58 protein-coding genes, 1 pseudogene and 1 riboswitch (2 of these 60 running past the window's edge) are annotated in these 57671 nt (G+C 42.6%); of the genes and pseudogenes, 28 read left to right on the forward strand and 31 right to left on the reverse strand.

Going from position 1 to position 57671, the window contains the following annotated elements; all coding sequences use genetic code 11:
* The 12 genes from parE to ACFPTP_RS08975 form a co-directional block, all read left to right on the forward strand.
* On the forward strand, positions 1-1401 hold the 3' portion of the coding sequence (gene parE / locus ACFPTP_RS08920; protein WP_381443716.1) for a DNA topoisomerase IV subunit B. 570 nt of this gene lie to the left of the window's left edge; the window shows 1401 of its 1971 coding nt (coding positions 571-1971); the start codon falls outside the window, past its left edge; it ends in the stop codon at positions 1399-1401.
* Positions 1398-3830, forward strand: a complete 2433-nt coding sequence (gene parC / locus ACFPTP_RS08925; protein WP_381443718.1) for a DNA topoisomerase IV subunit A — start codon at positions 1398-1400, stop codon at positions 3828-3830. Before parE ends, parC begins: the two co-directional genes overlap by 4 nt.
* A gap of 152 nt (positions 3831-3982) precedes the next feature.
* Positions 3983-5209 (forward strand): MFS transporter, encoded by a 1227-nt coding sequence (locus ACFPTP_RS08930; RefSeq protein ID WP_381443720.1) that lies wholly within the window; start codon positions 3983-3985, stop codon positions 5207-5209.
* Positions 5210-5453: 244 nt separating this feature from the next.
* Entirely contained in the window at positions 5454-6113 is a 660-nt protein-coding gene (locus ACFPTP_RS08935; RefSeq protein WP_381443721.1) for a TnsA endonuclease N-terminal domain-containing protein, read from the forward strand.
* On the forward strand, positions 6094-8001 hold the full coding sequence (locus tag ACFPTP_RS08940; RefSeq protein WP_381443723.1) for a hypothetical protein: 1908 nt from the start codon (positions 6094-6096) through the stop codon (positions 7999-8001). The genes ACFPTP_RS08935 and ACFPTP_RS08940 overlap by 20 nt, the downstream gene beginning before the upstream one ends.
* Before the next feature lie 25 nt (positions 8002-8026).
* The gene (locus ACFPTP_RS08945; RefSeq protein WP_381443724.1) at positions 8027-9031 is read left to right on the forward strand and encodes an ATP-binding protein; all 1005 of its coding nucleotides are present in this window, start codon (positions 8027-8029) and stop codon (positions 9029-9031) included.
* Positions 9028-10482 carry a hypothetical protein gene (locus tag ACFPTP_RS08950; RefSeq protein WP_381443726.1) on the forward strand — a complete coding sequence of 485 codons (1455 nt, stop codon included), beginning with the start codon at positions 9028-9030 and terminating at the stop codon, positions 10480-10482. Before ACFPTP_RS08945 ends, ACFPTP_RS08950 begins: the two co-directional genes overlap by 4 nt.
* A 216-nt stretch (positions 10483-10698) precedes the next feature.
* Complete coding sequence (locus ACFPTP_RS08955) at positions 10699-11517, forward strand: SDR family NAD(P)-dependent oxidoreductase (protein ID WP_381443727.1); 819 nt, start codon at positions 10699-10701, stop codon at positions 11515-11517.
* Between the two features lie 325 nt (positions 11518-11842).
* Positions 11843-12292, forward strand: a complete 450-nt coding sequence (locus tag ACFPTP_RS08960; protein WP_381443729.1) for an NUDIX domain-containing protein — start codon at positions 11843-11845, stop codon at positions 12290-12292.
* A gap of 113 nt (positions 12293-12405) precedes the next feature.
* A complete protein-coding gene (locus tag ACFPTP_RS08965) occupies positions 12406-12939 on the forward strand; it encodes a dihydrofolate reductase family protein (protein WP_381443731.1) in 534 nt (177 codons plus the stop codon).
* A 225-nt stretch (positions 12940-13164) separates the two neighbouring features.
* On the forward strand, positions 13165-13641 hold the full coding sequence (locus ACFPTP_RS08970; protein WP_381443732.1) for a GNAT family N-acetyltransferase: 477 nt from the start codon (positions 13165-13167) through the stop codon (positions 13639-13641).
* A 99-nt stretch (positions 13642-13740) separates the two neighbouring features.
* Positions 13741-14181 carry an NUDIX hydrolase gene (locus ACFPTP_RS08975; protein ID WP_381443733.1) on the forward strand — a complete coding sequence of 147 codons (441 nt, stop codon included), beginning with the start codon at positions 13741-13743 and terminating at the stop codon, positions 14179-14181.
* A gap of 437 nt (positions 14182-14618) precedes the next feature.
* Here the strand turns inward: ACFPTP_RS08975 and ACFPTP_RS08980 are convergent, their stop codons facing one another.
* Entirely contained in the window at positions 14619-15719 is a 1101-nt protein-coding gene (locus ACFPTP_RS08980; protein ID WP_381443734.1) for a helix-turn-helix domain-containing protein, read from the reverse strand.
* Positions 15720-15841: 122 nt separating this feature from the next.
* On the reverse strand, positions 15842-16876 hold the full coding sequence (gene fni / locus ACFPTP_RS08985; RefSeq protein WP_381443735.1) for a type 2 isopentenyl-diphosphate Delta-isomerase: 1035 nt from the start codon (positions 16874-16876) through the stop codon (positions 15842-15844).
* A 188-nt stretch (positions 16877-17064) separates the two neighbouring features.
* A riboswitch (FMN riboswitch) is annotated at positions 17065-17212 on the forward strand.
* Between the two features lie 60 nt (positions 17213-17272).
* On the opposite strand from fni, the gene ribD reads away from it, so the two are divergent.
* From ribD to ribH, 4 genes are read left to right on the forward strand one after another with little or no spacing between them, the layout of a single operon-like run.
* Entirely contained in the window at positions 17273-18358 is a 1086-nt protein-coding gene (gene ribD / locus ACFPTP_RS08990) for a bifunctional diaminohydroxyphosphoribosylaminopyrimidine deaminase/5-amino-6-(5-phosphoribosylamino)uracil reductase RibD (RefSeq protein WP_381443736.1), read from the forward strand.
* Positions 18359-19012 carry a riboflavin synthase gene (gene ribE / locus ACFPTP_RS08995; protein WP_381443738.1) on the forward strand — a complete coding sequence of 218 codons (654 nt, stop codon included), beginning with the start codon at positions 18359-18361 and terminating at the stop codon, positions 19010-19012.
* Positions 19013-19024: 12 nt separating this feature from the next.
* Positions 19025-20227 carry a bifunctional 3,4-dihydroxy-2-butanone-4-phosphate synthase/GTP cyclohydrolase II gene (locus ACFPTP_RS09000; RefSeq protein ID WP_381443739.1) on the forward strand — a complete coding sequence of 401 codons (1203 nt, stop codon included), beginning with the start codon at positions 19025-19027 and terminating at the stop codon, positions 20225-20227.
* Positions 20228-20240: 13 nt separating this feature from the next.
* On the forward strand, positions 20241-20705 hold the full coding sequence (gene ribH / locus ACFPTP_RS09005; RefSeq protein ID WP_381443741.1) for a 6,7-dimethyl-8-ribityllumazine synthase: 465 nt from the start codon (positions 20241-20243) through the stop codon (positions 20703-20705).
* Between the two features lie 50 nt (positions 20706-20755).
* Here ribH and ACFPTP_RS09010 read toward each other — a convergent pair whose 3' ends face one another.
* Positions 20756-20947 (reverse strand): hypothetical protein, encoded by a 192-nt coding sequence (locus ACFPTP_RS09010; RefSeq protein WP_381443742.1) that lies wholly within the window; start codon positions 20945-20947, stop codon positions 20756-20758.
* A 92-nt stretch (positions 20948-21039) separates the two neighbouring features.
* Positions 21040-21792 carry a YwaF family protein gene (locus ACFPTP_RS09015; protein ID WP_381443743.1) on the reverse strand — a complete coding sequence of 251 codons (753 nt, stop codon included), beginning with the start codon at positions 21790-21792 and terminating at the stop codon, positions 21040-21042.
* 103 nt (positions 21793-21895) lie between these two features.
* Here ACFPTP_RS09015 and ACFPTP_RS09020 point away from each other — a divergent pair, with 103 nt between their 5' ends.
* Positions 21896-22057 (forward strand): hypothetical protein, encoded by a 162-nt coding sequence (locus ACFPTP_RS09020; protein WP_381443745.1) that lies wholly within the window; start codon positions 21896-21898, stop codon positions 22055-22057.
* A 41-nt stretch (positions 22058-22098) separates the two neighbouring features.
* On the opposite strand, the pseudogene ACFPTP_RS09025 reads toward ACFPTP_RS09020, so the two are convergent.
* Positions 22099-22230: pseudogene (locus tag ACFPTP_RS09025) on the reverse strand (hypothetical protein); the annotation flags it as partial.
* Positions 22231-22238: 8 nt separating this feature from the next.
* On the opposite strand from ACFPTP_RS09025, the gene ACFPTP_RS09030 reads away from it, so the two are divergent.
* Both ACFPTP_RS09030 and ACFPTP_RS09035 read left to right on the forward strand, forming a co-directional pair.
* Entirely contained in the window at positions 22239-23246 is a 1008-nt protein-coding gene (locus ACFPTP_RS09030; RefSeq protein ID WP_381443746.1) for an XdhC family protein, read from the forward strand.
* Positions 23222-23830, forward strand: a complete 609-nt coding sequence (locus ACFPTP_RS09035; protein WP_381443748.1) for an NTP transferase domain-containing protein — start codon at positions 23222-23224, stop codon at positions 23828-23830. Before ACFPTP_RS09030 ends, ACFPTP_RS09035 begins: the two co-directional genes overlap by 25 nt.
* A gap of 16 nt (positions 23831-23846) precedes the next feature.
* Here ACFPTP_RS09035 and ACFPTP_RS09040 read toward each other — a convergent pair whose 3' ends face one another.
* The 3 genes from ACFPTP_RS09040 to modA are packed head-to-tail and all read right to left on the reverse strand — an operon-like array spanning position 23847 to position 26019.
* Complete coding sequence (locus ACFPTP_RS09040; RefSeq protein ID WP_381443750.1) at positions 23847-24524, reverse strand: ATP-binding cassette domain-containing protein; 678 nt, start codon at positions 24522-24524, stop codon at positions 23847-23849.
* Positions 24525-24528: 4 nt separating this feature from the next.
* Positions 24529-25224 (reverse strand): molybdate ABC transporter permease subunit, encoded by a 696-nt coding sequence (modB, locus tag ACFPTP_RS09045; RefSeq protein ID WP_381443752.1) that lies wholly within the window; start codon positions 25222-25224, stop codon positions 24529-24531.
* Positions 25225-25245: 21 nt separating this feature from the next.
* A complete protein-coding gene (gene modA / locus ACFPTP_RS09050; protein ID WP_381443754.1) occupies positions 25246-26019 on the reverse strand; it encodes a molybdate ABC transporter substrate-binding protein in 774 nt (257 codons plus the stop codon).
* A 194-nt stretch (positions 26020-26213) separates the two neighbouring features.
* Here modA and ACFPTP_RS09055 point away from each other — a divergent pair, with 194 nt between their 5' ends.
* The gene (locus tag ACFPTP_RS09055) at positions 26214-27203 is read left to right on the forward strand and encodes a substrate-binding domain-containing protein (RefSeq protein ID WP_381443755.1); all 990 of its coding nucleotides are present in this window, start codon (positions 26214-26216) and stop codon (positions 27201-27203) included.
* Positions 27204-27323: 120 nt separating this feature from the next.
* On the opposite strand, the gene ACFPTP_RS09060 is transcribed toward ACFPTP_RS09055, so the two are convergent.
* Together ACFPTP_RS09060 and ACFPTP_RS09065 are read right to left on the reverse strand one after the other, a co-directional pair.
* Complete coding sequence (locus tag ACFPTP_RS09060; protein ID WP_381443756.1) at positions 27324-28535, reverse strand: AI-2E family transporter; 1212 nt, start codon at positions 28533-28535, stop codon at positions 27324-27326.
* Between the two features lie 20 nt (positions 28536-28555).
* Entirely contained in the window at positions 28556-29518 is a 963-nt protein-coding gene (locus tag ACFPTP_RS09065) for an LCP family protein (protein ID WP_381443758.1), read from the reverse strand.
* Between the two features lie 176 nt (positions 29519-29694).
* On the opposite strand from ACFPTP_RS09065, the gene ACFPTP_RS09070 reads away from it, so the two are divergent.
* Entirely contained in the window at positions 29695-29799 is a 105-nt protein-coding gene (locus ACFPTP_RS09070; protein WP_381443759.1) for a YjcZ family sporulation protein, read from the forward strand.
* Positions 29800-29931: 132 nt separating this feature from the next.
* On the forward strand, positions 29932-30462 hold the full coding sequence (gene msrA / locus ACFPTP_RS09075; RefSeq protein ID WP_381443761.1) for a peptide-methionine (S)-S-oxide reductase MsrA: 531 nt from the start codon (positions 29932-29934) through the stop codon (positions 30460-30462).
* 55 nt (positions 30463-30517) lie between these two features.
* On the opposite strand, the gene ACFPTP_RS09080 is transcribed toward msrA (ACFPTP_RS09075), so the two are convergent.
* The gene (locus tag ACFPTP_RS09080) at positions 30518-31723 is read right to left on the reverse strand and encodes an MFS transporter (RefSeq protein WP_381443762.1); all 1206 of its coding nucleotides are present in this window, start codon (positions 31721-31723) and stop codon (positions 30518-30520) included.
* Between the two features lie 121 nt (positions 31724-31844).
* On the opposite strand from ACFPTP_RS09080, the gene ACFPTP_RS09085 reads away from it, so the two are divergent.
* The 3 genes from ACFPTP_RS09085 to ACFPTP_RS09095 all read left to right on the forward strand — a co-directional run bounded on the left by ACFPTP_RS09085 (position 31845) and on the right by ACFPTP_RS09095 (position 34660).
* Positions 31845-32045 carry a hypothetical protein gene (locus ACFPTP_RS09085; RefSeq protein ID WP_381443764.1) on the forward strand — a complete coding sequence of 67 codons (201 nt, stop codon included), beginning with the start codon at positions 31845-31847 and terminating at the stop codon, positions 32043-32045.
* Positions 32046-32232: 187 nt separating this feature from the next.
* Positions 32233-33840: an ABC-F family ATP-binding cassette domain-containing protein gene (locus tag ACFPTP_RS09090; RefSeq protein ID WP_381443765.1), complete on the forward strand. Its 1608-nt coding sequence runs from the start codon at positions 32233-32235 to the stop codon at positions 33838-33840.
* A 127-nt stretch (positions 33841-33967) separates the two neighbouring features.
* Positions 33968-34660 (forward strand): hypothetical protein, encoded by a 693-nt coding sequence (locus ACFPTP_RS09095; protein ID WP_381443766.1) that lies wholly within the window; start codon positions 33968-33970, stop codon positions 34658-34660.
* Between the two features lie 64 nt (positions 34661-34724).
* On the opposite strand, the gene ACFPTP_RS09100 is transcribed toward ACFPTP_RS09095, so the two are convergent.
* Positions 34725-34925, reverse strand: coding sequence for a cold-shock protein (locus tag ACFPTP_RS09100; protein ID WP_060210432.1), 201 nt, complete (start codon positions 34923-34925; stop codon positions 34725-34727).
* A gap of 173 nt (positions 34926-35098) precedes the next feature.
* Entirely contained in the window at positions 35099-35419 is a 321-nt protein-coding gene (locus tag ACFPTP_RS09105; RefSeq protein WP_381443768.1) for a DUF1033 family protein, read from the reverse strand.
* Positions 35420-35615: 196 nt separating this feature from the next.
* Here ACFPTP_RS09105 and ACFPTP_RS09110 point away from each other — a divergent pair, with 196 nt between their 5' ends.
* Both ACFPTP_RS09110 and ACFPTP_RS09115 read left to right on the forward strand, forming a co-directional pair.
* Positions 35616-36278: a 5-bromo-4-chloroindolyl phosphate hydrolysis family protein gene (locus tag ACFPTP_RS09110; protein WP_381443769.1), complete on the forward strand. Its 663-nt coding sequence runs from the start codon at positions 35616-35618 to the stop codon at positions 36276-36278.
* Positions 36265-37467 (forward strand): toxic anion resistance protein, encoded by a 1203-nt coding sequence (locus ACFPTP_RS09115; RefSeq protein ID WP_381443771.1) that lies wholly within the window; start codon positions 36265-36267, stop codon positions 37465-37467. Before ACFPTP_RS09110 ends, ACFPTP_RS09115 begins: the two co-directional genes overlap by 14 nt.
* 35 nt (positions 37468-37502) lie before the next feature.
* Here ACFPTP_RS09115 and ACFPTP_RS09120 read toward each other — a convergent pair whose 3' ends face one another.
* The 6 genes from ACFPTP_RS09120 to ACFPTP_RS09145 form a co-directional block, all read right to left on the reverse strand.
* The gene (locus tag ACFPTP_RS09120) at positions 37503-39398 is read right to left on the reverse strand and encodes a vWA domain-containing protein (protein ID WP_381443772.1); all 1896 of its coding nucleotides are present in this window, start codon (positions 39396-39398) and stop codon (positions 37503-37505) included.
* A 10-nt stretch (positions 39399-39408) separates the two neighbouring features.
* Positions 39409-40257 (reverse strand): AAA family ATPase, encoded by an 849-nt coding sequence (locus ACFPTP_RS09125; RefSeq protein ID WP_381444231.1) that lies wholly within the window; start codon positions 40255-40257, stop codon positions 39409-39411.
* A gap of 81 nt (positions 40258-40338) precedes the next feature.
* A complete protein-coding gene (locus ACFPTP_RS09130; protein ID WP_381443773.1) occupies positions 40339-40536 on the reverse strand; it encodes a DUF6501 family protein in 198 nt (65 codons plus the stop codon).
* A gap of 71 nt (positions 40537-40607) precedes the next feature.
* On the reverse strand, positions 40608-41840 hold the full coding sequence (gene odhB, locus ACFPTP_RS09135) for a 2-oxoglutarate dehydrogenase complex dihydrolipoyllysine-residue succinyltransferase (protein ID WP_381443774.1): 1233 nt from the start codon (positions 41838-41840) through the stop codon (positions 40608-40610).
* 63 nt (positions 41841-41903) lie between these two features.
* Positions 41904-44717: a 2-oxoglutarate dehydrogenase E1 component gene (locus ACFPTP_RS09140; RefSeq protein WP_381443776.1), complete on the reverse strand. Its 2814-nt coding sequence runs from the start codon at positions 44715-44717 to the stop codon at positions 41904-41906.
* Positions 44718-44915: 198 nt separating this feature from the next.
* Positions 44916-45992, reverse strand: a complete 1077-nt coding sequence (locus ACFPTP_RS09145) for an undecaprenyldiphospho-muramoylpentapeptide beta-N-acetylglucosaminyltransferase (RefSeq protein ID WP_381443777.1) — start codon at positions 45990-45992, stop codon at positions 44916-44918.
* Positions 45993-46111: 119 nt separating this feature from the next.
* Between ACFPTP_RS09145 and ACFPTP_RS09150 the strand changes: the two genes are divergently transcribed.
* Complete coding sequence (locus ACFPTP_RS09150) at positions 46112-47461, forward strand: MATE family efflux transporter (RefSeq protein WP_381443779.1); 1350 nt, start codon at positions 46112-46114, stop codon at positions 47459-47461.
* A 33-nt stretch (positions 47462-47494) separates the two neighbouring features.
* Here the strand turns inward: ACFPTP_RS09150 and ACFPTP_RS09155 are convergent, their stop codons facing one another.
* The 12 genes from ACFPTP_RS09155 to ACFPTP_RS09210 form a co-directional block, all read right to left on the reverse strand.
* Positions 47495-48568 (reverse strand): Ger(x)C family spore germination protein, encoded by a 1074-nt coding sequence (locus tag ACFPTP_RS09155; RefSeq protein WP_381443780.1) that lies wholly within the window; start codon positions 48566-48568, stop codon positions 47495-47497.
* Positions 48565-49581, reverse strand: coding sequence for a GerAB/ArcD/ProY family transporter (locus ACFPTP_RS09160; RefSeq protein WP_381443782.1), 1017 nt, complete (start codon positions 49579-49581; stop codon positions 48565-48567). Before ACFPTP_RS09160 ends, ACFPTP_RS09155 begins: the two co-directional genes overlap by 4 nt.
* On the reverse strand, positions 49581-51011 hold the full coding sequence (locus ACFPTP_RS09165; protein ID WP_381443784.1) for a spore germination protein: 1431 nt from the start codon (positions 51009-51011) through the stop codon (positions 49581-49583). Before ACFPTP_RS09165 ends, ACFPTP_RS09160 begins: the two co-directional genes overlap by 1 nt.
* Positions 51012-51108: 97 nt before the next feature.
* Positions 51109-51972 carry a CAP domain-containing protein gene (locus ACFPTP_RS09170; RefSeq protein WP_381443788.1) on the reverse strand — a complete coding sequence of 288 codons (864 nt, stop codon included), beginning with the start codon at positions 51970-51972 and terminating at the stop codon, positions 51109-51111.
* Positions 51973-52163: 191 nt separating this feature from the next.
* Positions 52164-53063 carry a CobW family GTP-binding protein gene (locus ACFPTP_RS09175; RefSeq protein ID WP_381443791.1) on the reverse strand — a complete coding sequence of 300 codons (900 nt, stop codon included), beginning with the start codon at positions 53061-53063 and terminating at the stop codon, positions 52164-52166.
* A gap of 276 nt (positions 53064-53339) precedes the next feature.
* Complete coding sequence (locus tag ACFPTP_RS09180) at positions 53340-54839, reverse strand: lmo1851 family serine protease (protein ID WP_381443793.1); 1500 nt, start codon at positions 54837-54839, stop codon at positions 53340-53342.
* 84 nt (positions 54840-54923) lie between these two features.
* The gene (gene deoD, locus ACFPTP_RS09185) at positions 54924-55625 is read right to left on the reverse strand and encodes a purine-nucleoside phosphorylase (RefSeq protein WP_381443796.1); all 702 of its coding nucleotides are present in this window, start codon (positions 55623-55625) and stop codon (positions 54924-54926) included.
* A gap of 80 nt (positions 55626-55705) precedes the next feature.
* Complete coding sequence (locus ACFPTP_RS09190) at positions 55706-55927, reverse strand: YozE family protein (protein WP_381443799.1); 222 nt, start codon at positions 55925-55927, stop codon at positions 55706-55708.
* Between the two features lie 13 nt (positions 55928-55940).
* Positions 55941-56366, reverse strand: coding sequence for a peptide-methionine (R)-S-oxide reductase MsrB (gene msrB / locus ACFPTP_RS09195; protein ID WP_381443802.1), 426 nt, complete (start codon positions 56364-56366; stop codon positions 55941-55943).
* Positions 56363-56893, reverse strand: a complete 531-nt coding sequence (msrA, locus tag ACFPTP_RS09200; RefSeq protein ID WP_381443805.1) for a peptide-methionine (S)-S-oxide reductase MsrA — start codon at positions 56891-56893, stop codon at positions 56363-56365. The genes msrB and msrA (ACFPTP_RS09200) overlap by 4 nt, the downstream gene beginning before the upstream one ends.
* A gap of 58 nt (positions 56894-56951) precedes the next feature.
* Positions 56952-57527 (reverse strand): YpmS family protein, encoded by a 576-nt coding sequence (locus tag ACFPTP_RS09205; RefSeq protein WP_381443808.1) that lies wholly within the window; start codon positions 57525-57527, stop codon positions 56952-56954.
* 12 nt (positions 57528-57539) lie between these two features.
* Positions 57540-57671 carry the final stretch of a GDSL-type esterase/lipase family protein gene (locus tag ACFPTP_RS09210; protein ID WP_381443810.1) on the reverse strand. Its footprint extends 681 nt past the window's final position, so the window shows 132 of its 813 coding nt (coding positions 682-813); its start codon lies off the right edge, out of view; the stop codon is at positions 57540-57542.

Raw genomic sequence — 57671 nt, forward strand, 5'->3', positions numbered from 1 at the left:
TCGGAACGATTGCGCGAATCCGCATTCCTTCTGAAAGGCTTGAAAATCGACCTGAAAGAAGAAGGAACCGAAAAACATGATGTATTCCATTACGAAACAGGCATCGAAGCATTCATTTCCTATTTGAATGAAGAGAAGGATGTGCTTCATGACGTCGCATACCTCGAAGGAGTGGCGGAAGGGATTGAAGTGGAATTCGCATTTCAATTCAGCGACGGCTATTCTGAAACGATCCTTTCCTTCGTCAATAATGTACGGACGAAAGATGGAGGTACGCATGAAACCGGCGCCAAAACCGCAATGACGCGCGTATTCAATGAATATGCAAGAAAAACCGGCATATTGAAGGAAAAAGATAAAAACCTCGATGGCTCGGATATTCGGGAAGGCATTTCCGCTATCATTTCGGTCCGCATCCCTGAAGAGATTCTTCAATTCGAAGGACAAACGAAAGGGAAATTGGGGACGAGCGAAGCAAGATCGGCAACCGATGCAATCATCTCACAGCATCTCCTATACTTCTTAGAAGAGAATGCTGAGCTGAGCGGAAACTTGATCCGAAAAGCGATCCGTGCCCAACAGGCAAGGGAAGCTGCCCGGAAGGCGCGTGAAGATGCGCGTTCCGGAAAAAAACGTCGCCGTTCGGATACCCTTCTCACAGGGAAGCTGACACCAGCACAATCTAGGAATGCTTCGAAAAATGAGCTATACCTAGTCGAGGGGGATTCCGCAGGCGGTTCAGCCAAGCAAGGCCGGGACAGGACGTTCCAGGCGATTTTGCCGCTGCGAGGTAAAGTGATCAATACCGAAAAAGCCAAATTAGAAGATATTATGAAAAACGAAGAGATCAATACGATCATCCATGCAATTGGCGGAGGGGTCGGCGCTGATTTCCAAATTGAAGATATCGCTTACGACAAAGTGATCATCATGACGGATGCCGATACCGACGGTGCCCATATCCAAGTTCTTCTCTTGACGTTCTTCTATCGTTATATGAAGCCATTGATCGAGGCGGGCAAAGTGTTTATCGCACTTCCGCCACTATACAAGGTCTTCAAAGGGACAGGCAAGAAGGAACAAGTCGAATATGCGTGGACGGAAGCCGATCTTGACGAGGCGATTAAAAAGATTGGCCGCGGCTATATGCTGCAACGCTATAAAGGTCTAGGCGAAATGAATGCCGATCAATTATGGGAGACGACGATGAATCCTGAAACTCGTACGCTAATTCGTGTAACGATCGAGGACGGGGCACAATCGGAAAGACGTGTCACCACATTAATGGGGGACAAGGTCGAGCCTCGCAGGAAATGGATCGAGTCGAACGTCGATTTCGGTACCGAAGACCATAATATTTTGGAAAATGAATTTTTGCATGTTGAGGGGGATTTTGAATGACTTCAACTGAACGGTTCCAAGACTTGCCGTTGGAAGAAGTAATCGGCGACCGTTTTGGACGTTATAGTAAATACATCATTCAGGACAGAGCACTTCCAGACGCAAGGGATGGATTGAAACCTGTTCAAAGAAGGATTCTCTATGCGATGTTTCATGAAGGGAACACCCATGATAAAGCATTCAGGAAATCCGCAAAGACAGTCGGAAACGTCATCGGCAACTACCATCCGCACGGAGATACATCCGTATATGACGCGATGGTTCGGATGAGCCAAGAATGGAAACTACGTCATCTCATGATTGAAATGCATGGGAACAACGGATCGGTTGACGGTGACCCGGCAGCGGCAATGCGGTATACGGAAGCTAGGCTTTCTTCTATCGCTTCGGAAATGCTTCGGGACATCGGTAAAAACACGGTGGAGTTCATTCCGAACTTCGATGATACGGAGCCAGAACCGACTGTACTGCCTTCCCGTTTCCCAAATTTGCTCGTCAACGGTTCAACAGGGATTTCCGCGGGCTATGCGACGGATATTCCGCCACATGCTTTGCATGAAGTCATCGATGCAGTACTGATGAGAATGGATGATCCTGATGTATCAGTGGAGCAATTGATGACGGTCATGAAAGGACCCGATTTTCCGACTGGCGCTATTATACAAGGGACGGATGGAATCAAGACGGCCTACGAAACAGGAAGGGGCCGCTTTATTATCCGAGCTAAATCGGAAATCGAATCATTGAAAGCCGGAAAATCGCAAATTGTCATCACTGAAATTCCATACGATGTCAATAAAGCAAATTTAGTGAAGAAGATGGATGAACTTCGTTTGGATCGAAAGCTCGATGGCATTGCGGATGTTCGGGATGAATCCGACCGTACAGGACTTCGTATTGTAGTAGAAATGAAGAAGGATATGGACGGAAATGCGATTTTGCAATATTTATTGAAGAACACCGATCTTCAAGTGACATATAATTTCAATATGGTCGCAATCTCGAATAGAAGACCGACACTCATGTCACTGCCAATGCTTTTGGATGCATACATTGAACACCAAAAAGATGTCGTCACGAGAAGATCCGAGTACGACATCCAAAAAGCGAAAGACCGTCTGCATATCGTCGAAGGTCTCATGAAAGCCTTGTCGATTCTCGATGAAGTGATCAAGGCGATCAGAGCTTCGAAAGACAAACGCGATGCGAAAAATAATATCATTGCCAAATTCGGTTTCACTGAAGTGCAAGCCGAAGCGATTGTATCCCTACAGTTATACAGATTGACAAATACGGATATTACCGAACTGAAAAAAGAGGATGCAGACCTTAGGAAGTTGATTGAACAGCTTGACGCCATACTGAAAAGCGATAAAAAGCTTTCTGCAGTCATCAAGAAGGAATTACTGGAGGTCCGCAAGCAGTTTTCCGAACAAAGAAGATCTGTCATCGAGGAAAAGATTGAAAACATCAAAGTGGATCTTGATATCCTTGTGCCAAGCGAAGAGGTAGTCGTATCGGTAACAAAGGACGGCTATGTGAAACGGACGAGCATCCGTTCGTACAGCGCATCAAACGGCACCGGCCAGGAGATGAAGGAATCAGATTACAGCTTGTTGGAAACGGTCATGAATACGCAGCACCATCTGCTTCTATTTACATCGCTCGGCAATTATTTGTATCAGCCTGTGCACGAATTGCCGGATATCCGCTGGCGGGATCTCGGCCAACATATATCGAGTATCGTGTCCTTGGAACCGAACGAAGAGATCATTGCAGCGATTGGTATTGAAAACTTCGATGAGGTAACATCCGTTCTAACGGTTGCGGATAATGGAAACGTCAAGCTGTCGAAGCTATCCGATTTCCAAGTGCAGCGTTATTCCCGTACATTCAAAGCGATGAACTTGAAAAAAGGGGATCGAATGGTAGATGTAGAGCTTGTGTCAGGTGAAGAAGATGTGATCCTATTCACCGAACAGGCATATGCATTACGATTCCCGCTCACTGAATTGTCGGTGACGGGTGTAAGGACTGCGGGTGTTCGCGGTATCAATCTCAAAACGGATGACAAGCTTGTTTCCATGCTGATCGTGCGGGACGAAACAGAATCCGTTTTAATCGCCACCCAACGCGGATCCATTAAGAGGATGGCTTTGAAGGAATTGGAGACTGCCGCAAGGGCTCAGCGTGGTGTAGTCGTCCTGAAAGAATTGAAAACGAACCCGCATCGGATTGTCGGTACACAATTTGTGAAGCCTGGCGACAACGTCACCTTATCGACGAGCAAGGAGAATAAAGTTGCCGTCGAGGCAGGATCTTTGCGGCTTGTAGATCGTTATTCAAATGGGAGCTCTATGATTGATGAAGGAAAAGAAGGCACTGTAATCGCTTTATACAAAGAAGTGAAAGCGGAAACGAAAGCGTGACGAAAGCGTCTGCTGGCGAGGATGAATTCTTGTCAGCGGGCGTTTTTTGATGTACAGCCGTTATAAAAATCTTCGTGACAATTTTCAGCTTCTGACGTATAATAATTCGAAAGTCGAAATAAAAATATAAAAATGAATAATGGGGAATGAGTATGTGGAAAAACCGTAACGTTTGGATCATTCTTTCTGGTGAAATGATTGCCGGTCTCGGATTATGGACAGGAATCATCGGGAATCTGGAGTTTTTACAAGAAAAAATTCCGTCCGATTTCGTGAAGGCAATGATTTTGTCCATCGGTTTGTTGGCAGGCATTATTGCAGGGCCGACAGCAGGCCGGATCATTGACCAATCCCGAAAGAAAACGGTATTGATTGTTGCGGGTATGGGGAGGCTTGTCAGTGTCGTCTTCATGCTGTTGGCAATTTCAACTGGATCCGTCTGGTGGATGGTCGCATTCATCATTTCAATCCAATTGTCGGCAACCTTTTATTTCCCGGCATTGCAATCGGCAATCCCTCTTGTTGTAAAAGACAAAGATCTGTTGACGATGAACGGAATGCATATGAACGTCGCTACGATAGCGCGTGTAGTGGGAACGGCACTTGCGGGCGTCATGCTTGTCTACTGGTCGCTGGCGTCATTGTATTGGGTTTCAATGATTGCATATCTCGGGCTATTAGGTTTTACAATGATGCTGAAGATTGATGAAGGGAAGGGGAGTGAAAGCTCCCAGAAGAAGGAAGGCGACAAAGGGGGCTTCATGGAAGTTTTCCCCGTCTTAAAGGCCTATCCTGCTGTTGGTATGACACTGATCATGACGATGATCCCTTTATTATTTATCGGTTCATTCAACCTGATTGTCATCAATATCAGTGAAATCCAAGATTCCTCATCGATTAAAGGGTTGATTTATACGTTTGAAGGAATTGCCTTCATGATCGGTTCATTTGTCGTGAAATTAATTACACGCAAGTGGAGGACGACGGTCATTTTATTCTTCTTTGCATCGATGGTGGCTGTCGCTGAATTCATGTTGTTTTTTGCACATAACATCTTTTTGACATTGGGAGCATTTGCTGTATTGGGATTTGCGTTAGGTTGCTTTTTTCCGACAGCGATGGTTGTTTTTCAGAAACAGATGCCGAAAGCATACCATGGACGATTTTTCTCATTCCGCAATATGTTGGAACGGGTGATGTTCCAAGTAGTATTGTTGAGTGCCGGAGCATTTTTGGATATCGTTGGACTGCAAACGATGGTTATTATATTCGGAGTGGTCAGTTTGAGTTTGACGTTATTATTTTTCATTCAAATGAAACGAAGGAATATTGTTTTGGAACAGAATCAAACCGAACCTGCAGCGGAAGTCACTTTATGATCCGCAGCAGGTATTTTTTTTCTTATTGAAAAATGTAAAAGGACATCAAAGTTCGGACTGCTAATTCAGATATGAAACCTTGATAATATAGCATTTTTACAATATTAGTCTTAACTTTGGTGTCCAGCTTTTTGGACACCAAAGTTAAGACTATTTGTTTTGAAGGACACCAAAGTTAAGACTAACTGTTTCTTTGGACATCAAAGTTAAGACCTTTTATAGTAAATACTATGGAGGTGTACAAATGTATAAGCCTATTATACACAATGCGTCTACTAAATTTGGAAACAATAGATGGAAATCTTATAGCATTAAAATACATAGAGAAGTATTTTTATTCAGTGATTTAGAATATGATAATTGGTTATTAACCGAGTGTAACCCCAATGTAATTAGTTTTTGCGAACAACCTTTTGAAATCAAGTTGCCGTTTAAATCGAGGATCCGATCATCTATCCCGGATATGTGGGTTTTGTATGATAATGGTGATGAAGAAATTGTCGAAGTAAAATATTTGATTGATTTAAACAAACCACGGGTAATTGAACAAATAGGGATACAAAAAGAATGGTGCAAAGCAAACAAAATTAGACACAAGGTTTTAACAGATTGTCAAATTAGAGAAAGCGCAATTCTGCTCTCCAATTACAAATTTATCATTAAAATGCTAAAACACAAAAATGAATTTGATTTTGATATTTACGCAGAGCTGATTAGGCAGATTCAAGTACACTCACACATTGGGGTATCTGAACTTTCGGAGCAATTGAAGTTAGATGGACGTGTCACTTTAGAACATATAGCTTACCTCTTATTTAGAGGAGAAATATGTGCTGACTTATCGGATAAACACTTCGGCCCTAAAACGGAGGTGTGGTGTAAAGATGAAACAAGATTACGATAGATTTTCAAAAATGGACTATCAGGACTTAGTAAATTGGCCGACCGTCCTGGAGGATAATCTTCCCACCCTTAAAAGGGAGCTGTATAAGAGAAGAAAAGGCGCTGTTAATGCGTATTTTAAGAAGGAAAAAACTGTTGATCAAATTTGTGCAGAGCACGGAATCAGAAAAGGTGAGTTATACAGATTACTCAATAGATGCCTGGAGACACATGGGGATGGAAGGCTCTTTGGTTATAGAGCATTAATTCCATTTCAAAGAGTTAAAAACACAAAAAATGCCCCGTTTGAAACACTTTTAGAGCGTTATCCCAACTTAAAAGAAGATTTAGAGAATGACTTTTTAAATGCAGTAAAAAAAGGTGGTTTGTACGAGAAAAATATTAGTATCAAAAATGTTCACAAAATATTTGTAAGAAATTGTCTGAAGACAGGTCTTTCATTAAACGAATACCCCCTAAATACTAAAACTAAAGCATTTAAATCGGTACAGCGATTTATTAATTCATTATCGGACAAACACTTTATAGCCGTAGCCGCAAGGTATGGTGATGAAGCAGCGATGCTTGCAAAGAATACTGGTGTTGGTTACTCGCAATATCAATCAACAACCGTAAATAGACCATTTGAGAGAGTAGAGTTTGATGGCCATAAATTAGATATTTCATTGGCAGTAAAGTATAAAACACTTGAAGGTGATGAAATCATAGATACGATTAACCGGATCTGGATTTTATCAATTATTGATGTCTCCACACGTTGTATTTTAGGTTACCATTTATGCCTTCAAAAAGAATACTCGTCAGATGACGTTTTAATGTGTATACGGAATGCGATAAAACCATGGGAACCGAGAAAATTAGCAATTCCTGAATTAGAATATCCGGTACACTCAGGTTTTCCATCGTCTGTAATTGAAGAAACCAAGTTTGGAATCTGGGATGAGTTTTGTTATGACAATGCAAAAGCAAATATATCGAAAATCGTCCAAGAAAAATTAAATAATTTTGTAGGATGCTCAATAAATATGGGACCCGTTGCAACACCGATTCGAAGACCACATATAGAACGTTTCTATAATACTCTTGAAACGAATGGATTCCATAGAATTGTTAGCACGACAGGTAATGCCCCCACCGACCCGCGTAGGAGAAAAAACACAGAACAGCTTGCTATTAAATATCAAATCTCTGTAGAGCATATTGAAGACATTGTAGATGTTTTAATTGCCGAATACAACGCAACCCCCCATAGTGGTCTGTCTGGACTAACCCCTTTAGAAGTGATGCAGCAACGAATTGACAGAGGTATGTCTATAAGTTCATTAGCTGAAGATCAACGCGATGAATTCTTATTCTTTACGACTAAAATTAACAGAGTTATACGGGGTGATGTGAAGGGAGGTAGACGTCCTTTCGTCACCTATGAAGGTGTTAAATACACAAATGAAGTTGTATCTAATATGCCAAGCCTAATCGGTAAGAAGGTAACATTACTGGTAAATGTTGATGATATTAGATTTATTAGAGTCCACTTAGAAAATGGAAGTGAGTTAGGCATCTTAACAGCGATAGGTAAGTGGGGGATCCATCCGCATAGTTTAAGGGAAAGGAAGGCCATCAATAAACTGAAAAACAGTGGTGAGGTTCATATCCCCCAAGGCGAGGATCCTATTGAAGTTTATCATAATTATTTAAGGTCAAATGCGAACACGAAAAACGGGAGAAATATGCTAGCCAGTTTTGAAAAAAACCAAGACAGCAAAAATAAAAGATATGATCGTTCATCTGAGCCAATCGAAGAAACTGACATGAAGGAAACAAAAGAAGAAAATAACAAACATAAATCAAACAAACCCAATATCAAATTACGAAAAACATTACAATTCTAATACAATTGCAAAGAGGTGTTATCTAATGCAAAATAACATTGACCCTTATGCAAAGCCATTAGTAGAATTGAATACACACCCGATAGAAATTGGTGACTATTATTTAGCTACAAATGAAATTAATAAACTGTATACGTATGTTTCCAAATGGATCCGGAATAGAATACCCGGGGCCGTCATTTATGGCTACCCAAGAGTAGGTAAAACAAAGGCAATTAGTTATGTAATCAAAATCTTACAGGAAGAATTGGGAGACGACTTCCCAATACATCATGTTTCATGTCGCACGAGAAAGAATCCAACCGAGAATTTTTTCTTTGAAGACCTTTTATTTGGAATTCGACATGATTTGGCATTAGTAGGTTCAAAACCAAATTTAAAGAGAAAAAGATTATTAAATGCTCTTATCGAACAAGCAGAAGTTGCTAATTCAAATAAAGTCATTCTATTTTTAGATGATGCACAAAATTTATTTGAATTAGAATATCGTTGGCTGATGGATTTGTACAATGATTTAGCGTTGCAAAATATACATTTAATCACCTTTTTAGTCGGACAACTTGAGCTCATGTATCAACGGACAGCGTACAGAGACAGTGGGAAATATCAATTGGTCGGTCGATTTATGTCACAGGATTATGAATTTAAAGGTTTACAAGATGCCGACGATATTGAAATTTGTCTATCGGGTTATGACGAATTTTCGGAGTATCCCATCAAAAGTGGTTGGAGTTATACTCGCTTTTACTTCCCAGAAGCATTTAGTCAAGGTTTTAGACTAGGACACCTTGCTCCCGACATTTGGGATACAATTCAATCCATAAGACGGAAAAATCATATTAAAAACAATTTAGATATTCCTATGCAGTATTTTGTTCTTTTTATAGAAAATATTCTGTTACAGTATGGTTCTGATTCTGTCAATAAGGAATATGACATTCATCATATTAAAAAGGAACAAATGGAAGAAACATTAATTGGAACTGGTTATGTCGAATGGGAAACACACGGAAGGAAATTCCAGGCATGAACCGGGGGAAAAAAAATTTTACAACTTGGCAAGCGAATTGGGTCCAAAGGTATGAATCAGCGTGGGGGGTACTCGAAAAATTCAAATTCGCTAATGTTTTAAACGGAAATGAATTGATTAGTGTAACCGGAAACCATAAAGTTCAGCAGGGGAAAAGTATTAGTAATGGTTTACGGGAGTTAATTAGCATGTCTGCATTATGCGAAGTAAAGACTGCAAAATATGTTGGATTTGACTTGCATGAATACAATAAAAAAAGTATTAAAGAAGCTTTGCATGTATTTCCAAATAAAGAGCATGTAGGATCCGTGCTATATCCAGTATTGTCATTTTGCGAAGTTTGTATGAAAGATGGATATCATAGTATTTTTCATCAGATCAAACTTTACGATAGATGTGCCTTTCATCCGGAAGAAAAATTGAATGTTAATTGCCCATGCTGTCGTAAAATATTTAGAGACTATAATATCGGTAAAAGTGAGGAAGCCTTTTGCTGCCAACATTGCAAAAATTGTATAATCGGAAATAGTACGTTGCAAAAAATGAAAATCAAATGGAAAAAATGCAAAGTAATTAAAAATAAAGTTATTGAAAAGTGGTTGAAAATTCAAGTAGAAGAGGTGAATAAAAATCAATATTACTATCCAGCCGTAATATTGAACGATTATCAGTTGAGCAATGGAGCGCCTAATATTTATTCTAAGTTTCCGGATTTATTTAATCGTCTTTTTACTGATCAAGGGAGTTCAAAGAAAGAACATTTCGTTAAAATGAAAGTATATTGCAATAGAAACGGATTGAGATATCTTGAACCCGATAATAGTTTCAGATGGAATGATTCTTTTAAAAAAATATATTACCAATTCACAAATGAACCCGCACAAAAACGTCCTTCATATAGAGAAATCAACTTGAGTTTACTTTATGAATACTTTTTACAAACTAAGGCTATTTTCAAGTCCGCTGAAAGGTATATTTTAAATAAAAGGATCTTTCAACATAAGAAGTGCATCAAAAAAGACCTTGCAAATCACAATACAAGTGCTAATTGTATTTATTCAAAAGCTTTTATTGAATGGAAAAGTGAATGCTATGGCTTTGGCCTTGAAACTTGGAGAATAAATAGACCGCTGGGTTGGAGGGTAAATGAATTTCACTATCATGAGTGGGTGAATGATTTTCAGTTTTATCCCCGATATAAATGTTTAGAGCATCTTGAGTCCATACTTTGGCAGCTATCAAAGAACAAGCAGGATTATCCATTTGGCATTATATCAAATATATCAAATAATATTTTGTACAATATTTTAATTGAGCGCTTTGATCATTATCTTGCTTTGTGCAAAGACCCCTCGTTTGCAAATCAGTATTGGATTCACGACGATAATATATCATTGTTTATTCTTGTCATTCCAAACAATAATAAAGAAGGTCCTGTAATTTTATATTGACGCAGGATCTACTAAAGCTCTGTAGGAGTTGAAAAATATTTAAATTGCATTTTACACTTCACCCAATTTAACTATTGAATAGTGTATGCTTGTTTCATAAGTTAGAAAACTTGGAATTGGTTAGTATGCCGCAAACAGGCCATATTGCGGAGTACGGCGTTGAGCTAAAGGAGTAGGTTAATTGAAGAAGTAATTGATAGGGGAGATTTGTAAAATATGAAATCATTGCAGGGGAAGATTGCTGTTGTTACAGGAGGATCCCGTGGAGCAGGTAGGGGAATTGCTTTCGAACTAGGCAGTGCGGGCGCGACGGTGTATGTGACAGGTCGGAGTGTAAAGGGAGCGACAACCGATAACCGACCAGAAACCATTGAGGAAACTGCGGAAGGTGTTACCGTGAGGGGAGGCAAAGGCATTGCGATACGTTGTGATCATACAAATGACAGTGACGTGAGAAAACTGTTTGACCAAATTGAAAGGGAACACGGTCGAATCGACATTTTAGTAAATAGTGTATTTGGTGGCTCCGAAAGTTCTCTGCCACTAGGAGACGGACGTCAATTCTGGAAACGACCACTGGATCATTGGGATGCTATGATGGTTGCTGGACCGCAAGCTTACTTGCTAACCACTCGATACGCTGTACCACTTATGACACAGCAACACAAGGGATTAATTGTAAACATTACATTTTTTATCAAGGATAAAGTTTCAGGTAATTTATACTACGACTTAGCAATGAATGCTATCAACCGAATGACACTAGGAATGGCAAAAGAATTAAAGGACTTTAACGTTTCGGCTGTTGCTGTTTGCCCAGGTTGGATGAGGACAGAAAGAGTTACAGATTCAGGTTTTGGACCAAAGGATGGAGCAACGGAAACAACAGCGTATGTTGGGCGTGCGGTTGTGGCATTGGCTTCAGACACCACGGTTTCTAGGCTTTCTGGTGACGTACTAATGGTGGCTGAATTAGCGAAAAAATATGGTTTTACTGACGTCGATGGAACTCAACCTTTGCCGTTTGAAGGTTAATCGGATTCCCCTGTACTGTATGGGCTTTAACTTCAATAAGACAAATATAAAGTCCTTCCATTACCTGGCACCTTTATTTAATAGTACTCTCTTAGTTGATTGAAGTGGAAGACGGCGACTCCGGGGGGCAGCGGGACAGGTGAAACAACCAACGGAAGCGAAGCGAAGGGTGTGGTTCACCGGCCGACCTCCGGAACGCGCCCGGCTGCAGCGCAAATCAACGGTTTAGAACTACTATACCGTTATCGGGCGCTTTAGCTGCATAACGATGTTCCAGAAAAGGGCCAGATTACGGAAAAACTTTATGAGCGGGAGAGGGAAATAGTTGCAAACTACAAAAAATAATGGTTTTGAATTTCTTGACTTTCTCGTTATAAAAGAAGAACAACTATACGATTATCATCGATTAGCTGGTTCTTATGCTGTAATCAAATCCAATGATAAATATCTGTTATGCTATAACACTTGGAGAAAACAATGGGAATTGCCAGCAGGCCAGAGAGAAGAGAATGAAACACCAAAGGAATGTGCGATAAGGGAACTTTACGAGGAGACTGGACAAAAGGTATCGAACCTAGATTTTAAAGGTTTATTAAAGGTCAAAAACTTAACTAATGACGAAATAAAATATAATCCAATATATTTTTCTACTCTTGACCTGCTCCAACCATTCCAGGAGAATAGCGAGACATCTGAAATACGATTGTGGGATCTAAACGAAGATATCGGCTATGTCGATGGAGTTGATATAAAGATTTTCGATTATATATTTTAAAACAATATTGGAGATTTACTGAAGACCCCACAATTCCATTAACGGGCGCAGTTGCTGAAAAAGAGCTGCGCTCCAATCGGGCCATTTAACGGAATAAAGGAAAGGGGAATATTATGAGCAAAAAACGTAAATTAGTATTGTTTATTGCTTCGAGTTTGGATGGATATATTGCTACAAAAGATGAATCTCTTGAATGGCTATTTAAGGTTGAAGGTGAAGGAGATAACGGTTTTGCAGATTTTTATGAAACTGTTGATACTGTTTTAATGGGAAAAAGAACTTACGATTGGGTGATGAAGCAAGATATAAAGGAGTTTCCATATAAAAACAAAGAATGTTATGTTTTTACAAGATCGGCTGTTGAAGATACCGAAAATGTACAGTTTGTAAACGATGATGTAACTCATTTTGTTCATAAATTGAAGGATCAAGAAGGAAAGAACATATGGATTGTTGGCGGAGGAGAATTGTTACAGTCATTTATACAAGAAAAATTGGTTAATGAACTGATCTTAACGGTTGCTCCGACAATACTTGGTAAAGGAATTCCATTATTCAAAGAGGGAGATTATCAACTCGACCTTTCATTGAAAGGAACTAGGAACTTCAATCAATTCGTTGAACTACACTATGAAATCAAAAATTAATGGTGTGCTTTTGTAACCATCAGGTAGTTTTGAACTGTTGATCTTAGTTTAGCAGTTACAGTTCTTCAACTAAATGAGCGCTTTAACGGAATAAAAATTGTGCCTCAATCGGTACAGTATGCTTAATACTCAAAAGTTGAGTAATGAATGGTAGGAGGATGGCATGCGAAGCCCCTCTTAAAGAATAGAAGAAGAGTAAATTAATTTTGGAAAGGAGTGAGCTACATGATTTCACTTCGAGGAATTACATTAGAAAATAGAAGAGAGGTATTCAAATTAGAAGTTGCAGATGACCAACGCCGTTTTGTCGCATCCAATCTTTCAAGTGTTGCTTCATGCTATGTTCTTGCTACCAATGGTGGTAGTCCACTTCCTTTTGCAATTTATGCTGATGAACAGATAGTGGGATTTGTTATGATTGTTTATGGTATTACTGGTTACGAGCTTCCAAAAATCGCTAATAACAATTACTGTATATTGCGACTTATGATAGATAAAAGATACCAAAATCAGGGGTATGGTAGGGAGGCTATGAAAAAGGTATTGGAGTTCATACGCACATTTCCAGTAGGGCATGCCCAATATTGTTGGTTAGAATATGATGCCGATAACGTTGTTGCTAAAAAGTTTTATGAAAGTTTTGGATTCCGTGATAACGGCGAGATATGTGAAAATGAACTAGTAACTGTGTTAAAACTTTAACCTATAAATACTTTCACTTACATATTCCTCAATCGGGGACGCAGTTTCGGAATAAGTACTGTGCATGAATCGGCCATTTAAAGGAGAGTGAGAAGAATTTTGAAGAGAGTGGATGTTGCCTATGTGCTGTTATACGATAGCGATCAAGAAAACATATTGATGGTGAAAAATAAAGGAAGTCACTCCTCTTACTATACACTTCCTGGTGGGGCAGTTGAAAAAGGAGAAACTTTAGAAGATGCAGCTATTCGTGAAGTTAAAGAAGAAACAGGGTTAGACGTGAAACTAGATGGTGTTTTTGCAATAAGTGAAGCTTTTTTTGAAGAGCGAGGGCATCATGCAATCTTTTTCACTTTTAAGGGTAGGATTATTGATGGTGAAATAAATATATTATTTCCAGACGAGATTGAAGAGGTAACTTGGATAAATGCTAAAACAGCAAAAAAATATGCATACATACCAACGGCAGAAAAAAATCTAATAAATGGTGAATCCATTATTCCATATATTCTTCGTGGGAAGGTAGTTCATAACCGTTAAACCTTCTTCAACAAATGGGCGCCGATTGGTTATGAACAAAAGCCAAATTCCTGCTAAGAATAGAGTGGAGTTTGGCTTTTTAACTATCAAAATTCTAAACGATAAATTAATTGGAAATCAAGAAGAATATACTTGGATAAAATAACGCCTCGAAACATTTCGCAGTTATATAACTAATCAAGTAAAATGTATAAATAATGCATAAAAGAAATTTTAATTGGCAAATGAATTGGATAATATGACTCGAGATATAGATCGGACAAAATAAAAGTCCTAACTTTCATGTCCAAATCGTCCTGACTTTGGTGTCCTTTTACAAAAAAAACCGGTTTTGTCTCACTGTTATAAGTATACTTCAATGTGATATGTATCTTCCTATAATATATATTATGTAAACTAAAAAAGAAAATAAAAAGAAAGCCATTTAAATGGCAGTTTCAGATATTCTTCCCTAACCCTGTACTGTATTCAATTACATCATTTATATATAAGCCATTGCTTTTCGCGAATTCCCTTACATCATTCAATAAATCCTTTTTGTAAGTGGTCTTATATTGAATCCGATCTTTTGGTCGATTGCTCTTGCAATATGAAATCGTTCCTTTTTCTAATAGTTGTACGAAATATAACTCCAATATGTGGTTCACCGGCTTTTGTTGTTCAATTGCTATGTTTTTAAGCTGCATAAGTATTCTTTTACTAATAGTTGTCCGAAATGCAATCCTGCCTTGATCGGTGATATATTCTTCTTTACTTCGTAAATGTGTCGGTATTTTATTGAGGGTCATACGTATCATCTTATGTGCTACATAATTAGAATTACTATCTAGATATAAAATATCCGAAAGACGCAATAACTGGTCCTTGCCCCGGATCCATACTCTGTAGATTGGTTTTCCATTAGAACCCTTTATTGTGGAGATGCTTGAAGAAAAGCCCCAAATAATAAAAACGTCCAATAAACCATTTGCAAATGTAAGGCTTGCAGTCGTTATATTCATCTGATATCCTTCGCGGCCAACCCAACCATCTCCATCGATGACACCTCTTACAAATGAGGGCAAAAATTCATCTGGCACCACTGGCAACGGAACAGTAAAGGATTTATTCGGTATGACTCCGAGACGACCAAGATCCTGTTTAATCATTTTCGAGTTAATGATCAACATTGGAGTTGTTCTCGTACCGGTTCCTTGGGCAATATTCGGACTCGCATCCATTAGTTTTGCTACTTTCATTAATATCGTCTCATCTTTTTGCGCTAAGTACACAGAGTGCATGTTCTTATTTACATGGCCATCCGTAATGAACAATCCCAAAACCCAAGCCATCTCATGAGACCAAGTTTTGAAAAAGTCTTCGTTAACTTTATGAATTCGCGGACGTCCTACAGGATTCAATTCGACTCCATGCTTATTCAATACATTTCGAATTGCACGATCCGACAACCCAATGATTTCACACAGTTTTTCATAAGGCAAACCACTATTATACAATTCAATGATCTTATCGTCTGTCATACCCGGATTACGAGGCAAATTTCCCAATCCCCCCTTCTACCTCAATTATACAAACTAACGTTCCCTATTTCAACTATTTAACTGAGTATTTCAATTAAAATAGGCCACCTGCCTTTGCAAGTGACCCCTTGTTGTGATTATCATCTTTTCACATATTGAACCCTATCGGTCGCCTGAAGTTCAGCCAACGTAGATGCACCAATCCCAAACATAGCCATACGAAGCTCCAATTCTTTCGTTTCCATGACTCTCATTACATCTTCGGGAGATTGTGTCGCTTCTTTCAGGATGAATCTTCCGAAACCGACAACATCGGCACCTAAAGCGATCGTTTTTGCGGCGTCCAGGCCAGTGGACATGCCGCCACTTGCAACAATCGATTGCTCGCCGATTTTTTCACGGACAGAAACGACACAATCCACTGTCGGAATGCCCCATACGCTGAATGTTTCGGCAGCGGCCTGTTTAACCGGATCCGTCGAACGGTATTTTTCCACTTGGCTCCAAGACGTTCCGCCTGCACCAGCTACGTCGATGAAAGACACACCAACACCCGTAAGCTTTTTAGCCGTCGCTCCATCGATTCCCCAACCGACTTCCTTGACGCCTACTGGCACTTCCAATACCTTAGTCAACTCTTCAATCTTTACTAATAGATCCTTGAAGTTCAAATCTCCATTTGGTTGAATGACTTCCTGGAGGCTGTTCAAGTGTAGCACCAACGCATTAGCATCTGTCATTTCGATGATCTGCCGGCATTGATCGACACCGAATCCGTAATTCAATTGAACAGCACCTAAATTGGCGATAATCGGAACCGATGGCGCATATTGTCTCACTTGGAATGAAGCCCGATGTTCTTCGCTTTCAATTAATGCGCGCATTGATCCTAAGGCTAATATCCAACCTTTTTCTTCTGCAGCGAGCGCCAAGTTCCGATTGATTGTTTCCGCGAAAGCCGCCCCGCCAGTCATGGAACTAATCATGAAAGGCGTTGGACGTACTTCGTCAATAAATTTACTTTCGATCGAGATTTCATTAAAGTCAATTTCAGGTAAAGCGTTATGAATGAAATGAATTCTTTCCAGTCCGGTTGTAATTTGGTTTCCTGTCACTTTTTCGTTGAGCGTGATTTCGATATGCTCCGCTTTCCGCTGATGGATCGAACCAGTCATTTACCAACATCCCTCTTCCCTAGCACGAAGATACGACCCGCGCTTTTTCTTGCCATTTTTAATTATAAGTTAACCAACTTAATATTTCAGCTATTTGTCATCATATCATGCGTGCAATGCATTTAAAATAAATCAGTAACTTGGCAACCATTTCCGAAGTATGTTAAATTGGAATCGGTTAAGTCAAAACGATTCTTCGGGGCAAGGTGAAATTCCTTACCGGCGGTGATCAAGCGCATAGCTTGTCAGTCCGTGACCCGTTCTTCCCTACGGAAGACGGTGGAGCTGGTGAAACTCCGGCACCGACAGTTACAGTCTGGATGGGAGAAGTTGTTCGTATTTGAAGGCCATGCCCAATTTATCCGCCCTTTCTCTAGAAAAGAAAGGGGGAATTCGATGGACCACGACGATTATATGAAGTTAGCCTTAGATCTTGCAAAGCTTGCAGATGGACAAACGTCACCGAATCCACTTGTCGGTGCTGTTTGTGTCAAAAACGGCCAAATCATAGGGACAGGCACGCATATGCAAGCGGGAACGCCTCATGCCGAAGTGCACGCCCTCAATATGGCCGGGTTGAATGCAGACGGCGCAGATCTATACGTCACGTTGGAACCATGTGCACATGTCGGTAAGACACCAGCATGCACGGAGGCCATCCTCTCAAGCGGCATTCGCCGCGTATTCATCGCGTCCAATGATCCGAATCCTGCCGTTAATGGCAAAGGGATTAGGCTTCTTAGGGATGCCGGAATTGAAGTGACCACCGATTTATGCAAAGAAGAGGCGGATTTTAGCAACCGGGCATTTTTTCATTTTATTCAACAACAAAAACCCTACGTCACATTGAAGGCAGCCGCCACTCTCGACGGCCGTCTTGCAACGCAAAATGGGAACAGCAAATGGATTACGTCTGAAAGTTCAAGACATGATGTCCATACCCTCCGCCATACCCATGATGCAATACTCGTAGGGGTGAATACCATTCTTCACGATAACCCTTTCCTCACCACCCGTTTGCCCCATGGTGGAAAGAACCCAATTCGAATTATTTTAGATAGGCATCTTAGGACGCCTGAAACAGCGAATGTCATACAGGACCAAGCTGCTGAGACAATCATCTTTACGCTGGAATCCGATGGGATGCGTGCTTTTTCCGATTTCCCATTGGTCCAAGTGGAATCGATCCCGCGACATGTCGATTTTTTAAATGAAGTCCTATCCAGGCTTGCCAATAGAGGCATCATGACACTGCTAGTGGAAGGCGGTAGCCAGGTCCATACTAGCTTCATTCAATCACGTCTTGCGAATGAACTGTATTTGTATATGGCACCGAAATTAGTCGGTAACGGCCCTTCCCTATTCATGGATCAGAGCCGTTCATCCATTGCTGAATCGGAATCGCTCCGTATTATCGATGTGAAGCAGTTTGGAGAAGATATCCGGCTTCATGCACTTTTCCCGATTGGAGGTGCAAGCTGATTGTTTACAGGCATTGTTGAAGAAATAGGAACCGTTCATACGATAAAAAAAGGTTCTACTTCGATGCAATTGACGATTAGATGCAGTCATGTGCTATCTGACGTAAAAAAAGGAGATAGCATTTCCGTCAATGGCGTCTGTCTTACCGTATCTGAGTTTTCGAAAACCGAATTCATCGCGGACGTCATGCCGGAAACGTTTAAAGCTACTACGCTTTTCACACTGAATCCCGGAAGTCATGTGAACTTGGAGCGTGCGATGGCCGCGAACGGCCGATTTGGAGGTCATTTTGTCACTGGCCATGTCGACTGCATCGGTGAAATTGTTGCAGTCCGCCCAATTGAAAATGCAGTCTATATGGACATCCAGATGGAACCAGAACTTCATTCGCATCTAGTTCCGAAAGGTTCCATAACGGTCGACGGCACCTCTTTGACCATATTCGGCATCTCGGAACAAGGGTTTACAATATCCCTTATTCCCGTAACGCAAGCCGATTCCGTTCTTGGACATAAGCGTGTTGGAGACTACGTCAATGTGGAATGCGACATCCTTGCGAAATATTTGGAGCGAATCTTCTCCAAGAAACAAACTACTGAACCGACCGGCGGGTTGACGATGGATGTACTTGCCAAAAGCGGATTTTTGGATTGAGAGGTGTTGGAAATGTTTAGTACGGTAGAAAAAGCGATCGAGGAATTGAAAAAAGGAAAAGCAATCATCGTTGTGGATGATGAAAGCCGTGAAAACGAAGGTGATTTCGTAGCGCTTGCTGACTTTGCAACGCCTGGGATGATCAATTTTATGGCTTCGGAAGGACGCGGCCTCATATGCATCCCGATTGAACAACAGCTGGCAGACCATCTGGATTTGGCGCCTATGACGAATAAGAACACCGATGCCCACGGGACTGCATTCACAGTCAGCATCGATCATGCATCTTGCCATACAGGTATTTCTGCATTTGAACGTTCGGAAACGATCATGAAAATGCTTCAAGCAGACGTGAAGCCTTCCGATTTCAGAAGACCTGGACATATTTTCCCGTTGGTGGCGAAAGACGGCGGTGTGTTGGAGCGCCCGGGTCATACCGAAGCAGCAATCGACCTTGCCCGTCTTGCAGGAGCAACTCCCGCGGGCGTCATTTGTGAAATCATGAATGGCGACGGAACGATGGCACGTGGTAAAGAACTCGTGGAAATTGCCAAGCGACATGAGCTTGTCATATTGACGATTGAACAATTGATTGCATATAGAAAGCGTAATGAAACACTCATTGAAAGGGTCGTCGATATTCACTTGCCTACTCAATATGGTGATTTTACCGCTATCACGTATATAGAAAAGTTGACCGGCCGGGAGCATATGGCTTTAGTGAAAGGCCAATTGAAGGATTTCGAATCCGCCGGTGGCCCCCTCGTCCGAATCCATTCGGAATGTCTGACGGGCGATGTTTTCGGTTCATGCCGCTGTGACTGTGGGCCGCAGCTCCACGCAGCACTTGCTAAAATCGAGGAGGCAGGGTCTGGCATTCTCGTCTATATGCGCCAGGAAGGCCGTGGAATCGGTCTCGTCAATAAAATGAAAGCATATAAGCTGCAGGAGCAAGGATATGACACTGTCGAGGCAAATGCTCAATTAGGGTTCGGGGATGATTTGCGGGAGTATTTCATAAGTGCGCAAATCCTATCTGATCTCGGGTGCAGCCATATTCAATTGTTGACAAACAACCCACGTAAAATCGAAGGTCTTTCAGAACATGGGATAACGATTGTGAACCGGATCCCTATCGAGTTGCCTGTCATAGATGGCAATCGGTTCTATATGGAGACGAAGAAGACGAAATTAGGACATCTATTGCATAACTGAGGAGGAAAAACAAATGAGTTTGACATATGAAGGACATTTAATCGGCACAGGACTTAAGATCGGCATCGTTGTATCCAGGTTCAATGAATTTATTACAGGGAAGCTTCTCGGTGGAGCTGAAGATGCATTGCGCCGCCACGGCGTTGACGCGAAAGACATCGAAATCGCTTGGGTCCCTGGTGCCTTCGAAATCCCGCTTATCGCGAAACGGATGGCGGCTTCAAAGAAATATGATGCTGTCATTACACTAGGAACTGTCATTCGCGGGTCTACTCCCCACTTTGACTACGTATGTAATGAAGTGGCGAAAGGTGTCGCCGCACTCAATATGACTGAAGATGTGCCAGTCATTTTTGGCGTACTGACGACCGATTCGATCGAACAAGCGGTTGAACGTGCAGGTACGAAGGCAGGCAATAAAGGATGGGATGCAGGTGTATCCGCCATCGAGATGGCCAACCTCGTGAAACAGTTTTAAGTAATGCAAAAAGCAAGTCCCGCAATTTGTCGGGACTTGCTTTTCTTTGTTCAGATACCCATTTTTCGGCTCGACTGTGTTACTTTCTTCGATTGTTGGCTCTTCATTTTCGGCGTTTGCTGAATTGGATTTCCTTTGGTTTTTGTTGACTGCGACTTATTCTTCTTCGCTTCAAGCTGCTGTTTCACTGCGTCTTTTAAACTGATTTTCGCTTTTTCCCCTGTTTGCTTGTTCGACTCCATTTCGTTATCTCCCTCCTGTTGCTATCGGTTAGTAAATTTTAGCATTCCCGATGAATAATTGTCCATATAGAATATACTCAAAATTGCCAACGTTAGCTTTCTATCTTCTTACCTTTATTCCGCAATAAAAGCCAAATGACGGTGAATATAATGAAAGCCACCGCTTCCAGCGACAAAATATACCAAGGGTAAGGACCTAAAAAATCAAGTAGGCTGCCATTTTGGGGCTTCATTCTAAGAAACATGTAATTCCCGTGAACGAGCCAGTTTATTGCAATAATGATAGGCAATAGCGCATTGATGATCAACATTGTTTTCACAACGCCTTTAAACGTAGGCTCATAGCCTTTCACCCACACAAAATAAAGTCCTGTTAAAATGATTCCTGTATGCGTATAGAAGAAATGGAAGAACCGGAAATGCGGGAAATTCATATCTAGAACAGGTGTTGCCAATGCTTGAAGGGCGCCGCCTATTCCCGCAAATATGACGAAGTCGATCAAGTGCCGATTCCCCGTCAAAAGGAGTACGATCGAGACAAACAGCGATATGCTGCATAATTCAAGGGGCAGTGCGTCGTCCAATCCCCAACGGCCTGTCGAAATGAGCCATATGTGATAAGTGATATCGATTGCCAATAAAGACAGTGCAAAAGCATGTTCCGCCTTTTTCAAACGGTGAACGTTCATTTGCAATCGTTGCCGTTGCCAAAATAAAAGAACAATGATAGACGCGATGAATAATAGAGCTGAAATATGCACAAAGGAAAACATGACGAACTGAGAATTCGTTCCATTGCCGACACCCACTGTCATTCCCCATTCCCGCATTTGATAATTACCCAAATTATAACATCGCCTATCAAGGATAAAAAGAATAGTTTGTTTAACCTTGTTGCGATACACACATACTTCCTATGAGCAATCAGAACGAAAGGGGAATAAAAGGATGGTCCAACAGAACGCCCAACAATTTTCGGCGATCGAGCGGGCTGCTTCACCCAACAAAAGAAACAAATTCGATTCTATCAACCGGTTCAATGTGACAGCCGAGCCGATGACGAGCTCCTCCCCTTGCATTTCCAACACATTGCACAACCGCGGCTCATAGTTAGCGATGATTTTGCCTGCCGCTTGCTTTGCATGGTAAGGATGGTCCGCTACAACGACAGCAATGGGTTCACCGTAATACCGGACTTTCTTAAAAGCGATTGATAAGGATACTCGAATAAATACACGTCCTTTTGAAGAGACTGTGCGTATTGAATGAACGATAGAGGTGATGAAGGATGGTGTCTATTCCGAACTTAGTAGATAAGCTCATTGAAAATGGAGAAGCTGCAGTTCTGGCAATCGTTATCCATGTAGAGGGATCTGCTTACCGGAAGGAAGGCGCATGGATGGTCTTTTTTGAGGATGGCAGCAGAATCGGATTGCTTAGCGGCGGCTGTCTTGAATATGATTTGCAGTGCAGGTCAAAAGAAATGTTTCATACGGGAGAAGTTATGATTTGCGATTTTGATTTGCGGGCGGAGGATGATTTGGGATGGGGTCGTGGCGCGGGATGCAACGGTATCGTAACTGTGATGCTTCGCGCTGTCGATGACGTCTTCAAAAAATCGCTGTTATTCCTGCAAGAACGACTTAAGCAGGGGCATCCAGTTCATTATCTTCAGTCACTCGAAAGCGATTTTGAATTCCGCCTACAGAGCGGTTTGGAACGACACGGGACATTGATGAAAACCTATTCAATGGATAAGATAAAGCCGTTTCAACATACTGCAGGCCGAGAATGGACGAATGATGAGAGTTTCTATCATCAGTGGATTTGGCCGGCGCCGTCTGTCTATCTATTCGGCGCGGGTGCTGACGCCCGTCCGTTCGCCGCATTGGCATCGTCCGTAGGATATGACGTCCATGTATGCGACTGGCGTGAGGCGAATTGCACGGCAGAGAATTTTCCGGCCGCTGCTTCTTTCCACGTCGGTCCAATCCAGGAATTGCTGGATCGGATTACGTTTACGGAACTTGATTCTGTCGTTATCATGACGCATGATTTCCAGGCCGATCGGCAAATCTTACTCACTTTACAAAAAGAAAAGCTATTATATGCCGGTTTGTTAGGGTCGGTGAAAAGAACAGAGCGCTTGCTCGGTCGGGACAAGCCTGAATGGCTCCATTCCCCTATTGGACTGTCAATCGGTGCCGATGGTCCTGAAGAGATTGCTGTGAGCGTCATTGCTGAAATGATCGCAACCCGGAAAAGGAGAGCCGTATGCCCATCATTGGCATCTATTTAGCGGCGGGAAAAAGCCGGAGGATGGGCCAAAATAAACTGGCTCTTCCTGTAGGCAAGATGGCGCTCGGAAGCTTGGCGCTCGACACCGCCGTCCAATCCAAGCTGGACGTTATATGCGTCGTAACAAATGCAGACGACGAACTGTCCTGGATGCCTGATCAGTTGAAGTCGCATGAGAAATGCAAAATTATCACTTGCCCCGATGCCGATGAAGGCCAGTCCGCCTCACTTCGCTGCGGTATTGAATATGCGGCGGAAAGCGGGGCTTCTGCTATCGTCGTCCTGTTGGCGGATCAGCCTTTCCTTACGATTCGTATGATCGATGAAATGGTGTCACGCTTGAAACTTCATCCCGACAGTAAATATATTGCCACTTCCTATAATGGAACGATGAAACCGCCAATCCTGTTTACACGGGAGCTCTTCCCGACCCTTCTGACAATTCGAGGGGACCAAGGCGCAAGGAATTTATTGCGAGGGGTTTTGAGCGATGAAGGCAAACAGCTTCCATGCGAGGATGCGAGACTCGTATTCGATGTGGATAATCCAGATGACTATGCATCATTGCTTTCTTTATTGGAATAAAAAATGCCCTGTGCTCTCAATAGAGCCGCAGGGCATTCCTATTTGGAATCTGGTTTTCTATTTTGTCAACAATCTTTCCGCGATCAATAAATAAAATATGATTTCCTAGTTTTTCGGCTTCTTCCCTATCATGCGTAACGATAATGAAAGGGATTTTCCATATGTCATGCAGGCGTAGAAGTTCATTTTGGCAATCGATTCGTGTCTGTTTATCCAATGCGGAAAGGGGCTCATCCAACAACAGGATGGAAGGCTCCGTTGCCAATGCACGTGCTAGAGCGACACGTTGTTTTTCGCCGCCGGATATTTCATGGGGGTATTTTGCCAAAAGCTTTTGGATGCCGAGAACTTGCAGCAGTGGATCGATTACAAGCGAGCTGTCCCCAGTTTTACGTTTCATGCCATATTGGATGTTCTTCCCTACTGTCATATGCGGGAACAACGCATAGTCCTGGAACAGCACCCCTACATTGCGATCCTGTACTTGCAAGTTGCTCGTTCCGCCATTGTAAAAATGCTTGTCCCCTAACTTGATTCGCCCTTCGTCAGGTTGGGCCAACCCTGCGATCATATTTAAAATCGTTGTTTTTCCGGAGCCAGACGGACCGAAAAGAACTAGAATTTCATCTCCCACGCTGAAATCGACATCCAAGTCATAATGGGATAAGCGTTTTTTAATGTTCACTTCAAGCATTCAATCACCTATTCCGACTTTGATCTGCATAGCGTCTCATATTCCGGCGGCTCCACCAGTTAAGCCACATGATCGTGCTGAAACCTAAGGCGACGATAATGACAACCCAAAACGTCGCTTTCTCCATTTGACCCGATTCAACCGCAAAGTAGATGGCCATTGGAATCGTATCTGTCTTTCCGGGAATGTAGCCGGCAATCATTAGGGTGGCGCCGAATTCGCCGAGTCCCCGTGCAAATGCAAGGACGAGCCCGGCTAACAAACCAGGCCATGCAAGCGGGAAAGCGATTGTCCAAAATACACGCCATTCGGAGGCACCAAATGTCCGGGCGGCATTTTCGAGTCTTTCGTCGAGACTGTCAAATGCCGCCGCTGCACTTTGATACATCAAAGGGAACGAGACAACAATGGAAGCGATCACCGCCCCAAGCCATGTGAAGACGATCTGGACACCGAACCAATCCATCAGCCATTTGCCGACCCAGCCATGTTTTCCAAAAGCGAGCAACAGCGCAAAGCCTACTACAGTAGGAGGCAAAACGAGAGGAAGCATGAAAACAGACTCAATTACCGTTTTGCCAAAAAAGTGCTTCCTGGAGAAGAGGCGTGCGAAAAAGACGCCTGATATAAATACGATTGCAGTCGAAATGGCAGCCACTTTTAAAGAAAGCAGTAAAGGTGAATAATCAATGTCTGTCATACCGTCCCCTTCTTTCATCCCTTACTTGAATCCGTACTTCTGAAGAATCGCCTTTCCCTCTTCGCTCGCCAGGAATTCAAGGAATTTCTGTGCTTCGTCATGATGATTGGAGTTTTTCACGACGGCGCCCGGATAAACGATCGGTGTATGCCAAGATGGACTTGCCTCCGCCACAACAACCACTTTATCCGATATGAATGCATCTGTCGAATACACGATGCCATACTCCGCATTTCCCATTTCAACATGGGTCAACACTTGTCTGACGTCCGATCCCATGACAAGCTTGTCTTTCAATGGCATCCATAAATCCAGATGCTCCAAGACTTCCTTCGCATATCTACCTGCAGGGACAGCATCCGGTTCACCGATAGTAATATGATCGAACGGCAACGAATAAAGTTGTTCGAATGAGTCAACAGGGTCGTTAACAGCCTTGTTTGCAATGAGAACAATGGAGTTTCCAGTGAAATCCACAATTGAAGACTTAACAACGAGTCCTTTCTCATTCATTTTATCCATATCCTCTTCGCTTGCCGATAAAAAAATATCGGCAGGAGCCCCTTGATCAATTTGCGTAGCCAGCTTCCTTGAACTTCCGAAGTTCAAAGTGACGGAAACATGGTCATTCTTCGTTTCGTACACCTTTTTCATTTCAGTCAACGCATCAGTTAAACTGGCAGCAGCCGAAATTGACAACTCAGTCCTTCCTGCATGTTCATTTGTTTTTTTGTCGCAACCAAAAGGAATCGCTAACATAACGAATAGAAGCATCCATTGCACAAACTTTTTCAATCTGACTCTCCTTTCAACCGGATAATACTATCTATATTTATATATAGCATAATATATCTAAATATATCTACATTTAACTAAAGATAACTAAATATAACTTCATACTATTATTTATCATTCGTTATATCTGAATATATTGCAATTATTTTCATTATAAGCGAAAATGATAGTAGCAATATGTAGGAGGGATACTCATGACGAATCATCAGGCAGCTTCATATACGACCGAAGAAATAGCGGATCACCTGAAAGTCTCCAAACTGACGGTCTATGATTTGATTAAGAAGGGAGACCTCCGTGCATACCGCGTCGGAAGACAAATGCGTATCGACGCAGAGGATCTGGAAGCGTATAAAGATAAAACGAAAAGCGGCGGGGTCATCGAAAAACAGACTACAGCACCTTCACTTAAACCCGAAACACCAATCTACAGAACCGAATCCCCCGCTCCCCCAAGGCAATACCAGGCCGTCCCGCTGCAGCAACTCATCATAAGCGGACAGGACATCAGCCTGGATCTGCTTGCAAACGCGATCGGGAGAACCGGCGCTGTTCACAATCCACTCCGTTCATACACCGGCAGTCTCAACAGTCTGCTCGCCATGTATAAAGGAGAAGCAGACATCGTGAGCACGCATCTGTTCGATGGAGACACTGGAACGTATAATCTTCCATATATCAACCGAATCCTTTCGGGCCGTGAATACATTGTCGTCAATTTATTGTCAAGGTCAGCAGGCTTGTTCGTCCAAAAAAACAATCCGAAGAACATCCGGACATGGAAAGATTTCGCCGATCCGTCCATCAAAATGGTCAATCGGGAAATCGGATCAGGGGCTCGAATACTACTCGATGAGAAATTGAAGCTTGAAGGAATCGTCCCACGACATATCGACGGATATCAGTCAGAGGAAATGAATCACATCGCTGTTGCGAGCAAAGTGGCATCCGGTATTGCGGACGTCGGAGTCGGCATCGAGAAGGCTGCGGCAATGGTCGGCGTCGATTTCATCCCTTTGATCCTTGAGCGCTACGACCTTGTCATGTTTAAAACTGCGGAGAATGAATTATTGCGTGAAGCGATCAGATCCATCTTACGCTCGCCTGAATTTCAAAATGAAATCGGCGCATTAGGAGGATATGACCTTTCATTGACAGGAACTATCATGTTCGAAACGGAATAGGAAAAGGGCACCGTGAAATAAAATAGGTGCCTTTTTCGTTTTTCGTTATTTATCATTGGTTTACATAATAATATTATTGAACCAAAAAATTGAACGTCCGGATTCGAACGTTCATTTCTATCACTTATTACTTTCTTCATAATGCATTGTCTGATCAGGTTCGTAATGATTGTACCTGACTTTCACCAATTTAAATAAATGCGTGAAGACCACTTTCAGCAGAGCATATCCGGGTATCCCGAGGACGACTCCGGCGACGCCGAATAAAGATCCAGCAGTCAATAGGACGAAAATGATTGTAATCGGATGGATCTTCAATGACTTCCCCATTATTTGCGGAGAAATGAATTTTCCGTCGATCAGCTGCACGATAGTCCAGACTGCGGCCAGTTTCACGAGCATGAAAGGTGAAGTGACGATGGCGATGATGACGGCAGGCGTTATTGCAATGAGCGGTCCCAAATACGGTACCACACTTGTGAACATAGCTAGCGCACCAAGTAGCAAGGCGTATTTCATCCCGATGATGAAGAAGCCGATTGATACCATGATCCCTATGCTAATGGCGACAAGGATTTGCCCTTGTATATAGGCGCTGATTTGATGATCGGCATCCTTTAAAATCACTTCAGCATCATCCCGCAGGCGTGGCGGCAACATTTTTTTTATCATCTGAGGAAGCTTTTCTCCATCTTTCAATAAATAAAAGAGGATGAAAGGCACAGTGACAATCGCCAAAATAAAACCAGTTAAAGCAGAAATAAAGGACGTAATACCGGAAGCGATCCCGCCGATGGTATCTGTTATCAATTGCCCGATATTCCCTTTTCCACTATCTAGAAGACTATTGATGTTAATATCCATTTCCTTATAATAGGTTGAAAAAATTGAAGTTCGTAAAAAAGTGTCTACATTGATAAGCATTTGATTGAAATACGTCGGAAACTCTTCAACCAAGTTCGCAAACTGGACTTTCAAAAATGGAAAAACGAGAAAGACCAATAAGGTTATCATGCCGATAAGACCCATGAAAATGATGAAAATCCCCCATACTCTCGGTATTTTCAACCGTTCCAAAAAACGTAGAATGGGCCGAAGCAAATAGTATGCGATCGTTGCTAGTACAATCGGCAGCACGACTGTCGAAAAGAATACTTTTATTGGATAAAACACGAAAGCCACTTTATTGAACACTAAAATGATAAGTCCTATCAACAGAATGGAAAGGAGCACGAACATTGTAGCCCGTCCCCCTAGGAAACGTATGATCCACGGTGTTCCATCATTTACTTCTTTCTTACGCTCCGTCGATTGTATACCTTCGCTGTCCATAGTGGATACCTCACCTTCCCTTACTGTAGATCCAAATCAAGAAAAGCTGCAAGCGCCTCTTTATTTTTTTCCACATCCAGCTCGATGACTGATCCGGCATGGGAATAAGAATTGAATCGATAGGTGCCCTCAACGGGAATTGTCATCGTTTCAAGATTTGATTTGCCTTTCATCAGAAGAGTAAAAGCCTTCGTAATTTCGTCCTTCGATGTCAAATCTGTCTTGATGAAGCCAGATAAGGCACCGGACAATTTCGGTACATGAAGGAGCATCCCAGGTCTTACCGCCTCATCTTTAACCGCAGAAATGACTTCCTGTTGTCTTGCCACCCTACCGAAATCACCTTCCGCATCGGCACGGAATCGAGCATAGCCTAATAACTCTTTTCCATTCAAGCGTTGTTCGCCCGGCATAAGCGTGACGCCGATCTTTTCGGACATCTCTTTTTTAACATCGATTTTGATTCCTTCAGGAAACGCAATATCGATGATCGACTCGAAATTATCAAAATCAACAATTGCATAATGATGAATCGGGATGCCAAACATGCCGGTGATTGTGTCTTTAACTGTCTGTACACCATTTAAATAATATGCAGTATTAAGTTTATATGATTTATATCCAGGAATATCAGCGTAGATATCCCTCATGAAAGAAACAAGGCGGATTGAACCTTCCTGCTTATTCCAGGAAAGGACCATCATCGTGTCAGTCCGTGACCTTCCGCTTCCGTCGTCGTCAATGCCCAATAGGAGAAAATTTTCGACAGACGGATTTTGGGGATCGATTACGTCTCCTTGGAATGGGCCAGGGTCGATTATATTCCCTTTCGCCAACGCCTTCCCTTCTTTATATTGAAAGTATGAATAGAGGCCTGCCACGATGAAACCGATGAAGAGGATCGTGAAGAACAACCTGCCGATCCGTAATTTTCTTCTCCTTCTTCTTCTTGGCACCGGGCCTTCGTACTGATCTTCGTTCAAATTCGATTCCTCCAGATAATAAAGTCGCTTATAGGACGTTTGTTCAATATCATTGGTTGCGTATGTATATCAATAGTATATCATGTCAGTGATCCAAAATAATGTCCTATGCTATGGTCAATTACCTATGCCCTCATACATACTTTGCATAGTTTATATTGAAGGTGGTGGTATAGATGGGACGTGAATACGGGGTCGGATATGGATATGGCTCTGCCTTTGCTTTGATTGTTGTGCTTTTCATCCTGTTGATCATAGTAGGTGCAAGCTTTATTTATTAATTCATAAAACATTAAGCACAACCACTCATTGGCACTTCGGAGAAAGGCTGCCTACGGTATTTGGATGTCCCGTAGGCAGCCTTTCTTTCGTATGCTACAATTTAGATAATGAATTGAGAGGGGTTGTACTTAATGGCAAATGGAAAATTTGAAAAAGCGGCGTTTGCAGGCGGCTGCTTTTGGTGCATGGTAAAGCCTTTTAAAGAATGGGAAGGTATTGAGGATGTCGTGTCTGGATATATGGGTGGACATGTTGTTAATCCTACATATGAAGACGTGAAAAAAGGGGATTCCGGACATTTGGAAGTTGTGGAAATCACGTTTGATCCTGCCCTCTTTACATATGAGAAACTGCTTGAGCTGTACTGGCAGCAAATCGATCCGACAGATGCGGGCGGACAGTTCCATGACCGTGGCCACTCGTATACGACAGCTATCTTTTATTACAATGAAAACCAAAAGAACGCTGCGGAGCATTCGAAAGAGGAACTTGCCAATAGCGGAAAGTTTTCAAAACCGATTGTGACAGATATTCGTCCAGCGGAGACATTTTACTGGGCAGAAGAATATCACCAGGACTATTATGAAAAAGAGCAAGCCCATTATGAAAAGGACCGCGCCAAATCAGGGCGGGATGAATTTATTAAAGAGCATTGGAAATGAATTCAAAAAGAAAAAACAGGCGAAGGGAGTCATACCGATTCCTTTCGCCTGTTATTTATGCTCGATTCACTTGCTGCTCCCGTTCACCGATCAAAAATGTCAGTATAAACATAGAAACGAACAGTCCCGCAAGTATCATTAACGTATTATGATGATTACCGGTCCAATCGTAAATGATAGCAATTAGCAACGGCAAAAAACCTGCGATTAAATAGCCGCCCGTCTGCATCATTGCAGTCCATGTATTTGTGTCTTCTGCAGTTTCTGTCGCATCCAGCGGAAATAATAATGCAATCGGAAATAAGCCTGCAAGTGGGATGGCCATGAAAAACGCACTAACCCACATTAATGTGCTGATTCCGGTGCCTAAAAGGACAATTGCAATCATTCCCATCGTTAGAAACAGAAAAAGCCAAAATTTCCTTTTTGGAAAACGTTCATAAAGAAGAGGAAATATGAGATTCAAAACAATCTGGATGGTCATCATCAGACTCAAAAGCATACTCGCCTGAACTAGAGACATCCCTGCGTCCGTCACTACCGGAACGATCCATGTAATAATGCAAAAGAAACTGGATGCCTGAAAACCAAAAAAGAGCAGGTGCAGCCAAGCTTTTTTCTTACGCCAAGGAGATACCGTCCCGGTTTTCCCGTATTCCCTCTTCTCTTTTTCTTGCTGATGGACACGAATCGTTCCCTTTGTTGATAGTTTCCAAAACAAAATACCGACAATCGTCAATACTGCCCAAATTCCTAGGGAAAACGGGTATGACCCGGTGGATTCGTAAATTATCGCAGTAAGCCCCGCTCCAATCGAGGAACCGACGCCCATTCCGAATGAATAGACACCGATGACACTCGTTGACCTTTCTGGAAAGCTTTGTTTAATCATCGCAGAAAGAAGCGGTCCCATGACAGCTATCGCAATCCCGATAATCACCGCAGAAACAATCAAAGAAGTGTAATTGGAATACACTCCCCTTAGCATTGTCATGACACCAATTAGAAAAAGCATGAGATACATGGAGCGATTCAACCCCAGTCTCCTATTTAAAACGGGTGCCAGTGAAGCGAACAGACCCATACAGAATACGGGCAATGCCGTCAACAGGCTCACTTGCGCATTAGTCAATGAAAGATCATCCCTGATAATATCAAGCATCGGTCCGATTGACGTTATAGCCGGCCTCATATTGACGGATACGATAAAAATAGTGATCAGCAGTAAAATGACGCTATGATTCAAAGTACGTTGTGACATTAACAAACTCCTTTTAAAAGATCTTGAGAACTTGTGTTCCTTCCCTCTTTCAACTACAATAGTTTTGAAAGGATAGATGATCATGAAACTCCTTCATTGGGAATATACAAGGAAGTATCAAGTGAAATGTATATTTGATGAGTTCCCCCACACGGTTTTCATTTTCCGCAAAGTGAAAGATTATTATTTTCTTTTTTCCATGTCCGGGTTGGATAAGCATGCTGTTCCGACGAAAAAAGATTATGTTCGCATGGAATATTTATTGAATAAAGAGCTATGCTTACTGGACGCCTACCGGCAACGGAGCGTTTTCAAATGTTGATCCCCTAGATGGGGATTTTTTTGTGGAAATGAATCGTAGACAATATGCCAAAATCCGTTGAAGAAAATCTTCCATAACAATCATACACGAGATGAGCATAAAATGTATGAAAAGCGGATCGAACCCGTACCACTGTATGAAGAATCCATGCTATAATAGGAGCATTGTGAATTTAGGAGGATTTTTTATGATAGCAGTCAGTAATGTAAGTCTTCAATTCGGTGACCGCAAACTGTTTGAAGATGTGAATATACAGTTCAACCCAGGTCATTGTTATGGATTGATCGGAGCAAATGGCGCCGGTAAATCGACATTCCTTAAAATTTTGTCCGGTGAGCTGGAACCTCAAACAGGCAACGTCATCATGAACAAGGATGAGCGTTTAGCAGTGCTCAAGCAGAACCACTTCGAATATGAAGAAAACGAAGTGCTTGATACGGTCATCAGAGGACATCAACGTCTTTACGATATCATGACCGAGAAAAATGCAATTTACATGAAAGAGGATTTCTCCGATGAGGATGGAATGCGCGCGGCGGAACTCGAAGGCGAATTCGCCGAATTGAATGGATGGGAAGCGGAGTCGGAAGCCGCCATTCTTCTTCAAGGATTGGGCATCCCGGAAAGCCTTCACCACGTTAAAATGTCCGAACTGAGCGGATCGGAAAAAGTGAAGGTTCTCCTTGCGCAAGCGCTATTCGGAAAACCGGATGTCTTGCTGCTCGATGAGCCTACCAACCACTTGGACTTGAAAGCGATCCAATGGCTCGAAGAATTCCTTATTGATTTCGAGAATACCGTCATCGTTGTATCGCATGACCGTCACTTCTTGAATAAAGTATGTACACAAATTGCCGATCTTGATTTCTCTAAAATTCAACTTTACCCAGGCAACTACGATTTCTGGTATGAGTCCAGCCAATTGGCATTAAAGATGGCACAAGATCAAAACAAGAAAAAAGAAGAAAAGATCAAAGAATTGCAAGCCTTCGTCGCACGCTTCAGCGCGAACGCTTCCAAATCGAAACAAGCGACTTCCCGTAAAAAGGCGCTTGAAAAAATCGAATTGGATGATATCAAACCTTCATCACGCAGATATCCATTCGTCAACTTCCAAATTGGACGCGAAATCGGAAATGACGTCCTTAGCGTAAAAGATCTGAATTATACGCAAGACGGCAAAGTGATGTTGAAAGATGTTACGTTCACGATGAATAAAGAAGATAAAATCATCCTATTGGGCAACCCTTTAGCTAAAACTGCCCTTTTGCAAATACTTGCAGAAGAAACACAGCCGGAATCCGGAACATTCAAATGGGGCGTCACGACTTCCCGTTCCTACTTCCCTCTTGATAACAGTGAGTATTTTAACGGGTCTGAAACGTCATTGGTGGAATGGCTCCGTCAATATTCACCTGAAGATCAGACTGAAACGTTTTTACGCGGATTCCTTGGCCGTATGCTGTTCTCTGGCGAGGAAGTTAAAAAGAAACCATCTGTGTTATCAGGTGGAGAAAAAGTCCGTTGCATGCTTTCCAAAATGATGTTGACGAATGCCAACGTCCTTTTGCTTGATGAGCCAATGAACCACTTGGACTTAGAATCGATTCAAGCATTGAATAATGGCTTGATCGCTTTCAAAGGCGCTATGCTTTTCACATCCCATGACCAGCAATTCATTCAGACAGTCGCAAACCGAATCATTGAAATTCGTGAAGATGGTACGATTTTCGACAAAATGATGCAGTATGATGAATATTTAGAGTGGAAAGACCAGCAAGCAGTTTCAAACTAATCACAGAACCGTTTTCCTTTCATGGAGAACGGTTTTTTAGTTTCGAAAAACCAATATCGGTTATGCAAATAAAAAAAGGATATTCACCATGTAATCGGCAATACTACCGGAAAGGAGTGTGTATGAGATGAAAGGGAAATCCATATTGTTGAATGTCTTGCTAATCGTATTGATTGCTTCGGGCTGTACGAACAAAACAACGAGCATGAACAATTCAGGAAATAGCGGAGAAACGACAAATCCAACCGATCAAAAAGGAAATGCCCAAAACTCGAATGCAAAGCCGAATCAAAACGACCAGTCATTACTTGACTACTTCCTACCGGCAGGATCAACAGCACGGTTTAAAGGGGAAGGAAATGAATTTGCAAAGCTGGATATTGATTTTGCCCATCCTTATAAGGATTATGTAATTCTTCATGAAAATAATGGCGGCGCTGTCATTAGGCGCATTTACAAAATCGAGAAAGAGCAGATTTTGAAAATTGAAGAACAACCAGTGGATTTGAAACAGGAGTTCCCTTCACGACAAGATCTCGAAGCGATGGAGCCAATCGGCATTTACTTGAAAAAGCCTTTTGAAGTCGGTACGACGTTCGACGAATGGAAAATCGTTGAAACGGATGTGACTGTTGAAACACCATATGAGACATTCGATCATGCTTTTGTCATTGAATATAAAGGCGAGGATTTCGTCAACCGTAAATATTTTGTTGAAGGCTTCGGAGAAGTGAAGCGAGAATCGATCATGAAAACAGTGGATAAAGACGAGGATTTCATTGTCACATCAACATTAGAGTCTGTCACAAAGCCGAAATAAGGCTCCCACCAATTAGTTGTTTAAAAAAGAGGCACCCATAAAGGCGCCTCTTTTGTCTGACGAATTATAGTTTAACTACGTTAGCAGCTTGAAGACCACGATTGCCTTCTACAACTTCGAACTCGACTTGTTGACCTTCGTCCAAAGTTTTAAATCCGTCTCCCTGGATTGCGGAGAAGTGTACGAATACGTCGTCTTCCCCTTCAACTTCGATAAATCCGAAGCCTTTTTCAGAGTTGAACCATTTTACAGTACCTTGTTTCATCTGTGACTACCTCCAAATAATTTACTTACTAATACATGAAAAAAATTCACATATTACAAAAAGCACCGACAACGCCGATCACCTTTTGTAATACGTGAATCCGTCTGCTTCGGTAAAACGATTTATATTACTGCTACTATACCATACCCAATGCAATTGTCAATATAACAATATCAAATATTCGAATTATTTATCAACGTAATGGAAGATGGTTTTCCGTCTGCCAAGGAAATGATGCCATGAAATATTTGAAGATCTTCATCACAGCCCTCACAGAATATTCGTTCGGCATCCGACCAGTAGGCAAAAAAACAATCCTTCCTCTCTTCCTTATATTTATATTTTGCCCCAAATTCCTTTTTTAAATCAGATAAGTACTCCATGGCTTCTTCTGCAGATTCAAAGGACTTTCTGGATCGGATCATTTTCTCCCAGTCTTCAAACATCCACCACGGCTCATAATCCGCTCTCATATAGATAACTTCATATATCATTTTCCGTTCCTCCCATCTGAAAAGCGGTGAGTGGCTTCATTTTAACAAATCCAGAGAAACTATCCAAGTAAATGAATTCAACTATCCATTACAATGTATTTCAACCGGAAATCAGGTATAATTGAACTAAGGGGATGAAACTTTTGATTGTTTCAAACGTAGTAAAGAATAGAGTAAATAAGGAGGCCTGTAGACGATGCAAGAAGTTAAGCAGTTTTTCCAAAGGCACTTAATCGCGGCGCCAATCAGCTTCGGCTCTTGGTTGACGATGATTCTTGCTGCAGGCATGAATCCATTCGCCGCAACCGGCCTGATGATTGCAATCTATTTAGGTGGCAATTTCACCATTAAACAAATACAACTTTCGTCGAATGTCAAAGAGCTTGGCATGTCTAGATCGGAATATAAACATATTAAAACGCAAATCAACGAAGCCAAATCTAAAATAAAGCAATTGAACGGGTTGTACGGCCAAGTGCGTTCCGTTCAGGCATTCAAACAAGTATATGAGATGAATAACTTGGCAAAGAGAATTCTTACCATTGTACGAAAAAACCCGAAAAAATTCTATCATGTCGAAAGATTTTTCTATTCCCATCTCGATTCAGCTGTGGAGTTGACTTCTAAATATGCAATTTTGGTTAATCAACCGTTGAAAGATCAAGAAATCAGGGTTGCCCTCCAACATACAAGGGAAACACTTACCGAAGTGAACAAGCAGTTGGAGCAAGATTTAAGGGGTGCCCTAGCAACTGATATTGAACAGTTGCAGCTCGAGCTGGACTATGTGGATGTTACGATGAAAAAGAATAAACCGCTGCTTGAGATGAAAGGAGAAATGCATAATGACGGAAAATAACATGACAAATTCAGAGGTGAAAACAATGGATGACCTTTTGGACAATCCATTTAACATGAATGAACCTCTTTTGCCGAAAGAAATGCAGACAGAGCAAACTAAAGGCCAGGTAGCTGTGAAATTGATGGACCGTCTATCGCCTGAAGAGCAGGAAAAGGCGAAACAACTGGCTGAACAAATTCCCGTAGGCAATTATGAAGCAATTATCACCTATGGCGCAAATGCACAAAACGAATTATCCCGCTTCTCCCATAAAATGCTGGATCACGTACAAAGCAAAGATATCGGTCCTGTCGGAGATGTGTTAAGCGATTTGATGGGTAAGTTATCGGAAATCGATCCCGAGGATCTATCCGAAAAGAAAAAATCCGGATTGAGCCGTCTTTTCAGTCGCGCGACAAGATCCATCCAAGAAATGATGACAAAATATCAAAAGCTAAGCACGCAGATTGATCGCATCGGCGTCCAATTGGAGCATTCCAAACGAGGATTGCTAGAGGATGTCCAAATGCTTGATAACTTATATGAACAGAACAAGACATACTTCCAAGCGTTGAATGTATATATCGCAGCGGCTGAATTGAAACGGGACGAAATTGCAAACGTCATTATCCCGGAAATGCAAAGGAAAGCTGAACTATCCAATGATCAAATGGCATTCCAAGAAGTGAATGATATGGGGCAATTCCTGGATCGTTTGGAAAAACGGCTGTATGATCTCCAGCTTTCTAGACAAATCACAATCCAAAGCGCTCCGCAAATTAGGATGATCCAGCAAACGAACCAGACGCTTGCCGAGAAGATCCAATCGTCCATCATGACTTCCATTCCGTTATGGAAGAACCAGATCGCTATAGCGCTAACTTTGAACAGACAGCGAAAAGCCGTTGAATCCCAACGTCTCGTGACGAAAACAACGAATGACCTTCTTTTAAAGAACTCTGAAATGTTGAAAGTGAATTCAATTGAAACTGCGAAAGAAAATGAACGCGGAATCATCGAGATCGACACATTGAAGAAAACGCAGGAAAACCTAATTCAAACTATCGAAGAAACGTTAGTCATTCAAGCGGATGGCCGAGCAAAGCGAAAAGCTGCGGAAGTGGAAATTGCTCGTATGGAAGAAGAATTGAAACAACGTCTTCTTGCCGTCCACGAAAAAACACAATCCCCGAATCGACCACTCTAACATTCAAAAAACCGCCCTTTGGCGGTTTTTTATTTTTATCCTACTACAATCGTCAGTAATTTCCTTAAGATCCTTAGGGTTTGATCGGTAAATTGTTCTACAGATTGTGATGATGCCGATTTATTCCCAAACATCATCGAAAAAAGCGCTCGCTGATCTTCTGTCGGCTCTTCTGATGATAAAAATAAATGGATGACTGAGACGCCCTTCTTCTCTGCCTCTAACACAGCTTCTCTCGTATCCAGAATCCCATTCCGATCATACCCAAAGGCCGACGGTTCACCATCCGAAAAAACTAGGAGGAATTTATGCTTTTCAGTTCTGACCAATAACCGACGCGTCATCCATCTAATTGCAAACCCATCCCGATTATCCTCATTCGTCTCAAATGAAAGAATCGTCAATCCATCATCTTTCTGCCGATCTTCAAATGTATGCATTAAACCAAACATATTTGGCTGGATATCTTTCGACGCATAATTGGCATCTTCGAAATACGAAGATATTTCATGTTGGACAGAAAGTTTCCTTAACACATCATGGAACAGCAATACAGCCTTCTTCGTCTCATCCAACTTATCCATCATCGATGCCGATCCATCGACAAGCAAACCGAAAACTGCATCAAGCTTTTCCGAAGGGATGTTTTTCCGATAAAACGGGCGAGGACGTTCATCGACAAGCAATGTTGTTAAATTCGTCGATAAGCGGCCTTTCATTAACCGGTTTCTTCTCGCATCCTCTTTCAACTCGATACGTTTTTTCATTTCCTCTACAAATGACCGGACATGCGGTTTTTGCTTCTCGCGCCAATTCAACAACTTATCCATATTCGTATCATCGCGGACCGCTTCAATCGCCTGCTCCTCGTAAACGACATTGACATGTTCCTTGCCGAAATCATGCCCGGCTGTTTTCCGATTTGATTTCTTACCGGGAAGGGTCCGTTCTTCATCCGACCACTTGCTGCTTACATTCCCCTCGGATTGCCCCTTACCCGTCTCTTGGATTTCAGCATTCTCATTGCCTTCGGTTGAACTGCTGCCATCTCCCCTGCCTGCCCTGCCATGCTCGAGTTCATATTCCAGATGAACGCCTGATTCGCTTTCACTTTCACGATGCCATGTGCGGAAGATTTCCTCAACCGTTTCCTTTGGCTCCTCTTCCCCTTTTTCTGCATCTGACATCCCTTCATGATAATGAAACACTGTTGTTTTCTCCGAAATGGCATCTCCAACTGCATAATACTGGTGAACAAGATCATTTTCGATCAACTCTTCCACCATGAATACGATACGCTCGGCAAGAAGGGCCATTTCCGAAGTAGTTTTCGCATCCGTCGCATACCCTGCAATCATCATTATCTGGCTGATCGGCAAATTCCATTCGATAGTATGGGTGTCGGTCAACAGTCCTTCGTGCAAAGTGATGAACAATTGATTCAATAACGCATCAGCAATGAATGCCTTATTGGAATTTGACAGGAGACGGTCCCGATGAAAGCTGAGCAGAAGTTGCCGACGTATCAAAAATGCTTTGGACGTTCCTGGCCGTTCCTTTTCAACAGCATCCATCAGCCTGAATTCCTCCAACATGAGCAATAGTTCTTCAGCAAACTTCTGTAAAGGATGGCTTTCATACCTTGACCTGAATCGAAGCCAATCCGATACCGAAAAATGCTTCCAGAACCCTGCTGTCAATAAATACACGTCTGATAATCTGCCGGCATGTATGAACTCTTGGGAACGATGCCTCCAAAACACACTAATCGAAACAATGCCTTCTTTTGGCTGGAATTCGAACAGTTTACGTTCTGTTAATTCCAGGTAATCCGCATCTGCAAGGGCCCTGCCTAGACGTTCGTAAAGTAAAAGTAAATTAGCATCGATCGTTTCATCATTGAATTGAATGAACCGGTTTAATTTGACCATCGCTTCCGCCTCACTTCACCCATGTTTCCACTAATTCCCTGACTAGATCCCTTTCCATCCTGTCTTCAAGCTTTTCTGCAATCGCATACTGGATGGCACGCCTGATCGGCATATGCTCCGCGAGCGCTATCGCATCCAATAAACTTCTGACAGAAGCCGCTTCCTCAGCCAATAGACCGTTCATCACTTGTTTTCTCAAATCATCATTGATGTTCATCATCGTATTGACCAATGACAAATCAGATTGCGGAAATAGTGTTTGTATGATTTTCCGCAATTGTTCACCGGACAAATAAGGGATCGAAAACGAGATGAAGCGGTTCTTCAATGCTTCATTCATCGGTGAAGTCCCGACGTAACCCTCGTTTATTGCCGCAACAACTGTAAAATCGGGATGCGCATGGATCACTTCACCTGTAAAAGGGTTTGTCAGCATACGACGATGATCAAGGACGCTATGTAAGATGGGCAGCGTTTCCGGCTTCGCCATATTAATTTCATCTATGTACAGGATGTGCCCTTTCTTCATTGCTTGAACGACCGGGCCTTCTACAAATTCGATGATAGATTGCCCGCTGTCTGCATTGATCGTTTTGAACCCCAGAAGTGACTCTGCGTCCAGGTCGACGGAACAGTTCACACTGTGCATCGGCTGGTTGAAAAAATGTGAAATGCTTTGTGCTAGCTTCGTTTTTCCGGATCCGGAAGGACCTTTTAAAAGGACCGGCTTTTTTAGTACAACCCCGATTAAGATATCTTCCCAAAGATCGGGGATGGGTGAAATATAGCCGCCTTCCTGTATTAAAGAAGCTTCCTCCTTCCCGTATTCCCTATCTTGCCGATTTTTCTGTTCACGCATAATAAAAGAGTCCAACTTATATGCTCCTCCTTCAATTGAAAAAATGCCCGATGCCGTAATCGTTGGCATCGGGCGTTAAAATCATTCAAAATACGTTTTATAAAAGCCGCCGACTTTACCGGTATTATCCACGATGAAAATGAATTCGTCTGTCTCGTTCTTCACTTCATATTCTTTGCCCGGAGTTAAACAATCGGAAACGACATACTTTTCCGCATTCGCATGTTTACATACGACTTTCCGAAGTGTCGGAGCAGTTGTCCATTCTTTGAAAGACATTTAGTTCACCATCCATTTGCCGTAATGTGAAAAAGCCCGAGATGCTCGGGCTGTTTTCAGTTATTAATCAATCAAGAACCAAGAAGTAGATCTTCAGGGTTTTCAATCAGTTCCTTGACCATTTTCAAGAATCCGACAGAATCCTTTCCATCGATGACACGGTGGTCGTATGATAATGCAATGTACATCATCGGACGGATTTCCACTTTGTCGCCGACTGCGACAGGTCGTTTTTGAATTGTGTGCATTCCAAGGATACCAACTTGCGTACCATTCAAGATCGGCGTTGAGAACAACGAACCGAATACTCCACCGTTAGTAATTGTGAATGAGCCGCCAGACATATCTGCAATCGTCAGTTTATTGTCTCTTGCTTTACCTGCAAGCTCGCCGATTGTAGACTCGATTTCAGCGAAATTCTTACGATCTGCATCGCGGACGATCGGAACGACCAATCCGCCTTCAGTCGACACTGCGATACCGATATCGTAATAGTGTTTCAAGATAATATCATCGCCATCGATTTCCGAATTGACGTATGGATATTTTTTAAGCGCTGCAACAACCGCTTTTGTGAAGAAGGACATGAATCCTAGGCGCACATCATTTTTATCAAAGAACTCATCTTTTTTACGTGAACGTAGTTCCATTACTGCAGTCATATCGATTTCATTGAATGTTGTCAACATTGCAGTTGATTGTCTAACTTCCAACAAGCGTTTTGCGATCGTTTGACGGCGGCGCGTCATTCTTTCACGAGTTTCACGACCGTCTTCTACAGGTGCTGTGGCTTTAGCTGGAGCAGCAGGCGCAGCCGGAGCTTTTGGAGCTGTACCATGTGCTGAAACGTCTTGTGCACGCACTCGGCCCATTGGGTCTACTGGTGAAACAGCAGCAAGATCGATTCCTTTTTCACGAGCGAGCTTTCTAGCAGCAGGGCTAGCGATTGTACGATCGGAAGTTGTTTGTTCAGTTGATTGGGCAGCAGCTGGTTGTTGTGGTGCAGGGGCTGCTTGCGCCTCATCAGCTTTTGGAGCTGGGGCTGCAGGTTGAGCAGCTGGTGCTCCAGAACCTTCGCCTACGACTGCAATGACCTGCCCAACTTCAACTGTATCACCTTCAGCAGCAAGAAGTTCTTGGATGACACCTGCTTCTTCGGAGATGACTTCAACGTTTACTTTATCCGTTTCCAATTCGACGATGAATTCGCCCTTATCAACACTTTCACCTGGTTGTTTCAACCATTTTGCAATTGTTCCTTCAGTAATCGATTCTGCTAGTTCAGGTACTTTGATTTCAGCCACAATAAATTCCTCCTCTGTTCTACCGTTCAACGGTGGTAACAAACATCTTTTATTCATGTGCAATCATTTTTTCAAAGCTTCTTCGATAATGCGTTGTTGCTCTGCTTTGTGCGCTTCGCCATTTCCTTCGGAAGGGCTTGCGCGATGAATACGTCCTACATAGGAAACAGATTTTTTATCCCCTGCGATTTCCTGCATGTATTCCAAAGCGAATGACCAAGATCCCATGTTTTTAGGTTCTTCTTGGACCCAAACGAGCTCCTTCGCTTTCGGATAGCGCGCTACGATTTCTGCAATTTTATCGGACGGGAATGGATATAGCTGCTCCACGCGTACGATATGCAAGTGGTCGAAACCTTCTCCATCCTTCACTTTTTCTGCAAGATCAATCGCCATTTTACCGCTGGCGAATAGGACTTTCTTCACCTTGTCTGGATTTTGACCTGTTCCAGGCTGCTCAAGAACAGTTTGGAAGTGGCCTTCCGCCAGATCGCTCACATCGGCACCGACAAGTGGATGACGAAGAAGTGATTTCGGAGATACGATGACTAGTGGACGTTCCACTTCAGTTCCAAGCATCATCGCCTGTCTGCGCAAAACGTGGAAGTAGTTGGCTGCGCTTGATATGTTCGCAACCGTCCAGTTATTCTCCGCACTTAGCTGTAAATATCTTTCCAGACGTGCACTTGAGTGCTCCGGTCCTTGGCCTTCGTATGCGTGCGGCAGAAGAATGACCATGCCGGACTGCTGGCCCCATTTTGAATGGCTGGAAGAAATGAATTGGTCAAACATGACTTGTGCCATATTTGCAAAGTCCCCATATTGGGCTTCCCAAATCGACAATGCCTGGTCTTTCTCCAAATTATAACCGAATTCGTAACCGACGACTGCGAACTCAGTCAATGGACTGTTGTAAGCGACAAATGATGCTTTGGAGTCGCTAATATGATGAAGCGGTACAAATTCTTCCCCTGTCTTTTCGTCATGCAACACGAGGTGACGATGCGCGAAAGTGCCTCGTTGAACGTCTTGGCCCGTAATACGGATCGGCTTGCCGTCTTGGAGGATGGAGCCGAATGCTAATTGTTCAGCGTGTGCCCAGTCCACTTTCCCTTTACCTTTGAAAGGTTCTTCACGTCGCTTCAAAATCCGGTCCAATTTGCTAAATACGGTGAAGTCGGACGGATAAGAAAGAAGCTCTTCGTTCATCTTTTGCAATCTTTCCTGGCTTATGCCTGTTTCAAGATCCCTCGGATAGCCCGCCATTACATTTTCAGGCGTTGCATTGGATTTTTCTTTCACTTCGGAGGAATTCTCTTTCACTTTATCATAAGCGGATTGCATGATTGCAAAGACGTCAGCATCCAACTTATCGACGTCTTCTTCTTTGAGGATGTTTGCCTCTACAAGTTGTGATCCGTAAAGCTGGCGTGCTGTCGGATGTTTGTGGATCAAATGATACATCATCGGGTTCGTCACTAATGGTTCATCCATTTCGTTATGCCCGTAACGGCGATAGCCAATCAAATCTATTAAAATATCCTTGCCGAACTTTTGGCGATACTCGAATGCAAAAGCCGCTGCAGCAATGACATCTTCTGGGCTATCCGCGTTGACATGCAAGACTGGAACCTCGAAACCTTTTGCTGGATCCGATGAGTAATGAGTCGATCTTGAATCGTAATATTCAGTTGTAAAACCGATTGTATTATTCGCGATAATGTGGATCGAACCACCGGTCTTATATCCACGTACGCGGCTATAGTTGAACGTTTCAGGAACAATTCCCTGTCCAGGGAAAGCTGCATCCCCATGGATCATAATTGCATAGGCCGCTTTCATATCTTGTTCAGGCAAACCTTCATGGTTAGTCGTTTCTTGGGCGGCACGGGTCTGACCTGCTACTACCGGATTGACGACTTCCAAGTGGGAAGGGTTGTAAGCCAAAAAGCGTTCAGTTCCTGACGGAGCTTTGTAAAGGGCTCCCATATGGTATTTAACATCACCGAACCAGCCATGTGTCGTCTCCAGCGACCCATCTTCCGGAAGGAATGGTGCTGAAGGGACGCCTGCAAATTCGGCAAACATCATTTCATAAGGTTTATTCAAAATATGGGTCAATACATTCAAACGGCCCCTGTGTGCCATGCCAATCAATACTTTTTTCACTTTGTCGGCTTCGGACCGGCGCACCAATTCATCAATGAGGACGACTAGCGAGTCAAGACCTTCTATGGAAAAGCGCTTCGCCCCGACAAATGTACGGTGAATGAATTTTTCAAAGCCTTCGACCTTCGTAAGTCGCTCAAGTAAGGCTTTTTTATCATCCTCGGAAAGCTGTACGGCGATTTCACCGTTTTCAATTTTCGATTGGATCCAAGTCCGTTCTTCCTCATCAATAACATGAGAGAATTCATATGCGATTTTTCCTGTATATAATGACTTCAGGTAATTTACCGCATCCAGTCCGCTTTCTACTTGTGCGGGCGGATTTTTCAGGAACAAGGAGGCTGGCATCGACTGCAAATCGTTTTCGGATAATCCATAATACGAAAGTTCCAGACGAGTTGCGTCTTTAGGTCGGTCGTTAAGCGGATATATATCCGAGGCAAGATGCCCGTATGCGCGGATAGCGTCAACTAGCGTATAAGCGGCCAACACTTTTCCAAAATCACCTGCTGGCACAGCCGACATCGCTGCAGTTTGCTCGGCACCTTCAATTGAAGGAGCGCCGAAGCTTCTGAACATTTCAGCAAGCTCAGGATCTACCGATTCGGGTGACACTTTGAACTGATCATACATTTCCATTACATACCCAAGGTTCGGACCAGAAAACACCGAATAAGGGGAACGTTGGGTACCAACATTGTTCGACATGTAAAATGACCTCCACATTTTGCCTAATGGCCTGTTGTGTTTCTATTTTTAATCCGTATCCATATTACCACGCAAATAATAGAACGTGAAGGGATTAGTTCTATTTTATTGACATTTTTGCATATGACAAAAATAGATTCACTTTTATTTATTTGCAACTCTCTTTTTTATAGAAAGCCTCATCCAAGTCAGTTCCAGCTAATTTTTGTATGAAAGAATCAAATCCGCCATTTTTTCAGGGGATTTCGTTTGTGAGACTTTTCTCATATTGGAAACCAATTTGTCTGTATCCTCGGTAAGGGATGTGAGAAGATCTAACATCGGGATATCGACCAGCCCCTCTTCCTCAATTACGTGAGCAATGCCAAGGGACTTGAATAAAGATGCATTCAATAGCTGGTCTCCCCTGCTTTGCGACGCGGATAAAGGAATAAGCAGCATCGGTTTCAATACAGAAAGCAACTCAAAAATTGCATTCGATCCTGCGCGCGATACAGCATAATCGGATGCTGCCAATAAATGCGGCAATCCTTCAGTTACGTATTCAAATTGTGTATAGCCCTTCGTCTGCTCCAAGGATTCATCAATATTCCCTTTACCGCAAAGATGGATGATTTCAAAATGATCTAGAATAGTGTCCATTTCTTTACGGATGGCGTTGTTAAGCATGGCTGACCCTTGGCTGCCACCCATTATAATGAATACTGGCTTTTCCCCTGTCAATCCTGCGATACGCAGTCCTTCCTTCCTGTCGCCTTGGAATATTTCTGGCCTGATGACTGCACCTGTACAAGTCGCTTTCCCCGCTTGCACATAGTCGAGTGTTTGCTCAAACACCGTGAAAATATGTTTGGAAAACGGCAGAGCGAGCTTGTTCGCTAGCCCAGGGGTAACGTCCGATTCGTGGACAACGACAGGGACCTTTGCAAGTTTCGCAGCCAAAACGACGGGCACAGATACGAAGCCGCCTTTTGAAAAAATAATTTCAGGCTTCACCTTTCTTAATATCGAGTAGGCTTGTAAGACACCTGTTCCTACCCGGAATGGATCAGTAAAATTCTTCATGGAAAAATAGCGTCGCAGCTTTCCGCTTTGGATGGCATGGTACGTCACCTCGCGATGACCATCCTTTATCAATTCTTTTTCGATCCCATCATGTGAACCGATATAATGGATTTCATATCCTTTTTCAATGAACTCAGGAATAAGCGCTTCATTGACGGAAACATGCCCCGCCGTTCCGCCTCCTGTCAATACAATTACCGGCCGTTTCATTTGGCCATTCACCTCATCTATTCTCAAATATATGAATTCATTTTGTTTGAACTCCATAGACATTATAGCAAACGAACCATGGTACAATGGGGTTAATTTTGTATTAAAGGATGATTTACTTGCAAACTACAGTACCTTTTAAGAAAAAACCATTCCGATTAGCGGCAATCGTCATGCCGATTCTCATTACTCAGGTTGCCCTTTACATGATTACCTTCTTCGATATTCTTATGACTGGGCGATATGATACATACCATCTTGCGGGTGTAACGATCGGTTCTTCGTTTTGGGTTCCAGTCTATACCGGTCTAGCCGGCATCTTAATGGGGCTTACCCCCATTATCGCCCAGCTAGTAGGTGCCCGCCGGAATGATGAAGTGAAATATTCTGTTCAGCAAGGTCTCTATGTGTCAATTGTCCTTGCTGGTGTCGTTTTCTTGATCATTCGATATGGTGTTTCACCGATCCTTGAATCGATGCCGCTCGAAGATGAGGTCCGGGTTGTAGCTGCCAATTATTTGGAAGCTATGAGCTTAGGACTTTTCCCGCTTTTCGCATACACCGTATTACGATGTTTCTTCGATGCACTCGGGGCGACACGCGTGTCAATGGCCATCATTCTTTTATCAGCTCCGCTGACGATTTTTACGAACTATCTTCTTATTTACGGAAATTGGGGCTTTCCCGAATTAGGTGGCGTCGGTGCGGGTTATGCAGCTGCAATCACCTATTGGCTCATTTTTTTCATCGCTTTTGGCACCGCGTGGAAACATAGCTCGTTCAGCCAATACCGACTGTTCAATAAATGGGGGCGACCTTCATTTATAAGATGGAAAGAGATTTTATTCATCGGCGTGCCGATCGGGATTGCCATATTTGTTGAAACGAGCATCTTTTCCGCTGTTACACTGTTGATGAGTAACTATTCGACGACGGTTATTTCGGCACATCAGGTTGCCCTGAACTTCTCATCCCTGCTCTATATGATTCCTTTGAGTATTTCGATGGGCGTAACAATTCTAGTGGGACAGGCAGTCGGTGCGGGGCAATTCCGTGACGCGAAACAATATAGTTTTCTTGCTGTCGGCCTCGCCATGGCCTTCAGTACGTTAGCCATTACGATTCTTCTTATTTTCCGGGAACAAATCGCCGCTCTCTACACGACAGATGTGCAGATTATCGGATTGGCTTCCCAGTTCCTCATCTATGCAGCGCTCTTTCAACTATCGGATGCAGTGCAAGCGCCCGTCCAAGGTTCATTGCGCGGCTATAAAGATGTCAATATGACTTTCATTATGGCGATCATCTCCTTCTGGGTGATCGGCTTGCCGGTTGGGTATTTGACGGCGACGTTCACCGACCTTGGTCCGTACGGTTACTGGGTAGGTCTTATCGTCGGTTTAACGATAGGTGCCATTACGTTAAGTATACGTCTTCTCCACATTCAAAAGAGACATATAAAAAAATAAATCCCGATGCCGTTATATACGGCTCGGGATTTTTTAGTTTATTATATTTGTCCTCTTCATGTTTACTTTCACTTTAACGTCGATTGGTAAAGTGGCATATGTTTCATGCCAATCCCCTCTCTTCCATAAATCCTGATGAAAAGCATGGACTTTTCTACCGATCCCAATAATATCGCTTTTTGCTTCTTGGGTTGTTTTGATGATTTTTTCAAACTCCCCCTTCAGCTCGGAGGCAAGGAATTTTTCCGCTTCTTTTCGTACTTTTTTCTCGTATAAATCAATTTTCGGGAATTCAGCAACATCGATATCGATAGTATAACTCAATTCGACCTTATCATTTGAAATGTTAATTTTCCTATGCGCATTAATGACTTCGATTGTAATAGGAGTGTTTTTTTCTTTCCAATCAAAACTTAGACGGGTATACTTTCCCAGTTTCTTTTTCATAACACTCGCCAAAACCGCTTCCTGTTTCTTGAAAACCTTCCCCGTAAATTTTTTGTTGCTGAACAACGCGATTCCTTCAATAGTTGGAACCCCCATTTCATTCAGAATCATATACGGCAAACTTAAATCCATCGAGTCGTCCAGCAATAATATGGCCGTCTCACCCAATGTGTTTTCTGCAACATATGTGTACAGGACAGCTGTACGCAGCAATTCCGGATAGAAGATGGCGACTTCGGTTTTAACTTCTCCTGAGGGATTGAAATATTGTTCCATATCTCCTTCAACGACCGCAAGATAACTTGTAATCCGATTTCTCGGCGACCTGAAAAAAGCATCCAAAGGTTCGTATACGTCCTGTTTAGCAATGTCGCTCGATATTAATAACACTTCCAGGTGGGAGAGATCCAGCGCTTCCATCGTTCGATGGTTTGCATCGTCGCGCGCATCTCGCGTGGAAATCCCCTTCCCTTCAGACTTACTGTAGTTGATCTGCCCATTTACAAAGGTAGGAAAAGTGAATAGCGCCTTCACTCCCTCGTCATTTTTTGTTAGTCCCATGACCGGAACGATAGTTATATCTTTATACTGGGCTTCGTCCCAGCAACCGCCAAGCAGTATTGCCAGAAGTGGGATGTACGCTAAAAATCTTTTCTTCATGTCTTCTTCCCCCTATTCTTGAGGATAACAATTGCAGGCATTAATATGGAAAACACCAAGTGGACATAGACGATAGCCTGCCGGATGATTTCAATACGGTCCTTCGTTGCCAAGTAGACCGAAATGATTACAAGCAAAACATGGAATAGGCAAATGAAGCTGTTGCTTACACGTTTCACATGTATTTTCATGGCATGAATGCACATAAAAATATAAATTGAAATTGTAATCGTGCTCCAAACGATCCAAATGAAAAGAAAAAACAGATCCAAGCGTTCAATGAATGTTACTTTTTGCGATTTCAGTAAATGAAAAAGAGGCTCCGTCGTAAATTTGAAACCGCTAGCTGGGAAAAACAATAAAACAAAAATCAAGCACGTAAAGAAAAACAGGAACCAAATGCTTTGGTAAATGAATAACGGCTTGCCTTTGACTGGCTCATCCTCTTTTACATACTTACGAAGGAATAAGTAAATTTCTATACCGATGAAAGTTGTCTGTGACACGAATAATCCTTTCAAGATAGGCTTATATTCCGTGAAATTGATCGGGAATAGCCAGGTCCAAACTAAATTCGGAAACGCCATGAATAAAAAAGCAAGGAAAAAAGGAATCATCGGAATGATGACAGCCGGTAAATTAATGACCGCCTCTGGTCTTCTCGTATTTGCATAAAATGATACTGCAACGATAATTGTCATCGTGACAATTTGAGGGGTGTTCGGGAATATCCAAACAGAAAGCGTGTAATTAATGTAGGCCAAAAAAGTGATGGTGATAAAAGACCAATAAGCAATATATAAAAAGGAAACTAACTGACCCGGAATGAACTTCTTATAGAACTTTTCAAAGAGCAAGAGTTGTACATAATGCAAAATACCCGCAATGATGAACACAATCCAGGCATTCGAACCCGAGGCATTGATCAAACGTGACTGAAACGTAACAAAAACCGTTCCTGTCTGGACGATGAACATGATCAAGAAAAACTGGATCCTTGATAATGTAAACATTATGATTTCCGGCCTTTCTTTTTATTTAGGAAAGTGAAGGTCTTTTGCTGTTTATGAAATTTAGAATACGGCACGCGAAAAAACACATGCATGAATCTAGTTGTATCCAAAGGAATGAACGGTGCAAAATAAGGTTGTTTTAATGAAGAAAGTGTCAATAGGTGAATAATTAAAATGATTGTTCCTATTGCCATGCCAAAGAAACCGAAGAGTGCCGCTGCAATCATGAAAGGAAACCTTAAAATACGAATGGTCATATTCATTTCAAGCGTAGGGATGACAAAACTTGAAATAGCTGTCAAAGCTACGACAATAACCATTAAATTTGAAACGAGGCCCGCACTTACAATCGCATCCCCGATGATCAAACCACCTACAACGCCGATTGTCTGCCCTATCGGCTTAGGTAGCCGGAGTGCCGCTTCTCTTATCAATTCGATGAACACTTCCAAGATGATTGCTTCGAAAATGGGCCGATACGGAATCTCGTTAATCGCCAATTTTACTTTTTTACTGATTTCGATTGGTAATATCTCTGAGTGAAAACCGACAACCGAGATGTAAAATGCAGGGAGATAGATGGCCATCACTAAACTCATGATCCGCAGCAACCTATAAAAGGAACCGACGATGACACGGCCATTAAAATCATCTGGTGATTGATAGAATGAGAAAAAAGTGACCGGTGCTATTAAAGCGGTTGGTGATTCGTTTGTAAAAATGGCAATCCTCCCTTCCATCAAGTTGAAGGCAACACGGTCCGGCCTCTCCGTATTAAGGAGTTGGGGAAATGGCGAAAAAACGGACTCTTCCAAATAATCCTCAAGCTCTCCGGAATTCAAGATTTCATCATCTTTTATATCCTGCAGCTGGGATTCAAAAAGTTCGACAACGTCTTTATCCGCAATGGAATCAATATACAAGTAGGTTATTTTCGTTTTTGTATCTTTGCCGACCTCACAAGTCTTGACGACAAGATCATTTCTGACTAGTTTTTGTCGGACAAGGGTCATGTTTTGTTGTGTGCTTTCAATGAATCCATCATGTGGTCCCCGGACAACCTGCTCTGTTGCCGGTTCACTAGGCGATCTCCCAAAAGTGCTTTGCGCGGAAATGGTCAGCATCACTTGGGATTCTTGAAAAACAACGACTGTCAGACCAGTGCAAACGGCTTTTATAAGCTCATTTTCCGAATATGGCTTTACATCTGAAACGGCAGTCTTCCCCCAATTGCTCATTTTCTCTTCTGCGCGTTGCCGAATAATATCAATCTGCTTGTTTACTTCTGTTGCATCAATCAATGAAGAATAATAGCATAAAATACCTTTACCCGTTGGCCAGTCAACGTCTATACTAACGAAATCCGTTGAATTGAAAAAAAGTTGTTTAATATTTTTCTTATCGATCACCGGCTTGCCTTCATTGCCCACTACCATCACCTCACGGGTAAAGTATCGCCGGCAACAACCCCTTTTATGCAAAAAAGAACATGACCGGGGCACTTCCCAGCCATGTTCATATGAAATATTATTTTTGAATGAATTGTTGTGTCCAATAGTTACCGTTTGCATCATACCCGATGCCGATATGGGTGAAGTCAGGTGTCAAGATATTTTGTCTGTGACCTGGAGACTCCATCCAACCTTTTACGACTTCCTCAGCCGAACGCTGACCCATTGCAATGTTTTCAGCAGCAGAGCGGTACGTGATGCCGTTTGCTTTCATTTGATCGAATGGAGAACCGTATGTCGGGCTCGTATGTGAGAAGTAATTTTTAGTCGCCATGTCTGTTGATTTTTGACGAGCAGAATCCATCAATTTCTTATCGATTTGCAAAGGTTTCAATCCTGCCTTTTGTCTTTCGGCATTCGTCAATTCGAGTACTGCTTGTTCAATTGCGGAGATGTTTTCATTTTGCGCTTGAGTTTCAACCGGTTTTGCCTCCGCAACTGGTTGAGCCTGCTCTACAGGTTTAGCTTGCTCTACTGGCTTCGCTGCAGGTGTATACGACTCACTTGGAGTCTCTTTTTCAATAGGTTTAGCTTGTTCGACTGGTTTAGCTTGTTCAACCGGTTTTGCTTGTTCTGCCGGTTTAGCCTGTTCCACTTGTTTTTCTTCGAACGGTTTTATTTCCGGTTTAGCATATGGTTGAAGTGTAATCCCTATATTTTTACCAAAATACTTTTCCAATTCATTTACGTACTTGTTAACGTATTGGTTAACCTCTTCGGGATTGTACGAAGAAAATTTTCCATCATATACGTAGCACTGCACGTTTTGCACCGCTTTTTGAGTATCCACGTCATTGTTGCGATAAGAAGCCTCAGCACTGTTGTTGTTCGACAATAAGAGCGCCGAACCGAGCAAGATGACAGACATCGTTTTTTTCATCTTATTACTCCTCCCTTCGCAAACTATCATAACGCATACGAGAAGAGGAGAATCGGAATACATTACCAGTAGAACCAAAGAATTTTTGAACGCGATGACAAAGGTAAATTCAAATCGATAGAATTGGATTGTTTTGGTCAATTCAACTATTATTTCATCTTATAAGGGGTTGACAGTAAGCTGATCGGCTATTATTCAACGTACTCTAGCTGACCGATCCCTTCGCCGATGATTACAAGTCTCGGGTCCATTTTTACATACTCGGGAAGCCAGTTGACCATTCCATATGCATATTGGAAAAGATAAGGATTAGTTATTCCTCTTATAGGAACATAGCCTTTCATCCTGTACACTGTATCTGGCAATGACTTCACCCACTCTTCAAATTCTTCCTTGTCAACAGGGCTATCAAAAGTGATCAACTTTGATGACAGAGGAAGATTTCTTCCGGATACGATGGATTCTTGGTTTGGATTTGGAACGACATTAAGCGTTTTTTCGATGTAGGAGAACGGGATCTCCGCATTGACAGTTTGAATAATAGGAGCTGTATTATTGAAGTTCGAAATCTCCATTGATACTGTCGCCAATTCGGACTCCGATAATAAATCGGTTTTATTCAACAAAATAATATGTGCATGGCGGATTTGCTCCATGAACAAAGAACGGATTTGCGGCGACATCTTTTCCCTTTCCAGCCATCTCTTAGCGTCAGCAAGTGTAATAATCCCCTTGACTCGCAATCGGTCGGCGAATAAAGGCGAGTAAACAGCATCCAATGCTTCGACAGGGTGAGCTGCCCCTGTCGTCTCTATCAATATGACATCGATGTCATCATTCTCTTCCAATAAGCCTTGCAGCTGCGCCTCTGTTTTTTCAGATCCAGTACAACAAATGCACCCATTTAAAAGCTCTTTCAGTGGAATGCCTTTTTCCTTCCCGACTGTATCAGAATCGATTGAAATGGAACCGAATTCGTTCATAAAAATCGCTGGCTTTTTCCCTTCCTCCTTCAATTGGGAAATCAAATTCATTAACAATGATGTTTTTCCACTGCCTAGAAAACCACTTAATAAATATACGTCGATCATCAATAAACCTCCTTATATGTCTAGCTCCAGCGGCCAGAAAGATGCCTTAATTTCTGCAAAAAAACGCAGAAATACGACAAATCGAACCCTTCGCTGTTCGGTTTGCTCGGGGTCATAAGTCAAAGATGTTGCGTGGCAAAGATCATTGCTCCCAACGCTTCGCTTTTGCTCGCAAAAGCCGTTCTACGTAACGGCTTTGCCTGTCGCATCTAGGCAGGCCGCCTTCGCTTTTCTATAATAAAAGCGCCCATCCGCGGAGGAGTGGACGCTTTTCAATTATTTTTTCACCTGATCCATTATGACTTCTTTCGCTTTGAGCAGCTGCGGATCCTCTTCATGGATTTTATCTCTCAGTTTGTTCATTAATCCATATGTCGTATCGCCAACGAGTACACCATCCTCTTTCAAGGATAATGCCTTTTGAAGCGCTATAACAGCTTTCTCCGTCGTATGATCATATAGACCATCGATTTCACCCGGGTCATATCCGACTGCACTTAACATCTCTTCTGCAGTTTTGATTGCAGGTGATACCATTCCCTCTTTCATTTCCATTGAAGGATCCAGGAAAGGAAGCATGGCGTACGATGGGTAAGGCACTTCGATATCAGGTTCGATACCTTTTTCGTGGATCCAGTTGCCGTTCGGCGTCAACCATTTAGCAGTTGTTAACTTCAAATTTGAGCCGTCCGGCAAGTCCTTCGGTGTCTGGACAGTCCCTTTCCCATATGTCTTAATACCGATGAGCGGAACATTTGCAGATTCTTTTAAAGCACCTGCCAAGATTTCTGAGGCAGAGGCGCTGCCGTCATCGATTATCATCGTAACAGGAACCTTGACTTTCCTTCCATCCGAGGCGACATATACTTCGGGATTATTCCCTTTCCCTTCATATTGGAAGAGGTTTTTGTCCTTTTCAACAAAGAGGTCTGAAATGTCAATTGCTGTGTTCAACATTCCGCCGGGATTTTGACGAACGTCCATGATAAGGCCTTCCATGCCCTTCTCTTCCATCTCATCAAGCGCCGCCAACAACTCATCATACGTATGCTCGGAAAAACTTGTAATACGGATATGGGCAATATTGTTATCCAGCATTTCGGCATATACGGTTTCGATTGGAATTACGTCCCTTTCGATTTTCACATCGAACGGTTCACCCATTTCGCCACGTCGGACAGATAGGGTAACAGTAGTGCCTTTTTTTCCGCGAATAAGAAGAACAGCTTCTGAGGACGACATTCCTTGGATGCTTTTGCCGTCTACAGCGATGATCAGATCATTCGGCAAAAGTCCGGCACGTTCAGCAGGTGAGTTCTTTATCGGGGAAACGATATTTATATACCCATTCAATTCTTGGATTTCTGCACCGATCCCCTCAAAGCTAGATGAAATGCTCTCGGATAATTGACGCGCTTCTTTTTCATTCAAGTAGTCCGAAAAAGGGTCTCCCAATGCTTCGATCATTCCGTTAATAGCACCATCGATAACGGCAGTTTCATCAATTTCGTTATAATAGGTTTTCTTCATTTCGTCATATGCTTCATATAGCTTTTTGAATTCTTTGCGGTCTGTCGTTGGATTTTGCGGGCTGACCACTTCCACGACCTTATCCTCACCCGTCGTCAACGCAAAAAAGGTCACCGCAGCCGTTGCTAGAACGAGTCCAAATATGAGCATGACTAACGAGAACGGTTTCATTCGTATATAACGTTTTGCGGGCGGTTGATAGTTTGTTTCTTCTTCTTGTCCGCCACTTTTCTCTTTTTCGTCCATCCCATTCCCCACTTTCTTTCCCAATTTAACGGTTCATTCAAAAAAAGACCGCCGTTGATACAGCAAGCGGTCCTCCGATGCATGTTATTGAATTGCTGCTTCAAGTGCCACGACAATCATGTCATTGAATGTTGTCTGGCGTTCTTCAGCAGTTGTGACTTCTCCAGTTAGGATATGGTCACTTACCGTTAATACAGCTAATGCTTGTCTTCCGTATTTCGCAGCTAATGTATATAATGCGGCTGCTTCCATTTCGACAGCTAACACACCATATTGTGCAAGTTTTTCATGTTCGGCATGTTCATTGTAGAAAAAGTCTTCGGTATAAATGTTCCCCACTTTCAACTTTAGACCCTTTTCCAATCCTGCATTATAAGCCTTCAGCAATAAATCAAAATCAGCTGTCGGTGCATAGTCGACACCATTGAAAAACGTCCGGTTGATCGGTGAATTCGTCGTTGCACTTTGCGCCAGAATGACGTCGCGCACATGTACGTCCTTTTGGATAGCTCCACAAGTTCCAACACGGATCAGTTTCTGTACGTCATATTCTTGCATTAATTCATTAATGTAAATGGAAATGGACGGAACACCCATACCTGTTCCTTGAACAGAAATGCGCTTCCCTTTATATGTTCCTGTGTATCCGAACATATTCCTCACTTCGTTGTACTGAGTTACATCCTCCAAAAATGTTTCTGCGATATATTTTGCACGTAATGGATCTCCTGGAAGTAGAATCGTATCTGCAATATCGCCTTTTTTCGCATTAATATGTATGCTCAATATAGCCGCCTCACTTTCAAATTTCTTTTCTAATCATACAGTTAATCCACATTTTATGCAATGATGATGATAGCGTCGAACTATTGAAAACGCTCTTTGTACAATGCATATAACTCATCGAAAACCACGCTTGGCATTTCGGGATCTGCTTTTTCCTCCAAGTAGCGGGATAAAGGATCAAAGTCTTTTTCGTCTTTAGGGAAACTGTGATCATTAAACACAGCTTCGGCGAAAACGGCTTTTGCATCGTCTTTCTTTCCTCCCCGATATGACAAGACAAATTGGTAAAAAGATCGATCCATCATAAAACCCCTTTCAATCCTTAAATAAATGGGAGTATTCTCCATACCCTTCTTCTTCAAGCTTATCCGCCGGGATGAATCGGAGAGCTGCCGAGTTGATGCAATAGCGGAGACCGGCTGGGCCTGGACCGTCGGGAAACACATGTCCTAGATGGGAGTCCGCCGTTCTGCTGCGCACTTCTGTTCTGCGCATCCCGTGACTTGCATCGAAGTGCTCGGTCACTTCTTCACTCTGAATTGGCTTCGTGAAGCTTGGCCATCCGCATCCTGCGTCATATTTGTCTTTGGAGCTGAAAAGCGGTTTGCCCGAGACGATATCCACGTAAATCCCTTCTTCAAAATGGCTATCAAATTCATTATTGAAGGGGGGTTCTGTCCCATTTTCCTGCGTCACATAATATTGCATATCCGTCAATGTTTTTTTAAGATTTTCCTTCATGATTGGTCACCCCAATGTTCAGTTTTAAACCGTTCCCGTCCCGATCCGATTGCATAACGTTCGTAATGTGCCGGGTTTTTCATGTAATAGTTCTGATGACCTTCTTCCGCTGGATAGAAAGGTTTAGCCGGCAAAATATCCGTGTGGATCGGCTTGTCGAATTTACCAGATGCTGCAAGCTCGTGCTTGGATTTCTCTGCAAGCTTTTCCTGTTCGGGTGAATGTGTGAAAATCGCCGTACGATATGATTCACCACGATCAAAAAACTGCCCGCCAGCGTCCGTCGGGTCAATTTGGCGCCAAAAAATAGAAAGCAGCTCTTCATATGAAATGACTTCATCATCAAATGTGATTTGAACGGCTTCCCGATGCCCTGTAGTATTTGTACAAACGAGTTCGTAAGAAGGATTTTCAACATCTCCTCCCGTATATCCGGACACGACGGAAATAACCCCATCATACCGATCGAAAGGCTTTACCATGCACCAAAAACAGCCTCCGGCAAATGTTGCTTTTTGAATTGCCAAGAATACCCCTCCTCAATTAGAATGCGCAGGGCGCCCGACTAGCGCCCGAAGCTGGACCTCAGTCAATTGGTATCGTCACTTCAAGCTCGATATTATCATTGGCAAGGTCGACCGATTTAGCCCTCACATGTAAATTACCCGCAATTTCAAGCTCTGATAAGTGGATGAATATTTCTTCCTCTTTCGGTCTGACAATCATCCATGGCGGCAGCTTGACCGAATCTCGCAATACACTCAAAATAGCTGACGGAGGAAATTCCAAATCCCCGATCTCCATCGAAGTCTGTTTCAGCATTAAATTCCCATCCTGTAGAACTACTGGATCAAAATGCATCATTAAAGGAAATGTCATCCCGAATGCAGTCAACTCAGAGTGGAGCCTGACGTCCTCCTTCACTTCCATAATGACAGGAAGCTTTTCTCCCTTCATCGCCTTCCGGATGTAATTATTTGCAAGGGCTTCCAAATCATTGCGGGTTGCTTTAACACTTAACACACTGCCCTTAGGTGTGTATTGATTCAAAGGGGGAAGCGGGTCCGAATCCCTGGGACCTTCAAGAAATACTACTAAAGCAATAATCGCCGAAGCTATGAGTCCGGCAAGGACGAAAAATGCTATTTTCCAAAAATTCACCAACGGTCACCTCTACATATCCAATTTTCCATCCGACAATTCCGTCAAACCGCATTGATCGATCTTTTCGATAAAACGATTTGCCATCGATTCATATCCTTTCGCATTTGGATGAAAAAAATCGGAGTGGTATACCATGTTTTC

The sequence above is a fragment of the Sporosarcina koreensis genome (genome assembly GCF_042655825.1).
GTDB classification, from domain to species: Bacteria; Bacillota; Bacilli; order Bacillales_A; family Planococcaceae; genus Sporosarcina; species Sporosarcina koreensis.

Coding starts and splice junctions, on each gene's coding strand:
- ribH (WP_381443741.1), top strand. CDS start 20,241: ATGAGTTTGACATATGAAGGACATTTAATCGGCACAGGACTTAAGATC.
- ACFPTP_RS09100 (WP_060210432.1), bottom strand. CDS start 34,925: ATGAAACAAGGTACTGTAAAATGGTTCAACTCTGAAAAAGGCTTCGGA.
- ACFPTP_RS08930 (WP_381443720.1), top strand. CDS start 3,983: ATGTGGAAAAACCGTAACGTTTGGATCATTCTTTCTGGTGAAATGATT.
- ACFPTP_RS09180 (WP_381443793.1), bottom strand. CDS start 54,839: ATGGACGAAAAAGAGAAAAGTGGCGGACAAGAAGAAGAAACAAACTAT.
- ACFPTP_RS09110 (WP_381443769.1), top strand. CDS start 35,616: ATGCAAGAAGTTAAGCAGTTTTTCCAAAGGCACTTAATCGCGGCGCCA.
- ACFPTP_RS08950 (WP_381443726.1), top strand. CDS start 9,028: ATGAACCGGGGGAAAAAAAATTTTACAACTTGGCAAGCGAATTGGGTC.
- ACFPTP_RS09090 (WP_381443765.1), top strand. CDS start 32,233: ATGATAGCAGTCAGTAATGTAAGTCTTCAATTCGGTGACCGCAAACTG.
- fni (WP_381443735.1), bottom strand. CDS start 16,876: ATGACTGGTTCGATCCATCAGCGGAAAGCGGAGCATATCGAAATCACG.
- ACFPTP_RS09140 (WP_381443776.1), bottom strand. CDS start 44,717: ATGTCGAACAATGTTGGTACCCAACGTTCCCCTTATTCGGTGTTTTCT.
- ACFPTP_RS09130 (WP_381443773.1), bottom strand. CDS start 40,536: ATGTCTTTCAAAGAATGGACAACTGCTCCGACACTTCGGAAAGTCGTA.
- ACFPTP_RS09170 (WP_381443788.1), bottom strand. CDS start 51,972: ATGAAAAAAACGATGTCTGTCATCTTGCTCGGTTCGGCGCTCTTATTG.
- ACFPTP_RS08965 (WP_381443731.1), top strand. CDS start 12,406: ATGAGCAAAAAACGTAAATTAGTATTGTTTATTGCTTCGAGTTTGGAT.
- ACFPTP_RS08945 (WP_381443724.1), top strand. CDS start 8,027: ATGCAAAATAACATTGACCCTTATGCAAAGCCATTAGTAGAATTGAAT.
- ACFPTP_RS09095 (WP_381443766.1), top strand. CDS start 33,968: ATGAAAGGGAAATCCATATTGTTGAATGTCTTGCTAATCGTATTGATT.
- ACFPTP_RS09120 (WP_381443772.1), bottom strand. CDS start 39,398: ATGGTCAAATTAAACCGGTTCATTCAATTCAATGATGAAACGATCGAT.
- ACFPTP_RS09010 (WP_381443742.1), bottom strand. CDS start 20,947: ATGGAGTCGAACAAGCAAACAGGGGAAAAAGCGAAAATCAGTTTAAAA.
- ACFPTP_RS08935 (WP_381443721.1), top strand. CDS start 5,454: ATGTATAAGCCTATTATACACAATGCGTCTACTAAATTTGGAAACAAT.
- ribD (WP_381443736.1), top strand. CDS start 17,273: ATGGACCACGACGATTATATGAAGTTAGCCTTAGATCTTGCAAAGCTT.
- modB (WP_381443752.1), bottom strand. CDS start 25,224: ATGACAGACATTGATTATTCACCTTTACTGCTTTCTTTAAAAGTGGCT.
- ACFPTP_RS09070 (WP_381443759.1), top strand. CDS start 29,695: ATGGGACGTGAATACGGGGTCGGATATGGATATGGCTCTGCCTTTGCT.
- ACFPTP_RS09160 (WP_381443782.1), bottom strand. CDS start 49,581: ATGTTTACATTATCAAGGATCCAGTTTTTCTTGATCATGTTCATCGTC.
- msrA (WP_381443761.1), top strand. CDS start 29,932: ATGGCAAATGGAAAATTTGAAAAAGCGGCGTTTGCAGGCGGCTGCTTT.
- ACFPTP_RS09055 (WP_381443755.1), top strand. CDS start 26,214: ATGACGAATCATCAGGCAGCTTCATATACGACCGAAGAAATAGCGGAT.
- ACFPTP_RS09145 (WP_381443777.1), bottom strand. CDS start 45,992: ATGAAACGGCCGGTAATTGTATTGACAGGAGGCGGAACGGCGGGGCAT.
- ACFPTP_RS09175 (WP_381443791.1), bottom strand. CDS start 53,063: ATGATCGACGTATATTTATTAAGTGGTTTTCTAGGCAGTGGAAAAACA.
- ACFPTP_RS09040 (WP_381443750.1), bottom strand. CDS start 24,524: ATGCTTGAAGTGAACATTAAAAAACGCTTATCCCATTATGACTTGGAT.
- ACFPTP_RS09105 (WP_381443768.1), bottom strand. CDS start 35,419: ATGATATATGAAGTTATCTATATGAGAGCGGATTATGAGCCGTGGTGG.
- ACFPTP_RS09125 (WP_381444231.1), bottom strand. CDS start 40,257: ATGCGTGAACAGAAAAATCGGCAAGATAGGGAATACGGGAAGGAGGAA.
- ACFPTP_RS09035 (WP_381443748.1), top strand. CDS start 23,222: ATGCCCATCATTGGCATCTATTTAGCGGCGGGAAAAAGCCGGAGGATG.
- ACFPTP_RS09190 (WP_381443799.1), bottom strand. CDS start 55,927: ATGGATCGATCTTTTTACCAATTTGTCTTGTCATATCGGGGAGGAAAG.
- ACFPTP_RS09000 (WP_381443739.1), top strand. CDS start 19,025: ATGTTTAGTACGGTAGAAAAAGCGATCGAGGAATTGAAAAAAGGAAAA.
- ACFPTP_RS09060 (WP_381443756.1), bottom strand. CDS start 28,535: ATGGACAGCGAAGGTATACAATCGACGGAGCGTAAGAAAGAAGTAAAT.
- parC (WP_381443718.1), top strand. CDS start 1,398: ATGACTTCAACTGAACGGTTCCAAGACTTGCCGTTGGAAGAAGTAATC.
- ACFPTP_RS09155 (WP_381443780.1), bottom strand. CDS start 48,568: ATGAAGAAAAGATTTTTAGCGTACATCCCACTTCTGGCAATACTGCTT.
- ACFPTP_RS09115 (WP_381443771.1), top strand. CDS start 36,265: ATGACGGAAAATAACATGACAAATTCAGAGGTGAAAACAATGGATGAC.
- msrB (WP_381443802.1), bottom strand. CDS start 56,366: ATGAAGGAAAATCTTAAAAAAACATTGACGGATATGCAATATTATGTG.
- ACFPTP_RS08970 (WP_381443732.1), top strand. CDS start 13,165: ATGATTTCACTTCGAGGAATTACATTAGAAAATAGAAGAGAGGTATTC.
- ACFPTP_RS09080 (WP_381443762.1), bottom strand. CDS start 31,723: ATGTCACAACGTACTTTGAATCATAGCGTCATTTTACTGCTGATCACT.
- ACFPTP_RS08940 (WP_381443723.1), top strand. CDS start 6,094: ATGAAACAAGATTACGATAGATTTTCAAAAATGGACTATCAGGACTTA.
- ACFPTP_RS09020 (WP_381443745.1), top strand. CDS start 21,896: ATGGTCCAACAGAACGCCCAACAATTTTCGGCGATCGAGCGGGCTGCT.
- ACFPTP_RS08955 (WP_381443727.1), top strand. CDS start 10,699: ATGAAATCATTGCAGGGGAAGATTGCTGTTGTTACAGGAGGATCCCGT.